The sequence below is a fragment of the Streptomyces sp. GS7 genome (assembly GCF_009834125.1).
Classification (GTDB): domain Bacteria; phylum Actinomycetota; class Actinomycetes; order Streptomycetales; family Streptomycetaceae; genus Streptomyces.
This window is the reverse complement of sequence record NZ_CP047146.1, coordinates 1,105,172-1,162,842: the sequence shown is the minus strand read 5'-3', so window position 1 is coordinate 1,162,842 and position 57,671 is coordinate 1,105,172. Positions and strand designations below refer to the sequence as shown.

Annotated in this window: 44 protein-coding genes, 1 tRNA gene, 1 other RNA gene and 1 pseudogene (2 of these 47 running past the window's edge); 17 read left to right on the top strand and 30 right to left on the bottom strand. The window is 73.1% G+C overall.

Annotated features, from left to right (window positions below):
* Together GR130_RS04845 and hppD are read right to left on the bottom strand one after the other, a co-directional pair.
* Positions 1–147 carry the start of an FAD-binding oxidoreductase gene (locus GR130_RS04845; protein WP_159503546.1) on the bottom strand. It extends 1,218 nt beyond the left edge of the window, so the window shows 147 of its 1,365 coding nt (coding positions 1–147); its start codon is at positions 145–147; the stop codon falls past the left edge of the window.
* Positions 148–225: 78 nt separating this feature from the next.
* Positions 226–1,383, bottom strand: coding sequence for a 4-hydroxyphenylpyruvate dioxygenase (gene hppD / locus GR130_RS04840; RefSeq protein ID WP_159503545.1), 1,158 nt, complete (start codon positions 1,381–1,383; stop codon positions 226–228).
* Positions 1,384–1,512: 129 nt separating this feature from the next.
* Here hppD and GR130_RS04835 point away from each other — a divergent pair, with 129 nt between their 5' ends.
* From GR130_RS04835 to GR130_RS04815, 5 genes are read left to right on the top strand one after another with little or no spacing between them, the layout of a single operon-like run.
* Positions 1,513–1,980, top strand: a complete 468-nt coding sequence (locus tag GR130_RS04835) for an Lrp/AsnC family transcriptional regulator (protein ID WP_043264532.1) — start codon at positions 1,513–1,515, stop codon at positions 1,978–1,980.
* Positions 1,981–2,027: 47 nt separating this feature from the next.
* Positions 2,028–2,675: an ABC transporter permease gene (locus tag GR130_RS04830; RefSeq protein WP_159503544.1), complete on the top strand. Its 648-nt coding sequence runs from the start codon at positions 2,028–2,030 to the stop codon at positions 2,673–2,675.
* Complete coding sequence (locus tag GR130_RS04825) at positions 2,668–3,981, top strand: ABC transporter ATP-binding protein (RefSeq protein ID WP_443043575.1); 1,314 nt, start codon at positions 2,668–2,670, stop codon at positions 3,979–3,981. The genes GR130_RS04830 and GR130_RS04825 overlap by 8 nt, the downstream gene beginning before the upstream one ends.
* Positions 3,978–4,868 (top strand): ABC transporter permease, encoded by an 891-nt coding sequence (locus tag GR130_RS04820; RefSeq protein ID WP_159503543.1) that lies wholly within the window; start codon positions 3,978–3,980, stop codon positions 4,866–4,868. Before GR130_RS04825 ends, GR130_RS04820 begins: the two co-directional genes overlap by 4 nt.
* On the top strand, positions 4,868–5,866 hold the full coding sequence (locus tag GR130_RS04815) for a glycine betaine ABC transporter substrate-binding protein (RefSeq protein WP_159503542.1): 999 nt from the start codon (positions 4,868–4,870) through the stop codon (positions 5,864–5,866). The genes GR130_RS04820 and GR130_RS04815 overlap by 1 nt, the downstream gene beginning before the upstream one ends.
* A gap of 70 nt (positions 5,867–5,936) precedes the next feature.
* Here GR130_RS04815 and GR130_RS04810 read toward each other — a convergent pair whose 3' ends face one another.
* The 3 genes from GR130_RS04810 to GR130_RS04800 form a co-directional block, all read right to left on the bottom strand.
* Complete coding sequence (locus GR130_RS04810) at positions 5,937–6,716, bottom strand: S16 family serine protease (RefSeq protein WP_159503541.1); 780 nt, start codon at positions 6,714–6,716, stop codon at positions 5,937–5,939.
* 305 nt (positions 6,717–7,021) lie between these two features.
* The gene (locus tag GR130_RS04805) at positions 7,022–7,663 is read right to left on the bottom strand and encodes an IclR family transcriptional regulator (RefSeq protein WP_159503540.1); all 642 of its coding nucleotides are present in this window, start codon (positions 7,661–7,663) and stop codon (positions 7,022–7,024) included.
* 340 nt (positions 7,664–8,003) lie between these two features.
* On the bottom strand, positions 8,004–9,800 hold the full coding sequence (locus tag GR130_RS04800; RefSeq protein ID WP_159503539.1) for a DEAD/DEAH box helicase: 1,797 nt from the start codon (positions 9,798–9,800) through the stop codon (positions 8,004–8,006).
* A 639-nt stretch (positions 9,801–10,439) separates the two neighbouring features.
* On the opposite strand from GR130_RS04800, the gene GR130_RS04795 reads away from it, so the two are divergent.
* Positions 10,440–10,511: transfer RNA gene (locus GR130_RS04795), tRNA-Cys, on the top strand.
* 440 nt (positions 10,512–10,951) lie between these two features.
* Here the strand turns inward: GR130_RS04795 and GR130_RS04790 are convergent.
* From GR130_RS04790 to GR130_RS04760, 7 genes are all read right to left on the bottom strand, one after another.
* On the bottom strand, positions 10,952–13,282 hold the full coding sequence (locus GR130_RS04790) for a xanthine dehydrogenase family protein molybdopterin-binding subunit (protein ID WP_159503538.1): 2,331 nt from the start codon (positions 13,280–13,282) through the stop codon (positions 10,952–10,954).
* A gap of 100 nt (positions 13,283–13,382) precedes the next feature.
* Positions 13,383–15,281, bottom strand: a complete 1,899-nt coding sequence (locus tag GR130_RS04785) for a (2Fe-2S)-binding protein (RefSeq protein WP_159503537.1) — start codon at positions 15,279–15,281, stop codon at positions 13,383–13,385.
* Entirely contained in the window at positions 15,278–16,174 is an 897-nt protein-coding gene (locus tag GR130_RS04780) for an FAD binding domain-containing protein (protein ID WP_159503536.1), read from the bottom strand. Before GR130_RS04780 ends, GR130_RS04785 begins: the two co-directional genes overlap by 4 nt.
* 231 nt (positions 16,175–16,405) lie before the next feature.
* Positions 16,406–18,064 (bottom strand): beta-N-acetylhexosaminidase, encoded by a 1,659-nt coding sequence (locus tag GR130_RS04775; protein WP_159503535.1) that lies wholly within the window; start codon positions 18,062–18,064, stop codon positions 16,406–16,408.
* Between the two features lie 191 nt (positions 18,065–18,255).
* Positions 18,256–18,549, bottom strand: coding sequence for a DUF3039 domain-containing protein (locus tag GR130_RS04770; RefSeq protein WP_026169910.1), 294 nt, complete (start codon positions 18,547–18,549; stop codon positions 18,256–18,258).
* Between the two features lie 88 nt (positions 18,550–18,637).
* The gene (locus tag GR130_RS04765; RefSeq protein WP_159503534.1) at positions 18,638–19,321 is read right to left on the bottom strand and encodes a hypothetical protein; all 684 of its coding nucleotides are present in this window, start codon (positions 19,319–19,321) and stop codon (positions 18,638–18,640) included.
* Positions 19,322–19,596: 275 nt separating this feature from the next.
* Positions 19,597–20,271 carry a YqgE/AlgH family protein gene (locus GR130_RS04760; RefSeq protein WP_159503533.1) on the bottom strand — a complete coding sequence of 225 codons (675 nt, stop codon included), beginning with the start codon at positions 20,269–20,271 and terminating at the stop codon, positions 19,597–19,599.
* Positions 20,272–20,565: 294 nt separating this feature from the next.
* Between GR130_RS04760 and murA the strand changes: the two genes are divergently transcribed.
* A complete protein-coding gene (murA, locus tag GR130_RS04755; RefSeq protein WP_159503532.1) occupies positions 20,566–21,912 on the top strand; it encodes a UDP-N-acetylglucosamine 1-carboxyvinyltransferase in 1,347 nt (448 codons plus the stop codon).
* Positions 21,913–22,139: 227 nt separating this feature from the next.
* Here the strand turns inward: murA and GR130_RS04750 are convergent.
* Positions 22,140–22,811 (bottom strand): annotated as a pseudogene (locus GR130_RS04750) (ABC transporter ATP-binding protein); the annotation flags it as partial.
* Positions 22,808–23,473: an ABC transporter permease gene (locus tag GR130_RS04745; RefSeq protein ID WP_236572800.1), complete on the bottom strand. Its 666-nt coding sequence runs from the start codon at positions 23,471–23,473 to the stop codon at positions 22,808–22,810. The pseudogene GR130_RS04750 and the gene GR130_RS04745, both read right to left, overlap by 4 nt.
* A 235-nt stretch (positions 23,474–23,708) precedes the next feature.
* Here GR130_RS04745 and GR130_RS04740 point away from each other — a divergent pair, with 235 nt between their 5' ends.
* Positions 23,709–24,449, top strand: coding sequence for a GntR family transcriptional regulator (locus GR130_RS04740; protein ID WP_159503531.1), 741 nt, complete (start codon positions 23,709–23,711; stop codon positions 24,447–24,449).
* Positions 24,450–24,493: 44 nt separating this feature from the next.
* Positions 24,494–25,171 (top strand): HAD family hydrolase, encoded by a 678-nt coding sequence (locus GR130_RS04735; protein WP_236572798.1) that lies wholly within the window; start codon positions 24,494–24,496, stop codon positions 25,169–25,171.
* Positions 25,172–25,248: 77 nt separating this feature from the next.
* Here GR130_RS04735 and GR130_RS04730 read toward each other — a convergent pair whose 3' ends face one another.
* The 4 genes from GR130_RS04730 to GR130_RS04715 all read right to left on the bottom strand — a co-directional run bounded on the left by GR130_RS04730 (position 25,249) and on the right by GR130_RS04715 (position 30,959).
* Entirely contained in the window at positions 25,249–25,530 is a 282-nt protein-coding gene (locus GR130_RS04730) for an HU family DNA-binding protein (protein WP_004951951.1), read from the bottom strand.
* 246 nt (positions 25,531–25,776) lie between these two features.
* Positions 25,777–27,210, bottom strand: a complete 1,434-nt coding sequence (locus GR130_RS04725; protein WP_201304795.1) for an NAD-dependent malic enzyme — start codon at positions 27,208–27,210, stop codon at positions 25,777–25,779.
* Positions 27,211–27,739: 529 nt separating this feature from the next.
* A complete protein-coding gene (locus GR130_RS04720; protein ID WP_159503530.1) occupies positions 27,740–30,244 on the bottom strand; it encodes a HelD family protein in 2,505 nt (834 codons plus the stop codon).
* Positions 30,245–30,353: 109 nt separating this feature from the next.
* Positions 30,354–30,959 (bottom strand): CGNR zinc finger domain-containing protein, encoded by a 606-nt coding sequence (locus GR130_RS04715; RefSeq protein ID WP_159503529.1) that lies wholly within the window; start codon positions 30,957–30,959, stop codon positions 30,354–30,356.
* Positions 30,960–31,145: 186 nt separating this feature from the next.
* Between GR130_RS04715 and GR130_RS04710 the strand changes: the two genes are divergently transcribed.
* Positions 31,146–31,922, top strand: coding sequence for a class I SAM-dependent methyltransferase (locus tag GR130_RS04710; protein ID WP_159503528.1), 777 nt, complete (start codon positions 31,146–31,148; stop codon positions 31,920–31,922).
* Between the two features lie 15 nt (positions 31,923–31,937).
* Here the strand turns inward: GR130_RS04710 and GR130_RS04705 are convergent, their stop codons facing one another.
* Positions 31,938–33,119: a uroporphyrinogen-III synthase gene (locus GR130_RS04705; RefSeq protein WP_159503527.1), complete on the bottom strand. Its 1,182-nt coding sequence runs from the start codon at positions 33,117–33,119 to the stop codon at positions 31,938–31,940.
* A gap of 264 nt (positions 33,120–33,383) precedes the next feature.
* Entirely contained in the window at positions 33,384–34,808 is a 1,425-nt protein-coding gene (locus GR130_RS04700; protein WP_159503526.1) for a nitrate/nitrite transporter, read from the bottom strand.
* 534 nt (positions 34,809–35,342) lie between these two features.
* Between GR130_RS04700 and GR130_RS04695 the strand changes: the two genes are divergently transcribed.
* Complete coding sequence (locus GR130_RS04695) at positions 35,343–37,265, top strand: asparagine synthase-related protein (protein ID WP_159503525.1); 1,923 nt, start codon at positions 35,343–35,345, stop codon at positions 37,263–37,265.
* A gap of 23 nt (positions 37,266–37,288) precedes the next feature.
* On the opposite strand, the gene GR130_RS04690 is transcribed toward GR130_RS04695, so the two are convergent.
* The 6 genes from GR130_RS04690 to ftsE all read right to left on the bottom strand — a co-directional run bounded on the left by GR130_RS04690 (position 37,289) and on the right by ftsE (position 42,080).
* A complete protein-coding gene (locus tag GR130_RS04690; RefSeq protein ID WP_236572797.1) occupies positions 37,289–37,828 on the bottom strand; it encodes a DUF4232 domain-containing protein in 540 nt (179 codons plus the stop codon).
* Between the two features lie 360 nt (positions 37,829–38,188).
* Positions 38,189–38,558, bottom strand: a transfer-messenger RNA (tmRNA) gene (gene ssrA, locus GR130_RS04685).
* Positions 38,559–38,692: 134 nt separating this feature from the next.
* Positions 38,693–39,190: an SsrA-binding protein SmpB gene (smpB, locus tag GR130_RS04680; protein WP_159503524.1), complete on the bottom strand. Its 498-nt coding sequence runs from the start codon at positions 39,188–39,190 to the stop codon at positions 38,693–38,695.
* An 18-nt stretch (positions 39,191–39,208) separates the two neighbouring features.
* On the bottom strand, positions 39,209–40,402 hold the full coding sequence (locus GR130_RS04675) for a S41 family peptidase (RefSeq protein ID WP_159503523.1): 1,194 nt from the start codon (positions 40,400–40,402) through the stop codon (positions 39,209–39,211).
* 67 nt (positions 40,403–40,469) lie between these two features.
* Entirely contained in the window at positions 40,470–41,381 is a 912-nt protein-coding gene (gene ftsX / locus GR130_RS04670) for a permease-like cell division protein FtsX (RefSeq protein WP_159503522.1), read from the bottom strand.
* 9 nt (positions 41,382–41,390) lie between these two features.
* Positions 41,391–42,080, bottom strand: coding sequence for a cell division ATP-binding protein FtsE (gene ftsE, locus GR130_RS04665; RefSeq protein WP_159503521.1), 690 nt, complete (start codon positions 42,078–42,080; stop codon positions 41,391–41,393).
* Between the two features lie 250 nt (positions 42,081–42,330).
* Here ftsE and GR130_RS04660 point away from each other — a divergent pair, with 250 nt between their 5' ends.
* Entirely contained in the window at positions 42,331–42,525 is a 195-nt protein-coding gene (locus GR130_RS04660) for a hypothetical protein (RefSeq protein ID WP_159503520.1), read from the top strand.
* A gap of 156 nt (positions 42,526–42,681) precedes the next feature.
* Here the strand turns inward: GR130_RS04660 and GR130_RS04655 are convergent, their stop codons facing one another.
* The 4 genes from GR130_RS04655 to GR130_RS04640 form a co-directional block, all read right to left on the bottom strand.
* Positions 42,682–43,578, bottom strand: coding sequence for a hypothetical protein (locus GR130_RS04655; RefSeq protein WP_159503519.1), 897 nt, complete (start codon positions 43,576–43,578; stop codon positions 42,682–42,684).
* Positions 43,579–43,891: 313 nt separating this feature from the next.
* The gene (gene prfB / locus GR130_RS04650; RefSeq protein WP_159503518.1) at positions 43,892–45,007 is read right to left on the bottom strand and encodes a peptide chain release factor 2; all 1,116 of its coding nucleotides are present in this window, start codon (positions 45,005–45,007) and stop codon (positions 43,892–43,894) included.
* A gap of 149 nt (positions 45,008–45,156) precedes the next feature.
* Positions 45,157–46,434 (bottom strand): serine/threonine-protein kinase, encoded by a 1,278-nt coding sequence (locus GR130_RS04645; protein ID WP_159503517.1) that lies wholly within the window; start codon positions 46,432–46,434, stop codon positions 45,157–45,159.
* A gap of 179 nt (positions 46,435–46,613) precedes the next feature.
* Complete coding sequence (locus GR130_RS04640) at positions 46,614–48,221, bottom strand: serine/threonine-protein kinase (RefSeq protein WP_159503516.1); 1,608 nt, start codon at positions 48,219–48,221, stop codon at positions 46,614–46,616.
* A gap of 494 nt (positions 48,222–48,715) precedes the next feature.
* Here GR130_RS04640 and GR130_RS04635 point away from each other — a divergent pair, with 494 nt between their 5' ends.
* From GR130_RS04635 to GR130_RS04615, 5 genes are all read left to right on the top strand, one after another.
* On the top strand, positions 48,716–52,240 hold the full coding sequence (locus tag GR130_RS04635) for an FHA domain-containing protein (protein WP_159503515.1): 3,525 nt from the start codon (positions 48,716–48,718) through the stop codon (positions 52,238–52,240).
* Positions 52,241–53,079: 839 nt separating this feature from the next.
* The gene (locus GR130_RS04630) at positions 53,080–54,456 is read left to right on the top strand and encodes an ABC transporter substrate-binding protein (protein WP_159503514.1); all 1,377 of its coding nucleotides are present in this window, start codon (positions 53,080–53,082) and stop codon (positions 54,454–54,456) included.
* A gap of 207 nt (positions 54,457–54,663) precedes the next feature.
* On the top strand, positions 54,664–56,037 hold the full coding sequence (locus GR130_RS04625) for a carbohydrate ABC transporter permease (protein ID WP_159503513.1): 1,374 nt from the start codon (positions 54,664–54,666) through the stop codon (positions 56,035–56,037).
* A complete protein-coding gene (locus GR130_RS04620) occupies positions 56,034–56,975 on the top strand; it encodes a carbohydrate ABC transporter permease (RefSeq protein WP_159503512.1) in 942 nt (313 codons plus the stop codon). The genes GR130_RS04625 and GR130_RS04620 overlap by 4 nt, the downstream gene beginning before the upstream one ends.
* 343 nt (positions 56,976–57,318) lie before the next feature.
* Positions 57,319–57,671 carry the 5' portion of a class I SAM-dependent methyltransferase gene (locus GR130_RS04615; protein ID WP_159503511.1) on the top strand. The gene runs 601 nt beyond the window's last position, so 353 of the gene's 954 nt are visible here — the first part of the coding sequence; the start codon lies at positions 57,319–57,321; the stop codon falls past the right edge of the window.

The following is a 57,671-nucleotide window of genomic DNA, read 5'->3' as shown; positions in this document are numbered from 1 at the left end:
TTCGACGGTGCGCGGCAGGACGACGGCGGCGGGGGTGCCGGCCGCGCAGAAGTTGGCCGTGTCCCGGGCGTAGGAGCCGGTGACGTCGGGGTCGGTGAGCAGGGCTCCGTCGGGGAGACCGGCGCGCAGTCGTTCGATGAGGTCCATGGCTTCACCTTCGCACCCGTGGGCCGTACACGGAAGATCGTGTACGGCCCACCGGATGGCGGTGATCAACAGCGGTGATCAGAGGTTGCCGCGCCGGTCCTGCTCGCGCTCGATGGCCTCGAAGAGGGCCTTGAAGTTGCCCTTGCCGAAGCCGAGGGAGCCGTGCCGCTCGATCATCTCGAAGAAGACGGTCGGGCGGTCCTGGACCGGCTTGGTGAAGATCTGCAGCAGGTAGCCGTCCTCGTCGCGGTCGGCGAGGATCCTCAGCTCGCGCAGCTCGTCGAGGGGGACGCGGGTGTCGCCGACCCACTCGCCGAGGGTGTCGTAGTACGAGTCGGGGACGTCGAGGAACTCCACGCCCGCCGCGCGCATCTGACGGACCGTCGCGACGATGTCGTTGGTGGCCAGTGCGATGTGCTGGACGCCGGGGCCGCCGTAGAACTCCAGGTACTCGTCGATCTGCGACTTCTTCTTGGCGATGGCCGGCTCGTTGATCGGGAACTTGACCTTCTTGGTGCCGTCCGCGACGACCTTGGACATCAGGGCGGAGTACTCGGTGGCGATGTCGTCGCCGACGAACTCCTTCATATTGGTGAAGCCCATGACCTTGTTGTAAAAGGCGACCCACTCGTTCATCCGGCCGAGTTCGACGTTGCCGACGCAGTGGTCGATGGCCTGGAAGAAGCGCTTCGCCGGAGCGGCGACGATCGGGGCGGCCGCCACATAGCCCGGCAGGTACGGGCCGTCGTAGCCGGAGCGCTCGACAAGGGTGTGCCGGGTCTGGCCGTAGGTGGCGATGGCGGCCCGGACGACGGTGCCGTGCTCGTCCGTGGTCTCGTACGGCTCCGTAAGGCCCGTCGCGCCGTGCTCGACGGCGTAGGCGTACGCGGCGCGGGCGTCCGGCACCTCGATGGCGAGGTCGACGACGCCGTCGCCGTGCGCCGCCACATGGTCGGCGAGGAAGCGGCCCCAGTCGGTGGTGGGCTTGACGACGGAGGTGAACACGAACCGGGCGCCGCCGGATTCGAGCACGTAACTGGCCGTCTCCCGGCTGCCGTTCTCCGGTCCGCGGTAGGCGACGCGCTTCATGCCGAAGGCGGTGGAGTAGTAGTGCGCGGCCTGCTTGGCGTTGCCGACGGCGAAGACGACCGCGTCCATCCCCTTGACCGGGAAGGGGTCCGCCTGCCGGGCCGTGCGGGGGGTGATGGGCTGGGTGTGCATCGTGGTGTCTGCCATGGCCGCAGAGTCCCGCCGATCCGCAAGGTGCGCAATAGTTTGTGTATCCGCTGGGCATTCTGTATAGCAGACTGGTGGTGACACCGGGCGTTCTGTACATCATGACCATCGAAATCGGAGGCTGCGGCCATGGCGATCGATCATTTGGACGGGGCCCTGCTGGAGCTGCTGGCCCGGGAGCCGCGGATCGGCGTCCTGGAGGCGTCCCGGCGGCTGGGGGTGGCCCGCGGGACGGTGCAGGCGCGGCTGGACCGCCTTCAGTCGAATGGAGTGATCAGGGGCTTCGGGCCGGACGTGGACCCGGCGGCGCTGGGCTATCCGGTGACCGCGTTCGCGACGCTGGAGATCAAGCAGGGCCAGGGCAGTGCCATCCGGGCGCACTTGGCGACCGTGCCGGAAGTGCTGGAGCTGCATACAACGACGGGACACGGGGACATGTTGTGCAGGCTCGTCGCGCGGTCGAACGCCGATCTGCAGCGGGTGATCGACCGGGTTGTGGGCTTTGATGGCATCGTGCGGGCTTCGACGGCGATTGTGATGGAAAATCCCGTTCCGCTGCGGATCATCCCGCTGGTGCAGCAGGCCGCGGGGGACTGACCGGCGGCGGGCGGGCCGGACCGGGCGAGCGACCGAGGAGGCGACGGGTGAGCTTCTGGGAGTACGTCGGCAGCCGGCACGCCCAGCTGCTCACGGACACGTACCAGCACGCCAGCGCGGTCTTCCAGTGCATGGTGATCGCGACCGTGCTGGGCGTCGCCCTCGGCGTCGCCACCTACCGCAGCGAATGGGCCGGCGCGCTCGCCACCACCGCCACCGCCACCGTCCTGACCATCCCGTCCCTGGCCCTGATCGGTCTGCTGATCCCGATCGTCGGCCTCGGCGTCGCGCCGACCGTCATCGCGCTGACGCTGTACGGGCTGCTGCCGGTCGTGCGGAACGCCATCGTGGGGCTGCGCGGGGTGGATCCGGCGCTGGTCGACGCGGCCAAGGGCATCGGCATGTCGCGCGCCGCCCGGCTCTTCCGCGTCGAACTCCCGCTGGCCTGGCCGCCGATCCTCACCGGCATCCGGGTCGCCACCCAGATGCTGATGGGCATCGCGGCCATCGCCGCGTTCGCCTCGGGCCCCGGCCTCGGCAACGAGATCTTCCGCGGCATCGCCTCGCTGGGCAGCGCCAACTCGCTCAACCAGGTGCTCTCCGGAACGCTCGGGATCGCCGTCCTGGCCCTCCTCTTCGACGCCGCCTACGTCCTGATCGGACGCCTGACCATCCCCAGGGGGATCCGTGCCTGAGACGTACGGGAACGGCAGCAGCGCCGAGACCGCCGCGCCGACGGCGGCGAAGCCGGCCACCGCGGGCGCCGGCATCCGGCTGGAGAACCTGACGAAGGTCTATCCGGGCACCGCGGGACCGGCCGTCGACAACGTCAGTATGGAGATCAGGGCCGGCGAGACGGTGATCTTCGTCGGGCCGTCCGGCTGCGGGAAGTCCACGACGCTGAAGATGATCAACCGGCTGATCGAGCCGACCTCCGGGCGGATCAGGATCGGCGACGAGGACGTCACCGACATCGACCCGGTCAAGCTGCGCCGCAAGGTCGGCTACGCGATCCAGGCGTCCGGCCTGTTCCCGCACATGACGGTCGCGCAGAACATCGCCCTCGTGCCGAAGATGATCGGCTGGTCCGCGGCGCGGACGAGGAGCCGGGTCGAGGAGATGCTCGACCTGGTCGGCCTGGACCCGGGAGAGTTCCACGGGCGCTACCCCCGGCAACTCTCCGGCGGGCAGCAGCAGCGCGTCGGGGTGGCGCGGGCGCTGGCCGCCGATCCGCCGGTGCTGCTGATGGACGAGCCGTTCGGCGCGGTCGACCCGATCACCCGCGACCACCTCCAGGACGAACTGATCCGGCTCCAGCACGAACTGCACAAGACCATCGTCTTCGTCACCCACGACTTCGACGAGGCGATCAAGCTCGGCGACCGGATCGCGGTGCTCCGCGAGCGGTCGCACATCGCCCAGTTCGACACCCCCGAAGCCATCCTGACCAACCCGGCGGACGACTTCGTCTCCGGGTTCGTGGGCGCCGGGGCGGCGCTCAAGCGGCTGAACCTGACCCGGGTCCGGGACGTGGGCGTCGTCGACTTCCCCACCGCCCGGGTCGACGACCCGCTCCAGTCGATCTTCGACCTGCTGCGCGACGGCGCCACCAACGAAGTGCTGCTGCTGGACCGGCACCGCCGCCCGTACAAGTGGCTGCGCCGCGGCGACCTCTCGCGGGCCAAGCAGTCGCTGGCGCGGGCCGGGACCCTGGTCGCCGACACGGTCACCCGGGACGCCACGCTGCGGGACGCGCTGGAGGCGGTGCTGACCGACAACGCGGGCCGGGTCGCGGTCACCGGGCGGCGCGGCGAGTACATCGGTGTGGTCGACATGGAGACGCTGATGAACAACGTCCACGAACTGCTGGAGGCGGACCGCCTGGACGCCATGGAGCACCAGCACGAACTCCGGCTCCAGCGCGCCCACCGCACCCAGCTCGCCCAGGAGGGACTGGACGGCGCGGGCGGACCCGAGGGCGGTCCGGGGGGCCGGGCATGACGGCGGGCGACGGCGGCGGGGCACGCCGGGAGGCGCCGCGGGGCGGCGAGCGGCCCGCGATGGCGACGCCCGAGGACGACGAGGAGGTGGCGGCGGACCGGGAGCCGGCGTGCGGCGAGGCGCCCACCCCGTCCGCGGCCCGCGGGGAGCGCCGGATCAGCTGGCAGAAGTGGACGTTCATGCCGTCCTTCCTGGTCCTCGCGCTGCTCGCCACCTGGCTGTGGTTCCGCGGCGCCCGGCTGGACTCCATCGCCCACCAGGCGGTCGACAACGGCAAGGTGTGGCTCGCGCTGCGCCAGCACATCGAACTCACCGCCGTCTCCACCCTCTTCGTGCTGATCATCGCGATCCCGCTGGGCATCGCGCTGACCCGTGCCGGGCTGCGCCGGCTCACCCCGTTCGCGATGGCCGTCGCCAACCTGGGGCAGGCGGTGCCGGCGCTGGGCCTGCTGGTGCTGCTGGTCATCTGGCTGGGCATCGGCGCCCGTTCGGCGATCACCGGCATGGTGATCTACGCCGTGCTGCCGGTGCTGGCCAACACCATCGCCGGGCTGCGCGGGATCGACCCGACGCTGACCGAGGCCGCCCGCGGCATCGGGATGTCCCCCATGGGCGTCCTGGGCAGGGTCGAACTCCCGCTGGCCGTACCGCTGATCCTGGCCGGGGTGCGGACCGCGCTGGTGCTCAACGTCGGCACCGCGACCCTGGCCACGTTCGGCGGGGGCGGTGGGCTGGGCGACCTGATCTCGGCGGGCATCATCACCCAGCGGATGCCGGTACTGGTCCTGGGCTCGGTGCTGACCGTGGCGCTGGCACTGCTCGTCGAATGGCTGGCGTCGCTGGCCGAGCTGCTGCTGCGGCCCCGCGGGCTGGAGGTGGCGGCCTGATGGCGGGCCGCGGAGCCCACCGGCGCGGGCGCGCCCTCGCACCGGTCTGCGCGCTGCTGCTGGCGCTGGCCGCGCCGGCCGGCTGCGGGCTGGTCAGCGGCAGCCCGATGTCCGACGACGTCGGGCCCGGTACGGTCGGCCGGGGCCTGCCCCTCAAAGGCGCCCAACTCACCGTCACGTCCAAGGAGTTCACCGAGAACATCATCCTCGGCCAGATCATGGGCCTGGTCTTCAAGGCGGCCGGCGCCACCGTCATCGACAAGACCAACATCCAGGGCACCATCGGCGCCCGCGAGGCGGTGCGCACCGGCACCGCGGACGGCATGTACGAATACACCGGCACCGGCTGGATCACCCACCTCGGCCACACCAAGCCGATCCCCGACGTCCACAAGCAGTGGGAGGCCGTACGGGACGCGGACCGGAGGAACGGCATCGTGTGGCTGCCGCAGTCGCGGCTGAACAACACCTACGCGCTGGCGCTGAACGCCGCCAACAACAGGAAGTACCGGGTCCGCACCCTCTCCGACGTCGCCGCGCTGCTGAAGCGGGACCCGGGCGCGGTCACCCTGTGCGTGGAGAACGAGTTCGCCACCCGCAACGACGGGCTGCCCGGCATGGCGCGGGCGTACGGCATGGACATCCCGTCCGGCAACATCCGCAAGATGACCGGCGGCGTGGTCTACACCGAGGCGTCCCAGGGGAAGTCCTGCACCTTCGGCGAGGTCTTCACCACCGACGGGCGGATCAGGGTGATGGGCCTGACCGTGCTCGACGACGACAGGCACTTCTTCCCGAACTACAACGCGGCGCCGGAGATCAACGCCAGGGCGCTGGCGAAGTACCCGCAGATCGCCGGGGTACTGGCGCCGGTGACCGCGGCGCTGGACAACACCGTGGCCCAGTCGCTCAACCGGAAGGTGGACGTCGAGGGAAGGGACCCGCACGACGTCGCCAAGAAGTGGCTGGTCGACGAGGGCTTCATCAAGGTGGGGTGAGGATCGGGGAGGGTCGGGGACCGAGGAGGGGTGAGGACCGAGGAGGGGTGAGGGCCGGCCGGGGCGCCGGTCAGCAAGTGGGGACGGCGCCGCCGGTGCGGAGCGCCTTGAGGGCGTCCACCGCGCCGCCGAGGGTGGTGATGGGGATCAGCCGCATGCCGCGCGGCAGCTCGGCGCGGGCGTCGGTGCACTCCTGGCGGGGCACGAGGAAGACCGTGGCGCCGTCGCGGTGCGCGGCCTGGGTCTTGAGCGGGACGCCGCCGACCGCGCCGACCGACCCGCCCGCGTCGATGGTGCCGGTCCCGGCGACGGTCCGGCCGCCGGTCAGGTCGTGCCCGGCGCCGTCGCCGTCGAGCTTGTCGATGATCCCGAGGGCGAACATCAGGCCGGCGCTGGGCCCGCCGACGTCCGCCAGGCTCAGGGTGACCTTGACGTCCTTCGGCGACTTGTGGAGCTGCCCGAGGGCCGCCTGGGTGGCACTGTCCTGGGACTGCTTCATCTGCTCCGCGTTGTGCTCGGCGATCTCCTCGGTGTTGTTGCCCACCGGGTAGACCGACTGGCGCGGCATCACGGCCTGGTCCGTCCGGAACCACGCCGTGACGATGTCCGGCAGGTGGACGGAGGCGTCCGGGCCGGTCGCCGTGATGGAGGTCATCCGCAGCTGCCCGCTGGTGGCCCGGGTGTCGGCGCCGGAGATGGTGATCACCGGCTTGCCCTTGTCGTCACCGAGGACGTTGGCCGTGATACCCGGATACGCGACCGAGTACGGCAGCGGTGCGAGCGCCGCGGTGACGAGCACGGCGAGGACGAGGGCGGTGCAGATCAGCAGGGCGCGGGCGCGTGAGGACACCCCGCCAGCCTAATTGACCCCGGCCCCACCGGCCCCGTGAGGTCCTGTCGTCAAACCGCCGTCGTCCGCCCGATCGGCAGGCGGGCAGGCGGGCAGGCGGGCAGGCGTGTGGCCCGGTGCCCGGGCACCGGGTCACACCGCGGCGACACAGGCCCGCGGCATGCGGTACGTGATCGTCACCCGGGGCGGGGCCGGCCGTACGGGCCCGGGGCGAGCGGCGCGGGGGCGGCCGTAACGGGCCGGGGCGGGCGGCGCGTGCACCGGTAGCCTGCGCCCGTGCCGTGCCGCCGGCCGGCTCCGCGGCCTCAGCGCAGCGCGTCGGCCACCTCACGGGCCGCCTCGACGACCCGGTGCCCGACCCGGTCGCCGACGGTGTCCGCGAGCATCACCACGCCCACGCTGCCCTCGATGCCGCTGACCCCGAGCAGCGGCGCCGCGGCACCGCTCGCACCGGCCTCCAACTCCCCGTGTGTCAGGGCGAGTCCGGATTCGTGCAGCCGGCCCTGGCGAGCCTTGAGGATGGCCCGCCCGGCGGCTCCGCGGTCCAGCGGGTGACGGAAACCGGCCCGGTAGGCGACGTGGTAGTCGGTCCAGGTCGGCTCGACGACCGCGACGGCCAGCGCCTCGGTTCCGTCGACGAGGGTGAGGTGCGCGGTGGCGCCGACGTCCTCGGCGAGCGCCCGCAGCGCGGGCAGCGCGGCTTCCCTGACCAGCGGGTGCACCTGGCGGCCCAGGCGCAGCACGCCCAGGCCGACTCTGGCCCGGCCGCCGGCGTCGCGGCGCACCAGGGCGTGCTGCTCCAGCGTCGCCAGCAGGCGGTAGACCACGGTGCGGTTGACGCCGAGTTTGTGGGAGAGCTCGGTCACGGTCAGCCCGTGGTCGGTTTCGGCGAGGAGTTTGAGGACACGCAGTCCCCGGTCGAGTGTCTGGGAGGTCTCTGCAGTCACGACGCCCCTCCTGGAGTGAGTGGCGGCGTCCGTACGCGGCGCGCTGACGTCCCAGAACAGCGCGCAAAGAGCCGCCGGCCGCTAGCACCGGCTGCGTCCGCGGCGGCGCTGCCACGGGGCGTGTGCGTGAGCGGGACAGTAGCGAGCGGGTCCGCTCAGCGGAAGAGTCCGTCCAGAATCCGGGCTTCCGCGCCCGGAACATCCCTGTTCATCCGCGGGGTATGCCGTCCCGACCGCCGCGCGGAAGCCTGGCCGTTACCCGGACGTGACGTCAGCGCGGGGCGGGGCGGCCCGCCCCGCCGGAGCCCGCCGGGGCCCGGCGGGGCCCGGCGGGGCGTGCTCAGCGCATCCGCGTGGCCCACTCCCGCACCTTCTTGATGCGCTCGTTGAGCTGCCCGGCCGTCGCCTCGGCGCTCGGCGGCCCGCCGCACACCCGGCGCAGCTCGGTGTGGATCACCCCGTGCGGCTTGCCGCTCTGGTGGACATAGGCGCCCACCAGCGTGTTGAGCTGCTTGCGCAGCTCCAGCAGCTCCTTGTGCGTGACCACCGGCCGCCGCTCGGCCGGCATCTCCAGCAGATCCGCCTCCTCGTCCGGCTTCTTCCGGCTGTGGGCTATCTGCCGCGCCTGCCGCTTCTGGAGCAGCATCTGCACCTGGTCGGGCTCCAGCAGGCCGGGGATGCCGAGGTAGTCCTGCTCCTCCTCGCTGCCCGCGTGCGCCTGCATGCCGAACTCGGCGCCGTCGTAGAGGACCCGGTCGAAGACGGCCTCCGACTCCAGCGCCTCGAACGAGAACTGCTCCTGCTCGCCGGTGTCCTCGTCCTGCTCCCTGTTCGCCTCGTCCATCTCCTGCTCGGACTCGGCGTACGGGTCCTCCTCGCCGTCCTTCTTCGGCTTGTCCAGGACGTGGTCGCGCTCGACCTCCATCTCGTTGGCGAAGCCGAGCAGCATCGGGACGGTGGGCAGGAAGACCGACGCGGTCTCGCCGCGCTTGCGGGACCGGACGAAGCGCCCGACCGCCTGCGCGAAGAACAGCGGCGTGGAGATCGTCGTGGCGTAGACGCCGACCGCGAGCCGGGGCACGTCCACGCCCTCGGACACCATCCGGACCGCGACCATCCAGCGGTCGTCGGAGTGCGAGAAGTCGTCGATGCGCTGCGAGGCGCCGGAGTCGTCGGACAGCACGAGCGTCGCGCCCTGCCCGGTGATCTCCCGGATCAGCTTGGCGTACGCGCGGGCCTGCTCCTGGTCGGAGGCGATGACCAGGGCGCCGGCGTCCGGGATGCCCTTGCGGACCTCGGTCAGCCGCCGGTCGGCGGCCCGCAGCACATTGGGCATCCAGTCGCCGCGCGGGTCCAGCGCGGTCCGCCACGCCTGCGAGACGGCGTCCTTGGTCATCGGCTCGCCGAGCCGCGCCGCGATCTCGTCGCCGGCCTTCGTGCGCCAGCGCATGTTGCCGCTGTAGGAGAGGAAGATGACCGGCCGGACGACGCCGTCGGCGAGCGCGTTCCCGTAGCCGTAGGTGTAGTCCGCCGACGAACGCCGGATCCCGTCGTTGCCCTCCTCGTAGGACACGAACGGGATGGGGTTGGTGTCGGACCGGAAGGGCGTACCGGTCAGCGCCAGCCGCCGGGTCGCCGGCTCGAACGCCTCCAGGCACGCCTCGCCCCACGACTTCGAGTCGCCGGCGTGGTGGATCTCGTCGAGGATGACCAGCGTCTTGCGCTGCTCGATGCGGTTGCGGTGCAGCATCGGGCGCACCCCGACACCGGCGTAGGTGATCGCGATGCCGTGGTACTCCCGGCCCAACGGCCCCGCGCTGTACTCCGGATCGAGCTTGATCCCGATCCGGGCCGCCGCCTCCGCCCACTGCTTCTTCAGGTGCTCGGTCGGTGCGACGACGGTCACCTGCTGCACGACGTGGTGGTGCAGCAGCCACGAGGCGAGGGTGAGCGCGAACGTGGTCTTGCCGGCGCCGGGCGTCGCCACGGCGAGGAAGTCTCTCGGCTGGGTCTGGATGTACCGGTCCATGGCCGCCTGCTGCCAGGCGCGCAGCTTGTTCGCGGTACCCCAGGGGGCCCGGCCCGGGAAGGCCGGGGACAGGTGATGGCTGTTGGTGGCGCTGGTGGTGGTAGTCACGGTCTCCGTCGGGCTGAACTCGGCGATCGGCAACCGCGTCAGCCTACCCGTGCGCCGCTTCCCGCTCCGGGGATACCGCACGCTCCCACCCGGGGGTGGGAGCGAGGTCACATCGGGACCGCCGCCGCGCGCGGCGCGCGGGGCCGGGCGGCGACGGCCGGGACCTGCGCCGACCGCCCCGTGCAAGCCTCCGGCCGCGGCCGCCCCGTCCCCGCCGCCGCCGCAGTCAGGGCATCGGGCAAGCCGTCCGCAGGCCCACCTTCCGTAGTCACGACGACGCCGAGCCGCACTACCGCGTACCTGGGCCCGCCGGCTCATCGCTGCCGTCGCTGCTGTGCCCGGCCGGCGGCCCGGGGCGGGACGCCGCATACCTGGGCGATCTGTGACGGGATGGCCGCGGCACCGGCAGCTGATCATCCCGGACGGCCGCGGCACCGGCTCGTCGGCCACTATCCGTGGATGGACGAGCCGGAGCTCTTCAGCCCCGTCGTCGAGGAGTCCCTCCGCGCCTCCTGAGGCCGCCCCGGCACCGCCCGACGGCCGTTCGTGAACCGCGTGTTGCAGCATCGTGGCAGCCCGCCGGGCACCCTTGCCCGACCCCCCACCCCGCGACCTAGAGTCGGAAGCGCACCGCAACCCGGCCGTGTGCCCGAGTGGTTCAGGGGCTCGCCTGCAAAGCGAGTTACGTGGGTTCGAATCCCGCCACGGCCTCAGAGAAGACCCGCCCGCACCCAAGTGGTGCAGGAGCACCCCGGCCCCCGAGTGGTCCAGGGGCTCGCCCGCACCGCATCGGCCAGCGGGCTCCGCCCGTGGGGAGTTACGCGGGTTCGCGTCCCGCCACGGCCCAGTCCCACCGTTCCCGCCGTTCCCCCTGGTCGCACCGGTCCACCCGGTCCTGCCCTGTGCCGTCCCGTACCGCATCGCTGCCCCCGCAGACTCGACAGTGGTCCGACGCGGCACCGCTCCGATGTCCGGCGCTGCCGCATCCCGTATCACGCATCCCGTAGCGAAAACCACGGTAAGTGACGCCACTGACAATGGCCGTGACGGAGGGTGAACAGTACGGCGGGATACGCACGTCGGAGAGCGCAGATCCGAGAACGCAGGGCGGGGGCGGGCCGGCCGGGCGCCGGACGGCGCCCGGCCGCGGGCTACTGCTGCGGGGTCTGCGCCACGGCCGCCTGCGGGCGGATCGGGAGCCGGCCGATCGGGCGGCCGGTGGCGGCGCGGACCGCGGAGGCCACCGCGGCCGGCGCGGTGACGACCGGCACCGCGCTGGCGGGCTTGGCGCCGAACGGGGCGACCACGTCGCGCTCCTCGACGAGCCGGACGATACGGATGTCCGGGGCGTCCAGTGCGGTCGGCAGGGCATAGCCGGTCAGGTCCGGGTGGCGGACCTGACCACGGGTGGTGCGCAGGTTCTCCATCAGGGCGGCGCCCAGGCCCTGGGTGACCCCGGCTTCGATACGGGCCCGCAGCTGGGCCGGATTGAGCACCCGGCCCACGTCCTGGGCCACGGTCATCTCCACCACCCGGATGGTGCCCAGCTCGATGTCGACGTCCGCGACGCAGCGGATGGCGCAGAAGGCGAGGCCGACGAAGGCGTCGCCCTGGCCGGTGTCGTCCAGCGGCTCGGTGGGATGCGGCCGGCACTGGGCGGTGGCCCACAGCTCCTTGCCGTCCAGCGCCTCGGCGACGGTGGTGCTGAGCACCCCGTCGTAGGAGGTGATCTTGCCGTCGGTGATCTGGAGCAGCTCCGTGGACATCCCGAACTTGTGGGCCAGCGGCTGCAGTAGCTGCGTACGGACCATCTTGGCGGCGCGCTCGACGGCGCCTCCGGAGACCCAGGTGTGCCGCCCGTGGCAGGCCCGGCCGGCCGGCGGCTGGTCGGTGTCGACGCCCGCGACGTGCACCTCCTCGACGCCCAGGGTCTCCTGGACGATCTGCCGCGCCAGGGTGGAGAACCCCGAACCGGTCTCCACGGCCGCGCAGATGACGGTGGCGACCGAGCCGCTGACCTTGACGGTGGCGGTGGACACCTCGTCGGCGCCCTCCGCGCCCAGCATGTGCACCATGCCCAGGGCGTAGCCGACACCGCGCCGCACCGCGCCGGGCTCGCCCGCGCCCTCGGGCCCGCCCGGCAGCAGCCACTCCGCTTCCGGGGTGTCCTTGGGCAGTTCGGGCAGCGGCGCCTCCTTGACGGCGCGCAGCAGTTCGGCGACCGGTGCGGGGCAGGTGACGGTCTGCCCCGTGGGGAGCAGGTCGCCGGTGGCCATGATGTTGCGCAGGCGGATCTCGTCGGGCTCCAGGCCCAACTGGGCGGCCAGCTTGTCCATTTGGCCCTCGTAGGCCGCGCAGACCTGGAGCGCCCCCTCGCCGCGCATGTGGCCGGACGGCGGGTTGTTGGTGCGCACCGCCCAGCCCTCGACGACGGCGTGCGGGACGACGTACGGGCCGCAGGCGAACGAGACGGCGGCGGCCAGCGCCTCGGCGGAGGTCTCCGCGTAGGCGCCGGCGTCCATCAGGATCTGGGCCTCGACCTTGACGAGCTTGCCCTCGGCGTCGGCGTGGTGCCGGTAGCGCAGCAGCGTGGGGTGGCGGTGGGAGTGCGCGAGGAAGGACTCCTCGCGGTTGGCGGCCAGTTTGACCGGGCAGCCCGTACGCAGCGCCAGCAGCCCCAGGGACAGCTGGATGCCGGGGTCCTCGCGGTCGGCGGTGGCGCCGGGCACGCCGGTCACCACGACCTTGACCTGGTCCGGCTCCAACCCGAAGGAGGCGGCGGCCAGATCGCGGTCGGTGTGCGGGTCCGTGGAGGCGGTGTAGATCTCCACCCCGCCGTCGGGGCGCGGCACCGCGAGCCCGGCCTCGGCCCCGATGGGCGCCGGGTCCTGCCGGCCGATCCGGTAGAACCCCTCCACCATGACCTCGCCGACCGCGTCGGGGTCGCCGAAGCGGAGCGGGATGTGCCGGATGAGGTTGCCGTCGGGGTGCAGCGGCTCGGCCTCGAAGGCGAGTTGGGGGTCGGTGACGGCGTCCAGTACCTCGTACTCGACGGCGATGGCGGCGGCGGCCAGCCGGGCCGTGTCCGGGTGGTCGGCGGCCACCGCGGCGATCGGCTCACCGTGGTAGCGGACCTCGTCGTGGGCGAAGACCGGCCGGTCGGCGGTGCCCCGGCCGTATCCCTTGTCGCCGGGCACGTCCTCGTGGGTGACCACCGCGCGCACGCCCGGCATCTCGGTCGCGTAGCGGGTGTCGACGGACCGGATCCGCGCCCGGGGGTGCGGGGAGCGCAGCACCGCCGCCCACAGCAGCCCCTCCGCCCACAGGTCCGCGGCGTACGGGAAGGTGCCCTCGGTCTTCGCCGGCGCGTCGGCCGACAGGAGCGAGACGCCCAGGCCGTGCGGCGGCGGCTCGACGGGGATCTGGACGCCCGCTGCGGGAGTCGCGGTGACGGCGCCCGCGCCGTCGCTCGTACCACTCATGCCGATCCCTCGCTTCGCCCGCCCCCGCATGCGCGGGGCGCGCCCCCTTCGACAACTCTCCCCCGGCCAGCGGCCGGGCGGACCCGCATGCTGCGCTCGGTCACCCGGTACCCCCCGGCTGCGGATCCCGGTGCGGTGCGCCCTCCGTCGGGTCGGCGGGTCCCGCCTGGTGGGGGATGCGCGCGGTTTCGGCCGGCGTCTCGGGGGCGACCTCGGCCGCCTCGGCACGGGCCTTGACGACGTCGGCGACGGCGTCCAGGACGCCCCGGTAGCCGGAGCAGCGGCAGAGGTTGCCGCAGAGCGCCTTACGGGTCTCCAGCTCCGTGGGGGCGTGGTTGCCCTCCAGGAGGTCGTGCACGGTCATGGCCATGCCCGGTACGCAGAAGCCGCACTGGACGGCCCCGGACGCGGCCAGGGCGCGCTGCACGTCGGAGGGCACGCCGTGCTGCGCGAGCCCCTCGACGGTGCGGACCTCGCTGCCCGCCGTGGTGGCGGCGGGCACCAGGCAGGACGCGACCAGCCGCCCGTCCACCTGGACCGAGCACGCCCCGCACTCCCCCTGGGAGCAGCCGTCCTTGGCGCCGGCCAGGCCGAGCCGCTCGCGCAGCACGTAGAGCAGCGACTCCCCGATCCACGCGTCGGTGACGGGCCGGTCGACGCCGTTGACCCGCAGCACGTACGAGATCGCGGGGTGTTCGTCGTGGGCGTCCGGCCCTTCGGGGTCGCCGGGGGCCGCGGCGGGGTGCGCCTCGGCGACGGCGAGGACGGGCCCGGCCGGTTCGGGCACTTCGGATGCTTCGGATGCTTCGGGCGCGCCTTCGGCGTCCGCCGGTCCGGTCGGTCCGGTGGGCCCGGGGTCCGCCGCGGGGTGCGGTGCCTCGGCGGGCGCCTCGGGGGCGGCGGCGGCCTCGGCGGCACCGGGGACGTCCACGGCGCCGGCCGGTGCGGCGGGCTCGACGGGGGCGGGGTGCTCGGCCGGGGTGTCGTGCCCGGCGGGCGCGTCCGCGGCTGCGGGCGCGGCGGGCACCGCAGCGGGGTCGATCATGAACTCGCCGGAGGTGTCCGGCTGTTCGCCGTCCGCCGCCGGGATCGTCCAGCCCACGGTCGCACCGGACGCGGGGGCGTCCGCGGCAGCCTCCTGGTGGGCGGCCGTCTCCTCCTGGGGCGGAGCCGGCGGCCACTGGGCCAGCGCGTCGGCCGGCAGCGACCAGTGCCCGGTCGCCCCGCCCGTCCCGGTCGTCGGGGTGGGCTCGGCCGGGTACGGGTCCACCGCGGGAGCGGCGAACCGCTCGCCGGCGCCGCCGGTGTCGCCCGCGGCGCCGCTCGTGGCGTTCAGGCCGGCCGCGAAGTTCCAGTGCCCGGTGCCGCCCGGCTGCCCGGCGGCGCCGTGCGGCGCCGCGCCGTATCCGCCGTACCCGCCGTCCTCGTAGAGCGCGGCGCCGCCGTGCCCGGTCCGCCGGTCGTCGCCGACCAGGTACTCGCCGGACTCCTCCAGGGCGTCGTCCGCCGCCGGGACCGTCCAGGCGGCGCCGGTGGCCTCCGCGCTGCCCGCGACGGGCCAGTCGACCTGCTCGCCGCCCCACGGCTGGGCCGCCTCCGGGGCGCCGGCCTGATAGCCCGCGGACGGGTTCCGGTGGGCCGTGGAGTGCCCGGCCCGGGCCGTCCCGCCGTACCCGGCCGACGGGTCGGCGTATCCGGCGGACGGGTCCGCGAACGGCATCGTCCACTGCCCGGTCGCCGCCGGGTCGGTGCCCGCGCCCGGAACCGAGGGCGCGGCGGTGTGCTGGGCGAAGGAGGCCGGCGGGGTGTAGCCGTGGCCTGGCGCGGCGAGCGGGTCCTGGCCCGGGGTGCCGTAACCGGCGCCGTACGCGCCCGTGGTGAAGCCTTCCGGGAGCTGGACGAAGGCGGTCGCCTCCGACTCGTACTCGCCGCCCTGGGGGAGCCGCTGCCAGCCCTGGTCGGGGTGCTGCTGCGGATGGCGGTTGTCTGCCTCGGTCACGTGAGCGCCCTCCCAAGTGCGCGGCGGGCCAGTGCTGCCACCGTACGGCGCAGGTGCAGCGCGGCCGGCGGCAGGGCCGCCGGTTCCGAACCGTCCTGCGGCGGCGCCGGATCGGGGATGCAGGCGGCGGCCACGTAGTCGCCGAAGGCGGCCAGCGCCTCGGGGACCAGGCCGCGTTCGCCGTCCCAGTCGATGAGCGAGGCCACCCACTGCTCGGCCTCCAGGGGGCGCAGCGGCATCGCGGCGACCGCGCCGACCGCGCAGCGCACATTGCGCCGGGCCGGGTCCAGGACCAGTGCGACCGAGGCGGTGGCGCGGCCGGGGCCGGTGCGCCCGGTGGCCTTGAGGAAGGTCTGCGGGGCGTGCAGCAGCGGCACCCGTACGAAGCCGACGAGTTCGCCGGGCTGGAGCATCTCGCGGCCGGTCAGCAGGTGGCTGACCGGGATCTCGCGGCGCGTGCCCCCTGGGCCGGCGATGATGACCGTGGCCTCCAGGGCGGCGAGCACCGGGAGGGTGTCGCCGGTGGCGGCGGAGGTCACGATGTTGCCGCCCAGGGTCCCGGCGTTGCGGATCTGCGGCGGGCCGGCCGCGCGGGCGGCGGCGGCCAGGCCCGGGATGAGGGCGGCGAAGTCGGGGCGTCCCATACGGGCGAGGGTGAGGCCGGCGCCGAGCAGCGCATGGCCGTCCAGGTACTGCCAGCCGCGGATCTCGCTGATCCGGCCGAGGCCCACCAGGCCGGCCGGTCTGAGCAGTCCGGCGTTGACCGCCGCCATGAGGTCCGTGCCGCCCGCGACGGGCACGGCGGCGGGCATGGCGGTCAGTGCCGCCACCGCCTCGTCGAGCGAGGCCGGCAACGTCACCGTGTGCGACGCCTGCGGTGCGTGCGTGGTCAACCCAGCTGCCCCTTCCCCGGTGTCCCGGCAGTTCCGCTCCGCCGTACGGTACGTGCTCAGAGCCCGGACGTGGCAACTCTGGCACATCTTCGCGGGCCCGGTACGCGAGGGTCCGCGAAGCGACGATCCGTCCCCGAAGAGGGTGCTGGTCCTGGTTCGTCCGCCGATGCCGGTGAGCGGGCACCACCGTCCCAGGGTCCGGCCGCACGGGCGCCGGCCTTGCCCGGCGGCTCACACGTTCGGGGGCGCCCCGTCGATCGGGCGTCCGAGCAGGCCGGGACGCCGCTGCCACGGACGGGGGCCGCCGGGCGGACGGTAGTCGACGCCGAGCGCGTCGAGCCGGGCGTAGTGGACGGTCATCCGGCGGTCGAAGTCCTGGTAGTCGCGCAGGGGCGGCGCGGGCAGCCGCGACCAGGCGACCTCGGCGAGGGCGGCCAGCCGCGGGAAGACCTGGTAGTCGAGGCGCTGTTGACTGTCCATGACCTCGGTCCAGGCGTTGGCCTGGGTGCCCAGGACGTGTCCGGCCTGGGCGTCCGTCAGCTCCGGTGGCACCGGCTCGAAACGGTAGACGTCCTCCAGGGTGCGGACGTAACCGATCGGCACCGGCTCGTCGGGGGAGGCGTGCTGACGGTGGTCCAGGTACACCTGCTGCTCGGGGCACATGACGACGTCGTGGCCGGATTTGGCCGCGGCCACGCCGCCCGCACAGCCGCGCCAGGAGGACACCGCGGCGCCCTCCGCCAGGCCCCCTTCCAGGATTTCGTCCCAGCCGATGAGGCGCCTCCCGCGGGCGGTGAGCCAGCGGTCGAAGTGCCGGACGAACCAGCTCTGGAGGCCGTCCTCGCCGTCCAGGGACAGTGCGGCGATCCGGTCCTGGGCCGCCGGCGACGCCTTCCACTGGTCCTTGGGGCACTCGTCGCCGCCCAGGTGCACGAACCGCGAGGGGAAGAGCTCCAACACCTCCTCCAGCACGTGCTCGTAGAAGCGCAGAGTCGTGTCGGTGGGCGCCAGTACGTTGGGATTGACGCCCCAGGTGTCCCAGACTTTCAGGGAGGCGGTGTCGACGACGTCGGTGTTGCCCAGTTCCGGGTATGCCGCGATGGCGGCCTGGGAGTGGCCGGGGACGTCGATTTCGGGGACGACGGTGATCTGCCGCCGCGCGGCGTAGGCGACGATCTCGCGGAGGTCGTCCTGGGTGTAGTAACCGCCGTGCGGGCGCGGGTCCCAGAGGGGGGAGGCGCGGTGGCCGAGCTTGGTGCGCTCGCGCCAGGCGCCGGTTTCGGTCAGCTTCGGGTAGCGGCGGATCTCGATCCGCCAGCCCTGGTCGTCGGTGAGGTGGAGGTGCAGGACGTTCAGTTTGTGCGCGGCCAGCAGGTCGACGTAGCGGAGCACGCCGTCCTTGGGCAGGAAGTGCCGGGCGACGTCGAGCATCAGGCCGCGCCAGCCGAAGCGCGGGGCGTCCTCGATCGCCTGCTCGGGCAGGGCGGCCGGTCGCCCGGGGACGAGCGGGGCGCGGCGGAAGGCGTCCGGGCCGAGAAGCTGACGGAGCGTCTGGGCACCCCAGAAGACGCCGGCCGGACCGCCGCCGGCGATGCGCACGCCCCAGCGGGCGTCCGCCTCCAGGCGGTAGCCCTCCGCGGGCAGGGCCGGGTCGAGGGCCAGCGCGAGAGTGTCGGACGCCTCGCCGGAGCCGGGCGGCAGCGGCAGCCCGAAGGCGTCGCCGAGGGTGGCGCGCAGCCAGCGCGCGGTGTCCTCGGTCCCGGGGGCGGCGGCCAGCGCGGTCTGCCCGCCGAGCCGTACGGTCCCGGGGTGCGGCCCGTCGACGCTCAGCGGCGCCGGGATCAGAGCCGTGCCACCGCCGCGGTCAGGATTGGTCCGTACTTCTGTCACGGCGTCAATCCTCACCGCCCCGGCGCGGCGGAAAACCCGCCGCGTCGGTCGGTGTCGCGGCCGGACCGGGGAGACCGGCCAGACCGGCCGGACCCGCGGACCGGGGACGCCGACGGGCCCGGGTCCGCGAGGGACCCGGACCCGGAGGTACGGCGGGCACGGCGAACCGGCCCGGGGCGCAGGCCCTGCGGCTACTTCTTGCCGCCGTCCTTGCCGCCCTTGTCCTTGTCGCCGCCGGCGCCCATGGACTCGAAGATCTCCTTGCACATGGGGCAGACCGGGTACTTCTTCGGGTCGCGACCCGGGACCCAGACCTTGCCGCAGAGCGCCACGACGGGGGTACCGTCGAGCGCGCTCGCCATGATCTTGTCCTTCTGGACGTAGTGGGCGAAGCGCTCGTGGTCGCCGTCGCCGTGCGACACCTGCGGTGTCGGCTCTACGAGGGTCCCCGTACCTGCCCCGCGCTCGGGCTCAAGAGTGCTCATAACAGCCAAGGGTACTCACGCGCGCCGCGCGCCGGGAGCGTCGGCCCGCCGCCAGGTGCAGTGCCGGTCCCGACCCCTCGGACGGGCCCTACGACGCCGCCACCGGCACACCGCCCCGGTCGCCGGCCGTCAGCCCCAGCTCCGTGGCGAACGCCAGCCCGGCCTCCGGGCGGACCTCGTACCAGCAGTCCTGGCCGCAGACCGCGTCCAGCAGCGCCGATATGTCCTGCGCGCCGACCGCACGGGCCCCGGCCGCGGCGAGGAACGCGCGGACCGCGGCCGCCGCGTCGACCTCCGTCTCGGTCCGCGCCACCAGGTGCTCGACGATCTCGTCGACCGCCTCGTCGCCGGGCGCCGTCCAGCTCACCGCCATCGCCAGCCCGTCGTCCGGCATCGCCGCCGGATACGGGGCGCGGGCCCAGGCGCCGCCCTCGTACCAGTAGACGAACCCGAGGAGGTTTCCCCGGGCGTCGTCACGCAGCCGCTCCCAGGGCAGCCACTCGGGACCGCCGGCCAGGAAGTCGATCTGCCGGTCGCCGCTGTGCGTGTAGCTGCCGTCCGAGTCCTGGCCGCAGAGCACCGCGCGGCCGTCGCCGTAGAACGTCAGCCGCCACCAGTAGGCGCCGCCGTCGTTCCAGCACTGCAGCCCGTCGGGGCCCCAGGAGAACTCGTCCCAGTCGTCGAGGGCCGCGGCCACCACCGCCAGCGTCGCGGCCCGCGCCCACAGCCGCTCCGGGTGGTCCAGATCCTCGGGCACGCTCGGCCTGTGCATGGCGCACTCTCCCGTCCGTCCTGCGCGGCCCCGATCGGGGTGTCCCCTGCGCATGGGGGTCCCCCCTGTTCGAGCGCAGTCGAGAACTTGGGGGAGGAGTCGAGAGCCTGGGGAGGCGACCGCGCACTGTTGCCTGACACAACGAACGATAGCGACGGGGTCTGACAATTCCCCATGACGAAGCTGTCACAAAGTGCCCGGTGCGCTCCCGGGCGCACCACCCGGCGGGTAAAGGGGCGTGCGCGCCCTGCGCAGCGGGCCGCGGCGGGCCCCGGTCAGTTCAGCGACGGGTCGTCCGGATACGTGGCCACCATCGCCAGTTCGTTCCGCTGCCGCCGCAGCACCGCCCGCCACAGCTGCTCGGGGTCGGGTGAGGAGACGTCGCCCGGCTCGGACTCGACGACGTACCAGGCGCCCTCCACCAGCTCGTCCTCCAGCTGGCCGGGCCCCCAGCCGGCATACCCGGCGAAGATCCGCAGACTGCCGAGCACCGCCGCGAGCAGCTCCGGCGGGGCCTCCAGGTCCACCAGGCCGATCGCACCGTGCACCCGGCGCCAGCCCAGCGGCTCGTCCTCGGCCACCGGGTCGTCGGCCGTCCCCATGGCCCGCGCGCCGGCCGGGTCGCCGGCCGCGCGGTCCGTACGGGCGCCGCCCTCCATGGACGGGACGCCGCTGTCGCCGGGCAGCCCGCCGGGCACCACGGCCACTCCGAGCGCCGAGTCCAGCGAGACCGGGCCGCCCTGGAAGACCACCCCCGGCTCACCGGCGAGCTCGGCCCAGGGGGCGAGGATGTCCGCGACGCCGACCGGCGTGGGGCGGTTGAGGATCACACCGAGGGAGCCCTCCTCGTCGTGGTCGAGGAGAAGCACCACCGCGCGGTCGAAATTCGGGTCGGCGAGTGCGGGTGTGGCGACGAGCAGTCGGCCTGTGAGCGAGGACACCTCGGTCATGGCCACATGATCCCGCAATTCTGCCCCGAGCGGGGAGTCAACGCCGGGACCGTTGCGAGAGCAGGGCAGGGCGTACGGCGGCAGCCCCGGCGCACGAGGTCCGCGCCCTATGCCTCATTCCAGACATTCGGCGTGTTTTTACCCAAAAGGCGATTACGAATCAAAGCGTGATCGTAGCGGAGCGTGTTGTGGCAAAGCCATTACATGCCGGAACCCCGCACGGCCATACGGGCACCCCCTCGGCCGCCCTTACCATTTCTCCTGGCCCTGACCGACTCCAGGAACGCGAGATCCATGACCGTCTCTACTGACGACGTACTGCTTGTCCACGGCGGCACCCCGCTGGAGGGCGAGATCCGGGTTCGCGGCGCGAAGAACCTTGTGCCCAAGGCCATGGTCGCCGCGCTCCTCGGCAGCGGTCCCAGCCGGCTGCGCAACGTGCCCGACATCCGTGACGTACGGGTGGTGCGCGGACTGCTGCAGCTGCACGGCGTCACGGTGCGTCCCGGGGACGAGCCGGGCGAACTGGTCCTCGACCCGTCGCACGTGGAGAGCGCCAACGTCGCGGACATCGACGCGCACGCCGGCTCCTCGCGGATCCCGATCCTGTTCTGCGGCCCGCTGCTGCACCGCCTGGGCCACGCGTTCATCCCGGGCCTGGGCGGCTGCGACATCGGCGGCCGGCCGGTGGACTTCCACTTCGACGTGCTGCGCCAGTTCGGCGCGAAGATCGAGAAGCGCGCCGACGGGCAGTACCTGGAGGCCCCGCAGCGGCTGCGCGGCTGCAAGATCCGGCTGCCGTACCCGTCGGTCGGCTCGACCGAGCAGGTGCTGCTGACGGCCGTACTGGCCGAGGGCGTCACCGAGCTGTCGAACGCCGCCGTGGAGCCGGAGATCGAGGACCTCATCTGCGTCCTGCAGAAGATGGGCGCGATCATCTCCATGGACACCGACCGGACCATCCGGATCACCGGTGTCGACAAGCTCGACGGCTACACCCACCGCGCCCTCCCGGACCGCCTGGAGGCGGCCTCCTGGGCGTCCGCGGCGCTGGCCACCGAGGGCAACATCTACGTCCGCGGCGCGCACCAGCGGTCGATGATGACGTTCCTGAACACCTTCCGTAAGGTCGGCGGCGCCTTCGAGATCGACGACGAGGGCATCCGCTTCTGGCACCCGGGCGGCTCGCTCGACGCCATCGCCCTGGAGACCGACGTCCACCCCGGCTTCCAGACCGACTGGCAGCAGCCGCTGGTGGTCGCGCTGACCCAGGCGTCGGGCCTGTCGATCGTGCACGAGACGGTCTACGAGTCCCGGCTCGGCTTCACCTCCGCGCTCAACCAGATGGGCGCGCACATCCAGCTCTACCGCGAGTGCCTGGGCGGCTCCGCCTGCCGCTTCGGCCAGCGCAACTTCCTGCACTCCGCGGTCGTCTCCGGCCCCACCAAGCTGCAGGGCGCCGACCTGGTCATCCCCGACCTGCGCGGCGGCTTCTCGTACCTGATCGCGGCGCTGGCGGCGCAGGGCACCTCCCGGGTGCACGGCATCGACCTGATCAACCGCGGCTACGAGAACTTCATGGAGAAGCTCGTCGAACTGGGCGCGAAGGTCGAACTCCCCAACGGGGCGCTCCGGGGCTGAGGCGGACACGCCGATTCCCCCCACCCCACCCACACACCCTCCCCCGCCCCCTCCCCCGAAGGGGGAGAGGGGGGTGGGGGCGGGGGCAGAAAACGGCAGGGCAATCCCCCGCCCCCTCTCTCCCCCTCACCCCACCCCTTCCCCCGCCCGCTCCGCCACCAGGACCGGCTTCTCGTGCGGGACCACCGTGCAGCGCGCGCCCGCCGTCAGGTCGGCCGCCTCCCAGCTGGGCAGGTCGGCCTGGGCGGGGCGCACTGTTCGAGCCGGCCGCCGCGCATCACCGCGACGCGGTCGGCCATGGACAGCGCCTCTTCCTGGTCGTGGGTGACGAAGACGGTGGTGATGCCGAGTTCGAGCTGGATGCGGCGGATCTCCTCCCGCAGGGTGAGCCGCACCTTGGCGTCCAGGGCGGACAGCGGCTCGTCCAGGAGGAGCACGCGGGGGCGGATGGCGAGCGCGCGGGCCAGTGCGACGCGCTGCTGCTGGCCGCCGGAGAGCTGGTGCGGGTAGTGGCCGGCACGGCCGGGCAGGCCGACGAGGTCCAGCAACTCCTGGGCCCGGGCGGTCCGTTCGGCGACGGGGGTGTTGCGGACCCGCAGCCCGTAGGCGACGTCGCCGGCCGCCGACATGTCGGGGAAGAGGCTGTACGACTGGAAGACCATGCCGATGTCGCGGCGGTGGGCCGGTACGGCGGTGACGTCCTCGCCGCCCATCAGGAGCGCGCCGCTGTCGGCGGTCTCGAAGCCGGCGATGATCCGCAGTGCGGTGGTCTTGCCGCAGCCGGAGGGGCCGAGCAGGGCGATCAGCTCGCCGGCGGCGATGTCGAGGTCGAGGCCGTCGAGGGCAATGGTGGATCCGAACTCCCGGCGCAGCCCTCGGAGTTGCAGCGGGACGGTCATGCGTTCTTCCTTTGTTTGCCGGCTCGGCGGGCCCGGCCGCCGGCCACGGTGGTGAGCAGGAGCAGCAGCCCCCAGGTGAGGAGCAGGCCGAGCATGGCGGCGGCGCCGGCGAGTTCCGCGTCCTGGCCGCCGACCTCGACCATCCAGACGGCGAACGGCCGGTAGCCGAGCACGGAGGCGACGGTGTACTCGCCGAGCACCATGGCCAGGCTGAGCACGGCCCCGCCGACCACCGCGCCGCGCAGGTTCGGCAGCACCACCCGCCACAGCGTCACCAGCCGCGAGGCGCCCAGGCTGCGGGACGCCTCGACCAGGGTGCCGAGGTCGAGGGCGTCGACGGCGCGGTCCTGGCCGCGGCGCTTGTCGGCGGCGCCGAGGGCGAGCTGGCTGGTGCCGCCGGGGTTCTCGTTGTGGACCTGGATGCCGTACTTGTCCTCGAAGGTCCGGATCATCTCGCCGTAGTTCGCCCAGTCGGGAGCGAGGGCATAGACGTTGAGCCGGCCTTCCTTCTTGGCGGCCCTGACGAGGCCGGCCATCCCGCCGAGGTCCGCGGCCGACCGGGCGGTGGCCGCCTTGCTGGTGACGGCGGCCGGGGCGGCCACGAGGACGGCGGCGCAGGCGGCGAGCGCGCGGCGCCGGCGGGCCGGTCGGGGTGGCTTCACGTCTGTACTCCTGGGTCTTCGGCTCTCCACTTGTACGAACAAGCCGCCGTCAGTAAGCCCCGACGAACCAACCGCGAGTCGACCCCCGAACCAACCCCTGATGAACAATAAAACCGCAGGTCATAAGCGTTACGATGGAAAAGGTTTAGAGCTTCGCGGAGCGGTTAGACGCATACCCCGTGCCTGCGTGGACAAGCCATTCTGTGCACAGTGACCTGACCCGCGAGGAGCCCCGTTGACCCGACGCCACCATCAGATCGCCGAGGCGCTGCGCCGGGCGATCACCGATGGCGACCTCCCCGTGGGCAGCGCGCTGCCCTCGGAGACCGAACTGGCCGCCGCCCACGGCGTCTCCCGCGGCACGGTCCGCCAGGCCCTGGCCGCGCTGCTCGGCGAGGGGCTGATCGGCTCCCGCCAGGGCGCCCGGCACATCGTGCTGAGCACCGCGCCGAGCCAGAGCTTCACCGAGCTGCGCAGCTTCGCCCAGTGGGCGCGGGCCGGCGGCCACTCCCCCGGCGGCCGTGTCCTGGAGTCGGCGCGCGGCGCCGCCGACCGCGCGGAGGCCGCGCTGCTCCAGCTGGCGCCCGGCGCCGGAGTGCTGCGGGTGTTGCGACTGCGCACGCTGGACGGCGCGCCCGTCCTGCTGGAGCGGACCGTCTACGCGGGCTGGATCGCCGAGGCGGTCGAGGCGCTGCCGGCCGACTGCGAGTCGGTCACCCAGGCGCTCCTCGACTCCCACGGCCTGGTCTTCGCCCACGGCGAGCACCATCTCGACGCGGTCGCCGCGGGCACCGCCGACGCCCGGGAGTTGCGGGTGCGACGGGGAAGCCCGCTGCTGCGGGTGCGCCGTACGACGACCACCGCGGAGGGCCGCCCGGTCGAGACGTCCGACGACCGCTACCGCCCCGGCGCGGTGGTCTTCACCGTGCGCAACTCCACCCAGGCCAACCCCCTGGCCCGCACTCCGGCCGGCTGACCCCGCTCCCGTCCGCCCCGCCGCCTACCGAACAGTGAGCCCGCATGCCCACGCCCACTCCTCCCGCCCGCGCGCTGCCCGCCGCCCTGCTGTGCGACATGGACGGCACCCTCGTCGACACCGAGCACCAGTGGCTGGCGACGGTGGCCGGCTTCCTGCGCGACCAGGGCGCCCCGGCCGGTGACGAGGTGGTCACCTCGTTCGCCGGCGCGCCCGTCGACGACGCCGCCGCGCGCCTGGTGCGCGACCACGGCATCCGCATCGGCCTCACCCGGACGGCCACCCTCCTCGACCGGGACTTCACCGCCCGGGTCGCGGCCGGGGTCGCCGTCCAGCCGGGCGCGCTGCGGCTGCTGGACCGGGCCGAGGAGCTCGGCATACCGGCGGCCCTGGTCACCGCCTCGGAGCGGCATGTCGCCGATCTGGTGCTGCGCACCCTGGGGGCGCACCGCTTCGCGCTGTCGGTGACCTCCGGTGAGGCGCCGCGCGGCAAGCCGCACCCGGACCCGTATCTGGTCGCCGCGGCCGGTCTCGGCGTCGACCCGGCCCGCTGCCTGGCCGTCGAGGACACCCCCACCGGCGCCGCCGCCGCGCTGGCCGCGGGCTGCCGGCTGCTGGCGGTGCCGACGGTGCCGGGCATCGTCCCCGGCCCCCGTACCGCCGTGGTGGCGTCGCTGGAGGACGTGGAACTCACCGACCTGCCGTTCCCCCGGGCCGCCTGAGCGCGCCGTAGACGGGCATACACAAGGGCGGCCACCCCGGGAGAGGGGTGGCCGCCCTTTGTGCCGTTGGAAGGGCCTTACTTGCCCTTGGCGGCTTCCTTGAGCTTCGAGCCCGCGGAAACCTTCACGCTGTAGCCGGCCGCGATCTGGATCGGCTCACCGGTCTGCGGGTTGCGCGCGGTGCGAGCGGCACGGTGGGTGCGCTCGAAGGTCAGGAAGCCGGGGATGGTGACCTTCTCGTCGCCCTTGGCGACGACCTCGCCGACGGTCTCGGCAAGCGCGGCCAGAACGGCGTCGGCGTCCTTGCGGGTCACCTCGGCGCGATCGGCCAGAGCGGCCACCAGCTCACTGCGGTTCATGTATGTACTCCCGTGTTCTTCTTGCCAATGAGGCGTGAGATCGAAGCCGATGCTGCCAGGGCCCTCGAACGGTCCCCGGAACCGGGTCCGTCCTTCAGCTCCCTCGCGCCTGGGGTCCCCCTGGACAATGTCCTTGGGAGAGCATCCTGCCCCCACCTGCGGCGGTAAAGCCAATCCGGCACCCTGGAGGGTCACCCGCCACCCTATGGGTGGCCCGCGGAGGGCATGTCCCGCGACGCGCCGGACTCAGACCGTCGTGGCAGCCGTCACAGCCGGGTCGGCGGCCTTCGCCGCGTCCCGCACCGCCCCGGCGACCGCCCCGGCGACCTTCTCGTTGAAGACGCTGGGGATGATGTAGTTCGGGTTGACCTCGTCGTCCAGCACGACCTCGGCCAGCGCACGGGCCGCGGCCAGCATCATCTCGGTGTTCACCGTACGCGAGGCCGCATCCAGCAGACCACGGAAGACCCCGGGGAAAACCAGCACGTTGTTGATCTGGTTGGGGAAGTCCGAACGCCCGGTGGCCACAACGGCCGCGGTCTGCCGCGCGATCGCCGGATCGACCTCCGGATCCGGGTTGGCGAGTGCGAACACGATCGCGTCCTTCGCCATCCGCGCCACATCCTCACCATCCAGCACATTGGGCGCCGAGACACCGATGAAGACATCCGCCCCCACCACCGCCTCCCTCAGCGTCCCCGTCACACCCTCGGGATTGGTGTTGTCCGCGATCCAACGCAGCGCCGAGTCCGGGTCGGCATCCACCAGGTCCGCCCGGCCGGCGTGCACCACACCGTGGATGTCGGCGACCACCGCATGCCCCGCACCGGCGGCCAGCAACAGCTTGAGGATCGCCGTCCCCGCCGCGCCGGCACCCGACATCACCACCCGCACATCCTCGATCTTCTTCCCCACCACCCGCAGCGCGTTGGTCAGCGCCGCCAGCACCACGATCGCGGTGCCGTGCTGGTCGTCATGGAAGACCGGGATGTCCAACGCCTCGCGCAGCCGGGCCTCGATCTCGAAGCAGCGCGGCGCGGAGATGTCCTCCAGGTTGATGCCCGCGAAGCCCGGGGCGATCGCCTTGACGATCTCCACGATCGCGTCGGTGTCCTGCGTGTCCAGGCAGATCGGCCACGCATCGATCCCGGCGAAACGCTTGAAGAGCGCCGCCTTGCCCTCCATCACCGGCAACGCGGCCTTCGGCCCGATGTTGCCCAACCCCAGCACCGCGGAACCGTCGGTGACCACCGCGACACTGTTGCGCTTGATCGTCAGCCGGCGGGCGTCCTCGGGGTTGTCGAAGATCGCCTGACACACCCGCGCCACACCCGGGGTGTAGACCATCGACAGGTCGTCGCGGTTGCGGATCGGATGCTTCGACGACATCTCGATCTTGCCACCGAGGTGCATCAGGAACGTACGGTCGGACACCTTGCCCAGCGAAACACCCTCGATGCCGCTCAGCTTCGAGACGATCTCCTGCGCATGCGCCGTCGAGGTCGCCGCGATCGTCACGTCGATCCGCAGCTTCTCGTGCCCCGACGCGGTCACATCCAACCCGGTGACCGACCCACCGGAGGACTCCACTGCCGTGGTCAGCTGGCTGACGGCGGTGCCGCTCGCGGGAACTTCCAGTCGCACCGTCATCGAATACGAGACGCTAGGCGCCGTTGCCATGGCCGACTTCCTCTGCTTTCCCTGGTTTCTCTCTGAGCGACTCCGGAACTCAGGGGTCCCCGAGCCGGAGCGCATCGTTCGATCGTCCCACCTACCAGCCGGTACACGGTAACCAGCTACAAACTTCGGAAAGACTCTTCCACCATACGAGAGATGATCCGTCGAGCGGAAGCCCCCACCGGGAACCGGAACCGGCCGGCCCCGGAAACGGCACCCCGGCCGAGCCGCTGCCGGCGGCGGGAGCGGCGGAAACGACCGCGGGCGCCTCTCCCGGAGGAGAGGCGCCCGCAGCTGCTGCTTACGACACCGACCCGCCATGCTCGCCTCGCGGCAAGTGGTCGCTCGTAGCGACGATGGTTGGGCCCGGGGGCTTGGATCGAGCCGGTGCCGTCACCAAGGCTAACAAACCATCCCGGGAAGCGAATCCCGTCCCGCTGGGCCGTTTTGAAGACCCCTCGTACGGCGGTGCGCGCCGGGGGCGGCTCCCCTGCCCTCGGGGTCCGGTGGACCGGCCCGCCCGCCGTGCGCGTCACTCGCGCAGCAGGTCCGGCACCCCGTCGGTGTCCGGCTCGTCCGGTCCGGCGGAGAGCACGGTCAGCTGCTGGGTGGCACGGGTCAGCGCGACGTAGAGCACCCGCAGCCCGGCCGGGGACTCGTCGGCGATCTCGGCCGGCGAGACCACCAGCGTCGCGTCGTACTCCAGCCCCTTGGCCTCCAGGGAACCCAGCGCCACCACCCGGTCGCCGAGCCCGGCCAGCCAGCCGCGGGCCTGCTCGCGGCGGTGCATGGCCACCACGACGCCGACCGTGCCGTCGACCTCGCCCAGCAGCCGCTCGGCCTCCGCGACGGTGGCCCGCGCCAGTGCCGCATCATCGGTGGCGCCGGCGGCGCCGCGCGCACCGTCCGTACCGGAGACCGCGAACCTGGGCTCCAGGCCCGTCGAGCGCACCGCCTTCGGGGACGGGGTGCCGGGCATCGCCAGCGCCAGCACCCGGGAAGCGAGGTCGGCGATCTCGGCGGGGTTGCGGTAGTTGACGGTGAGCGTGAAGCGGCGGCGGGGGCGGGTGCCGAGCGCCTCGTCGCGAGCCTCGGCGGCCTCGTCGGGGTCCGACCAGGAGGACTGCGCCGGGTCGCCGACCACGGTCCAGGTGGCGTGCCGGCCGCGCCGGCCGACCATCCGCCACTGCATCGGCGTCAGGTCCTGCGCCTCGTCGACGATCACATGGGCGTAGTCGGTGCGCTCCTCCTCCAGCCGCTCGCGGCGGCTGCGGCCGGAGGTCGCGCGGTCCGCGTAGGTGGTCAGCTCGTCCAGGCCGGTCAGCTGGTCGAGCGGGTCGGCCTCACGCGGGCGGGCCGGGCGCATCGGGGCGCCGAGGATCTGCTGGAGCTCGTCCAGCAGCGCGATGTCGTGCACCGACAGCGGGCCGTGCCCGGTGGCGTCCAGCCGGCGCAACGAGCGGGCCAGCTGGCGCGCCTCGCGCTGGTTGAGGATGCGGCGCGCCCAGCGGGCGAGCCGGCGCTCGTCGGCCATCGCGGCCAGCACCCCGCGCGGGGTCAGCTCCGGCCACCAGGCGTCCAGGAACTCCTGGAAGTCCGCTTCGGTGGTGATGTCCTCGTCGAAGCCCTCGCGGGCCTCGGCGGCCAGCTCGGGGTCCGGGTAGCGGCGGGCGGCACCGGACCTGGCCCACAGGGCGTCCAGGATCAGCCGGCGGGCGCGCGGGCGCAGCAGGTTGACCGGGGCGGTGCCGCCCAGCGCGGTCTGCCGGATGGCGCGCAGTGCGCTCTCGTCCAGCTCGATCCGGCCGCCGAACGCGACGACCCGCAGCCGGGTGGGGACGGCCGCCCCGGGTGCCGCCCCGGAATCGGAGCCGGTTCTTCGGCCGCGGTCCCCGGCGCCGTCCTGGGCGAGCAGGTCCTCCAGGGACAGCTGGGCGTCGTCGCCGGCCGGCGCTCCGGCCACCGGGGACGCCGCGGCCGCCGCGCCCGGCACCGCCAGTTCCAGCGCGCCGCGGGCCGCCTTGCGCAGCAGCTTCTGCATCCGCGCGGAGCCCTTGATGCGGGACACCGCCGGCGGGTCGTACGCGGTCGCCTCGGCGCCGTCGACGAGCGAGCCGAGCGCCCGGATGGCGACCTGCCCCTCCTCGCCGAGGGACGGCAGCACGCCTTCGGTGTACGCGACCAGCAGCGGCGTCGGGGAGACGATCAGGATGCCGCCGGCGTAGCGGCGGCGGTCCTGGTAGAGGAGGTAGGCGGCGCGGTGCAGGGCGACCGCGGTCTTGCCGGTGCCGGGGCCGCCCTCGACCTCGGTGACGGAGGCGGCGGGCGCCCGGATGACCAGGTCCTGCTCGGCCTGGATGGAGGCGACGATGTCGCGCATGGTGTGGCTGCGGGCCCGGCCCAGGGCGGCCATCAGCGCGCCGTCGCCGACCGCCGGCAGATCGGCGCCGTCCAGCGTCGCGGTGATCTCCGGGCGCATCAGGTCGTCCTCGACGCCCAGCACGCGGCGGCCCTTGGAGCGGATCACCCGGCGTCGCACGACGCGGCCGGGGGCGACCGGGGTGGCGCGGTAGAAGGGGGCGGCGGCGGGCGCCCGCCAGTCGATCACCAGCGGCGAGTAGTCCGCGTCCAGCACGCCGAGGCGGCCGATGTGCAGGGTCTCGGCGATGGCGGCGCGGCCGTCCTCGATCGCGCCGTCGGCGGGCTCGACGGAGGTGTAGGCGCCGTCCGGGCCCTTCTTGCCGTCCTTGCCGAGGAGCAGGTCGATCCGGCCGAAGAGGAAGTCCTCGTACTCGGAGTTGAGGCGGTGGAGATGGATGCCGGCCTGGAACACCTGGGCGTCCCGCTCGGCGAGCGCGCCGGGCGTGCCGACCTGGCCGCGCTTGGCGGCGTCGTCCATGAGGAACTCGGCCTCGTGGATCTTCTCCTCAAGGCGCCGGTAGACGCGGTCGAGGTGCGTCTGCTCGGCCTCGATCTCGCGGTCGCGAACGGAATCCGGTGCGTGGTCCGGTGCGTGCGTGGCGTTGTGCGCGGCCACCCAGGCCCCCTTCTCCTGTGCGTAGGGCAGCCGTCAACCGTACGCCAACCCGACACCGCGCGCACCTGGAGAGAGGGACAAATCTGGAGGGAACTGGTCGGATGTTGACTCAGGCCCTGACCTGGTCAGGGCTCTTTCCGGTCCGTCTTCGATGCCGGGCCACCCGCTCGCGGTTGCCGCAGACCTCGCTGGAGCACCAGCGGCGGCGCCGGCCGCGCGAGGTGTCCAGATAGACCAGCGAGCAGCCCTCCCCGGCGCACTGGCGCAGCAGCCCGCGCGCGGCCGGGTCGGTCAGCAGCGCGACGGCGTCCCGGGCCACCGCGGCCAGCAGCCCGGCACAGTCGGGCGGGCCGGGGAAGTTGCCGGCCAGCGCGCCGTCGGGGCCGCGTACGGCGTGGACGGCGGGCGGCGGGGCGGCGGCCGCGGCGTTGAGCCGCGCCAGGTCGGCGTCGGCGGCCCGGCCGCGCAGTTCGGCGTGCAGCACGCGGCCCAGCAGCGCCCGCAGCGCCCGGAAGCGGGTGACCCACAGGGCGTCGACCGCGTCGAGCGGGACGCCGTACGGCACCACCCCCGCGCCGGTCAGCCAGGCCGCCAACTGGTCGGGGCCGGTGAGCCGTTCCAGGGCGGCGGGCCGTTCGGCGGCGCCGCCGGTGGTGGCCACCAGGTCCAGGCAGATCCGCCCGCAGTCGAACCGCAGGTCGTAAGGGGCTGCCATGTGCCTGTCACTCCTCGGGGAGGAAACGCGGGGTGGTGGTGCGGGGAGAGCGGACGCGGACCTTCCCAGAGTGCCCGGCCGCGCCGTCCGCCGGAACCCTGCGGCGTCGACCACTCCTCGTAGGCACCGTACGTAGACACCCCAAGTAGACACTGCACGTATACCGTTGATGTATAGTCCGGCGGCATGTCGTCGAAACCGCTGCTCAAGAACCGCGCCAGCCTGACGCACAAGATCGGTTACGCGGTCCGCAACCCGGCCCGCATCACCCCCTACGTCAAGCGCACCGCCCGCGACACCTGGCTGCGCCTCAAGCACCCCGACCACGTCGCGTACTACCGCGCGGTGATGGCCTCCGACACCGGGCGCAACCCCGAGGCCGCGGTCGGCAGCCGCACCCACCGGCGCTGGCTGGCGCTGGGCGAGATGCAGTTCGACTACCTGGCGGAGCACGGGCTGGAGCCCGGCCACCGGATGCTCGACATCGGCTGCGGCAACCTGCGCGCCGGCTGGCGCTTCATCGCCCACCTGGACGCCGGCAACTACTACGGCATCGACATCTCGCCGGACATCCTGATAGCCGCCAAGCGGACCCTTGCCACGTACGAACTCCAGGACAAGCTCCCGCATCTGACGACCACTCAGGACCTGACGCTGGACTTCCTGCCGGCCGGCCACTTCGACGTCGTGCACGCGCACAGCGTCTTCTCGCACTCGCCGATCCACGTCATCGACGAGTGCCTGGCCCACGTCGGCCGGGTGCTGGCCCCCGGCGGGTTCTTCGACTTCACCTTCGACCGCACCGAGGGCGCCGAACACCAGGTGCTGCGCGAGGACTTCTACTACCGGACCGAAACCCTGCTGCGGCTGGCCCGCAAGCACGGCCTGGAGGCGCGCTTCATGGACGACTGGGAGACCCGGCCGCACGGCCAGTCGAAGATCCGGGTCAACCACCCGTCCTGACCCGCCGGAACGGCCCTACCCGCCGTACTTGCCGGTGTCCGCGTGCGGGTCCAGCGCCAGCCGGTAGCCGCGCTTGACCACCGTCTGGATCAGCTTGGGCGCCCCCAGTGCCACCCGCAGCCGCGCCATCGCGGTCTCCACCGCGTGCTCGTCCCGACCCGCGCCGGGCAGCGCCCGCAGCAGCTCGGCGCGCGCCACCACCCAGCCGGGGCGCCGGGCCAGGGTCCGCAGCAGCGCCATCCCGGCGGGCGGCACCGGGCGCAGTTCGCCGTCCACCACGACGGCCCGGCCGCGGATCTCCAGGCGCCGGCCGGCCACCGGCAACGGCCGTGCCCGGCCCGGGAGTTCCCGGCACAGCAACTGGACCAGCGGGCCCAGCCGGAAGCGCTCGGGCTGGCGGGTGGGCACGTCCAGCGCCTCCAGTGGCAGCGCGGTCACCGGGCCCACGCACGCCGGCAGCACGTCCTGCCGCAGCGCGGCCAGCAGCTCCGGCTGGATACCGCGCTCGGCCGCCCGCTCCAGCAGCGAGGAGGCGGCCGGCGCGCTGGTGAAGGTCACCGCGTCCAGGCCGCGGGCGAGCACCGCGTCCAGCAGCCGGTCCACCGGCCCGATGTCCTCCGGCGGCATCCACCGGTACACCGGCACCCCGACGACCTCCGCACCGCCCGCCCGCAGCGCCTCGACGAACCCCGGCAGCGGCTCCCCGTGCAGCTGGACGGCCACCCGGCGCCCGGCGACGCCCGCGGACAGCAGCCGGTCGAGCACCTCGGCCATCGACTCGGAGGCCGGCGACCACTTCTCGGTCAGCCCGGCGGCCCGGATGGCGCCGCGCACCTTCGGGCCGCGGGCCAGCAGCTCCACCCCGGCCAGCCGGTCCAGCAGCGCCTCGCCCAGCCCCCAGCCCTCCGCGGCCTCGATCCAGCCGCGGAACCCGATGGCGGTGGTGGCCACCACCACGTCCGGCGCGTCGCCGACCAACGCACGGGTGACGGCCAGCAGTTCGGCGTCGTCCGGCAGCGGCACGATGCGCAGCGCGGGCGCGTGCAGCACCTGCGCACCGCGCCGCTCCAGCAGCGCGCCCAGTTCCTCCGCCCGCCGGGCCGCGGTCACCCCGACGGTGAAGCCGTCCAACGGGCGCACCGGCCCGCCCGGTTCGCCGTGCCGCTGCGCGGTGTGCTCGTGCTGCTGATCGTGCATAGGTCCGTCCCACTCGTCCCGGAGTTGGTGCGCGGTGCCGTGTCCGGAGGTACTCCCCCGGCTACCGCAGGGGACCCCCACCCAGCGGTGGCCGGGGGGAGCGTCACGGCTCCGGTGGCACTCGCGCCCAGGTGCCGAGCCTGTCAACGGCACGTGACAGGCAGACTCCTCCAGTATTTCCCCGCGGTTACGGAGTCGCCGCCGCGCCCCCGGCCGGGCCCGGGGGGCGCGGTCGGGGGCGCGGGGCGGATCACCTGCGCGCGCCTAGACCTCGGCGTACGCCGGGCGCGCCTCCGCGCCCTCCACGCCCTCCGCACGCGCCGCGGACCGCACACCGGCCGGCCCCCGCAGGTATACGGCCCAGGTCACCGCCCCGCACACCGCGTAGTAGGCCAGGAAGGCGACGAACGCCGGAGTACCCGAGCCGGTCGTAGCGAACGCCTGCCGGAAGGCGAGGTTGATACCCAGCCCGCCCAGCGCGCCCACCGCCCCGATCAGCCCCATCGCGGCACCCGACAGCCGCCGCCCGTACGCGGCGGCCGCCTCCCCTTCCAGCCCCCGGCGAACCGCCTGGGCCTGGAAGATCCCCGGGACCATCTTGAACGTGGAGCCGTTGCCCAGGCCGGTCAGCACGAACAGCGCGATGAAGCCGACGAGGAAGACCGGCAGCGAGCGCACCGCCGAGGCGTAGATCACCACCCCGGTGGCCAGACTCATCGCCCCGTAGTTCCCCAGGGTGATCCGGGCCCCGCCGAACCGGTCCGCCAGCCGCCCGCCGACCGGCCGCACCAGCGACCCCAGCAGCGGCCCGATGAAGGTCAGCGAAGCCGCCTGCAGGGGCGTGCGGGCGAACTGGCTCTGGAGCACCAGCCCGAAAGCGAAGCTGTAGCCGATGAACGACCCGAAGGTGCCTACGTAGAGCAGCGCCATCACCCAGGTGTGCCGCTCGCGGGCCGCGTCCAGGGCCGCACCGGTGTCGTTGGCCACCGGCCCGAGGTTGTCCATGAACAGTGCGGCCAGTACCGCCGCGAGCACGATCAACGGCACGTACACCGCCAGCACGAGCCGCGGCTGCGCGGCCCCCGCCGTCCCGATCACCAGCAGCCCCAGCAGCTGGATCACCGGCACCCCGATGTTGCCGCCGCCGGCGTTCAGACCCAGCGCCCAGCCCTTCTTCCGCAGCGGATAGAAGGAGTTGATGTTGGTCATGGACGAGGCGAAGTTCCCGCCGCCGACCCCGGTCAGGCCGGCCACCAGCAGGAACGTGCCGTACGACGTCCCCGGCGTCATCACCACCGCCGCCGCGGCCGTCGGCACCAGCAGCAACAGGGCGCTGAACACCGTCCAGTTGCGCCCGCCGAACCGCGCCACCGCGAAGGTGTACGGCACCCGCAGCACCGCGCCCACCAGCGTCGGCATCGCCACCAGGAAGAACTTCCCGGCCGGATCGACGCCGTACTCCGGCCCCATGAACAGCACCATCACCGACCACAGGCTCCAGATGGAGAAGCCGATGTGCTCGGACAGCACCGAGAAGGCCAGGTTCCGCCGGGCGACCCGCTCCCCGGTCTCCCGCCAGAACCCCTCGTCCTCGGGGTCCCAGTGCTCGATCCAGCGCCTGCCGCGCCGTACCCTTCCCGGCTCGCCGCCGCGCTCGCTCGGGGTCTTCGCCGTGGCCTCGGCCGTCATCGCGCCTCCCAGGGGTCGGGTCCTGCCATCGACGCTAGGGATGGCGGGTTTCCGCCCTGTGGCAGCAGGTGACCGGCGCGAAACCTTGCTCTCACGCGGTCCGGGTGCATGCGGTGAGCCGCGGCGGCACGCGCGCGGCGTACGACGCGGGGACGGTGCGCCGACGTGCACCACGCGCCCCCGCCCGTCACCCGTACGGGGTAATGGCACGTGCCCGAGACACTGCCAGCCTTTTTATCGGACGCACGGAGTAACCAGCCCGACACGGTCCGTCGCCGGAGTGGTGTGTGCTCACCTCCCGCCCGGCGGCGGCCGGATCCCCCTGCCAGGGCGGCACACCCGCCCCCGCAGGGATGCAGGGCTCTCCCCGGAGCACGGAAAGAAAGGGATGCGATGCACCAAACACAGCAGCGGACCGCCGGCGGACGGTGCGGCTCCTGAACCGTGCCCGCCGGCGGCCCCCCTGCCGGGGCGCCTCCCCGCCCCGGCAGGCCCCCGGTCGCACCCATCGAGGCCAAGGAGCGGCAACCCCCCGTGGATTTCCTCGTGTTCCCCGACCACCCCGCCACCGACCGGCTCGCCGCCCGCCTGCCGCGGACCCCGACCACCCGCACCGTGCCGCATCTCTCCGGCCGCCCCTGGATCGTGGGGCACTGGCGGCGCGAGGAACTGGTGACCGCGCGCATCGGCCCGCGGTGCGCGGTGCTGCTCGGGACGACCTCCGCCACCCCGAGCGAACTGGCCCGGCTGCTGCGCCGGCTGCGCAGCCTGGACGACCTCCGCGACCTCCGCCACGAACTCCCCGGCAGCTTCTTCCTGCTGGCCTACATGGGCCCCCGGGTCCGCTGCCAGGGAACGCTCTCGACGGTCCGCCGGCTGCACCGCACCTGCTTCGGTGGCGTCACCGTCCTGGGCAGCCGCCCGCAGGACCTGGCCGCCCTGGCCCGCGAGGCCACCGCGGCCGGGCTGCCCGGCGTGCCCGGCACCGGCACGGTCGACGAGGAGGCGCTGGCGGCCCGACTGCTCGCCCCCGCCGCCCCGCTCCCGCTCGCACTGCGCACCCCCTGGCGGTCGATCCACGCCGTACCGCCCGGCCACTGCGCCACCTACGACGCCCACGGCGTGCACCGCGAGGTCCGCTGGTGGCGGCCACCGGAGCCGGACGTGCCGCTGCCGGACGCCGCCGAGGCCGTACGGGAGACCCTCGGGGCGGCGGTGCACGCCCGGACGCGGTCCGCCGCCGTGAGCGCCGACCTGTCCGGGGGCATGGACTCCGCCAGCCTGTGCTTCCTGGCCGCCCGCGGCGGGGCCGGGCTGGTCACCACCGCCTGGGAGTCCCGCGACCCGGCCAACGACGACCCCCTGTGGAGCGCGCACAGCGCCTACCGCCTCGGCCGGGTCCGCCAGGAGGGCCGGCACCTGTCCCTCCCGTACACCGACGCGCCCACCTGGTACACCCCGCCCGCACACCCCTCGCACACCGACCCGGCGGGCCCGCTCACCGCGGTCCGGGAAGCGGCCCGGCTCGTCCACCAGGCGCAGCTGGTCGCCCGGTACGGCTCCCGGCTGCATCTGTCCGGCATCGGCGGCGACGAGCTGTTCGGCCTCCGGGCCGTGGCGCTCAACTCCCTGGCCCGCAGCGACTTCCGGGCCGCCGCCCGGCAGGCCCACCGGGCCCTGCGGCTCGGCCACCGGACGCTGCCCGCCACCCTGCGCACCCTGTTCGGCGGCCGGTCCTACCCGCGCTGGCTGGCCGCCGGCGCCGACCGGATCACGCCCGGCGCCCGCCACGAGACCTCCGGCGCCGACTGGGAGTGCGTCCCGGCCATGCCGTCCTGGGCACATCCGGACGCGGTCGCCACGGTCCGCCGGCTGCTGCGCGAGGCCGCCGCCGCGGACCCCGAGCCGTTCGCCGCCCTGCGGGCCCAGCACGAGGCCGTCCGGGCCGCCGTCCTGGCCGGCGAACTGGTCCGCGGCATCGACGCGCTGACCTCGGCGCACGGCGTGGCGTACGAGGCGCCATTCCTGGACGACGCGGTGATCGAGGCGGCGCTGGCCGTACGACTCGACGACCGCGCCCGGACCGGCCGCTACAAACCGGTGCTGGCCGCCGCGATGCGCGACATCGTGCCCGGCACGGTTCTCGGCCGCGGCACCAAGGGAGAGCACAGCGCGGAGGTCTACACCGGCCTGCGCCGCCACCGCCGGGCGCTGTCCGCGCTCTGCGAGGACTCCCGGCTGGCCGCGCTGGGCCTGATCCGCCCCGAGGCGCTGCGGCCGGTCCTGACGTCCCTCCAGCCGCACACCGAAGCACTGCGCCCACTGGACCCGACGCTGGCCGCAGAGTACTGGCTGCGCTCCCTGCCGGGGGCCCTACCGGGAACCCCGTCGTACGGGAGCGTGCCGGCCCCCGCCGCCGGCGGCCGGATATCCGCCCCGGCGCCGGAGGGTGCCTGAGAGGCCGGCCGGAGCCCGCCGGCTCAGCCGCCGGTGCCCTGGACCGGCGCGCTCATCCAGATGGTCGCCTCGCAGACGTTCATCCGGGCCTTCTTGCCCTTTTCGTCCCGGACCTTTATCTGCTTCTGGTGATGGTCGCGCGGCGCGCCGACGGTCGCCTCGTCATTGCTGACCAGGCAGTCGGCGGGCGCCATACCGGGCGCGTGGTCCTTGTACCGCAGGCTGGTGGTCACGGTCCCGCCGCGCCGCAGGTCTATCGGCATGGTGCGGACCTGCCCCTTGCCGTCGGACTCGGGCCCCTTGCCGACATGCACCGCAAAGGTGGGAAAACCGTCGAACACACACGGCTGCGAACCCTTGTTGACGGCCGTCAGCCGGGCCTCGCGGCGCGGGCTGTGCGGCACCTCCTTGAGCACCGTGACCTTCCAACCGAGACTCTTGGTCTGGCAGTTGGCGTGCAGCGCGGCCATCCGACCCGAGCCGCAGCCGGTCAGCGCCAGCGCGGCAGTGACGGTCAAGGTGAGCGCGGCCATCGTCGTCGCGAGTACGGAACGTCGCTGCACGACTCCCCCTGTTCAATCCGTTCGTATTGTTCGCACACATCGCTCGCACACGATGTCTTTCCGTAAGGAAGGGTTTTCGGCGCGGAAGGTTGCCTGTCGGCGGGGAGAGATATGCATCACGTAAGCATCCGGCCCCCGCGGGAACCACCATCGGCCGCCCCGCCGCCGGCACGCACCCGCCGCCGCGACCCCTGATCTTCCCGGCCACCCGGCTCCCGTACGGCCCGCTCCGGCCCGCGGACCGCCCCGCCCGCACCGCCACCGCGGCCGAGGGGACGCGCGGCAAAACCCCCGCCGCGCGCACACGACGAAGGCCCGGGTGTCCTCACGGACACCCGGGCCTTCGTCTTCACATGGGAATTGTGGAGATGGCGGGAATCGAACCCGCGTCCAACGGTGCGGAATCAGGGCTTCTCCGAGTGCAGTTCGCTGCGATTTTCTCGGCCCCGGAGATCACGCGAACAAGTCTCCGACGGGCTCAGTCACTGTGTGATTTCCTCCTGCACCCCGTGACCGGGTTCAGGAGTTTAGTCCCCTAGCTGATGCCAGGATCCGGGTCGGGAACATCCCCGGGCTGACACTTCGCAGGTCGCTACTTAGGCAGCGAGGGCGAAGGAATCGCGCTTGGTGTTGGCGATTATTGGTTGCGACACATGGTTAACGAGATCATTGCCGCTTCCTCGACTCGCTTCCCCTGCTTCGACATCCGCTGTCGAAACCGATCATCCCCATGTTGATTTATCAAGGTGGTGCACACCCCTCCTGGGGTGCGCACCCATCGTACGTGACCAACGCACGGCGGTGCCAGCGAATTCCCCGGCGGTCCCCCGGCGGCCCCCGTAAGAGGTCCCGTAAGAGGTCCGCTCAGGCGCGCTGCTTGCGGCGAGCCGCCGACATCGCCCGATCCGCCTCCCGGCGGTCCTGCTTCTCGCGGAGCGTCTGCCGCTTGTCGTACTCCTTCTTGCCCTTGGCCAGCGCGATCTCGACCTTGGCCCGGCCGTCCTTGAAATAGAGGGACAGCGGCACGATCGTGTGCCCCGACTCCTGGCTCTTGGACTCCAGCTTGTCGATCTCGGCGCGGTGCATCAGCAGCTTCCGCTTGCGCCGCGCGCTGTGGTTGGTCCAGGTGCCCTGGGCGTATTCGGGGATGTGTACGTTGTGCAGCCAGGCTTCATTGCCGTCGATCTGGACGAATCCGTCCACCAGCGACGCCCGGCCCTGGCGCAGCGACTTCACCTCGGTGCCGGTCAGCACCAGACCGCACTCATAGGTGTCCAGAATGTGGTAGTCGTGCCGCGCCTTCTTGTGCTGCGCGACGAGCTTGCGCCCGGCGTTCTTGTCCTTGCCCTTGTCCTTAGCCATAGTGCGGCCATTTTCGCACTACGCGCCGGTGCCGAGGCCACTCAATACTGTGCGGGCCCGGTTCTCCGCATGATCCTCGACGACCAGGTCGGGGGTGATGCCCGCGCCGTCGACCGTGTGGCCGGAGGGGGTGCGGTAGTGGCCGACGGTCAGCTCGGCCACCGAGCCGTCCGCGAGCTCGCTGGGCATCTGGACCGAGCCCTTGCCGAACGTCGGGGCGCCGACCACCACCGCCCGGCCGCGGTCCTGGAGGGCGCCCGACAGCAGCTCGGCGGCGCTCATCGTGCCGCCGTCGACCAGGACGACCAGAGGGGTGCGGGTGTCGCCGGCGCGCTCCGCGTACAGGGCGCGCTGGCTGCCGCGGACGTCGTAGGTGGCGACCAGGCCGCCGTCCAGGAAGACCGACGCGGTGGCGACGGCCTCGGTGACCAGGCCGCCCGTGTTGCCGCGCAGGTCCAGCAGCAGCCCGTGCCGCCGGTCGGCGGCGGCGACCGCGCGGCGCACGGCCGCGCCGGTGCCCCTGGTGAACGCGGCGACCTTGATCCGGGTCGGGCCGCCGGCGCCGGCCGGGCGGTCCACGGTGACGTTCTGGGTGCGCAGCCGGGCGCGGTGCAGGGTCACGCTCCAGTGCCGGCCGGCCCGCTCCAGGTCCAGCCGGACGGGGGTGCCGGCCGCGGCCCGCGGGGAGCCCGCGCGGTCGTCGCCGCGCAGCCGGGCGACCGTCTCGGTGACCGGCCGCCCCCGGGAGGCCCGGCCGTCGATGGCGTCCAGGCGGTCCCCGACGGCGACCCCGGCGCGGGCGGCGGGGCTGCCGGGCTGGACCCGGGACACCACGACCAAGCCGCCGGTCCGCTGCCGCACCCACAGGCCGACGCCGACGTAGGCGCCGTCCAACTGCGCCTGGAAGTCCTCGAATTCCCCGGGGGTGTAGATCGCCGACCAGCGGTCGCCGCTGCGGCTGACCACCTCGGCGGCGGCCTGCGAACCGGACTTGCCGTCCGCTACGGCCTGCGCGGCGGCCCGTTCGACGGCCGCGCGGTCCGCCGCCGGCCCGGCCGGGCGCTCCGCGGCGGTCTGCTCCACGGCACCCTCGGCCTCGTCATGCCACGCCCCGGTCACCGCCCCCGTGGCCAGCACCCCGGCGAGGAGCAGTGTGAGGACCGCCCCGCGGCGGATGCGGCGGGGCCGGCCGTACGAACACGGGCCCGACATGCGGGTGAGTCTAGGCGACCGAAGGGCGCCGTACGGGGAGTTGTCCGTACGGCGCCCTTGGCGAAGCTCACACCTTGAGGTACTTGCGCAGCGCGAAGAACGCGGCGAGCGCGGGCATCAGCAGCCCGATGAGCAGCACCAGTGGCAGCACCGTGATCACCGAGTCCCAGCCGATGAAGTTGATCACCTGGATCTTCTTCGCCAGCCAGTTGTTGATGAGGAGGTACTTGCCGCCACCGATCAGCACGCACGCGAACACCGCGCCGAGCAGACCGGCGATGGCGGCCTCCAGGATGAACGGCATCTGGATGTAGAAGCTGGACGCTCCCACCAGCCGCATGATCCCGGTCTCCCGCCTGCGGCTGAACGCCGACACCCGCACGGTGTTGACGATCAGCATCAGCGCAACGACCAGCATCAGCCCCATCACGCACAGCGCGGCGATGTTCATGCCGTTGAGGAGGTTGAACAGGGGCTCAACGGTGTCCCGTTGGTCCTGCACCTGCTCGACGCCGGGCCGCTCCGAGAACGCCGACTTGATGACCGCGAACTTCGTCGGGTCCTTCAGCTTGACCCGGAAGGACTCCGGCAGCTGGTCGGGCGTCACCAGACCGGCGACCGGGGTGTCGCCGAACTGCTCCTTGTAGTGCTTGTACGCCTCGTCGCTGGACTCGTACTGCACGTTCTGCACGATCGGCAGCCGGTTCAGCTCGGCCTTGATGTCGTCCTTCTGCTGCTGGGTGGCCGCGCCCTTGGCGCAGTTGCCGGCCGTTTCGGCGTCGTTCTTGTTGCAGAAGAAGATGGAGACGTTGACCTTGTCGTACCAGTAGCCCTTCATGGTGCTGACCTGGTCCCGCATGAGCAGCGAGGCGCCGAACAGGCCGAGCGAGAGGGCTACCGAGACGATGACGGCGACGGTCATCGTGAGGTTTCGGCGGAGACCGACGCCGATCTCCGACAGGACGAACTGGGCGCGCATGGCGTCCTTTCAGTGCTGGTAGCCGTACACGCCGCGCGACTGGTCGCGTACGAGCCGGCCCTTCTCAAGTTCCATGACCCGCTTGCGCATCTGGTCGACGATCTGCTGGTCGTGGGTGGCCATGACCACCGTCGTGCCGGTCCGGTTGATCCGGTCCAGCAGCTTCATGATGCCGACGGAGGTCTGCGGGTCGAGGTTGCCGGTGGGCTCGTCCGCGATGAGCAGCATCGGGCGGTTGACGAAGGCCCGCGCGATGGCGACGCGCTGCTGCTCACCACCGGAGAGCTCACCCGGCATACGGTCCTCCTTACCGCCGAGGCCGACGAGTTCGAGGACTTCGGGCACGGTCTTGCGGATCTGCCCGCGCGGCCTGCCGATGACTTCCAGCGCGAAGGCGACGTTCTGCCCCACCGTCTTGTTGGGGAGCAGCCGGAAGTCCTGGAAGACCGTGCCCACCTGGCGCCGCATCTGCGGGACCTTCCAGTTGGAGAGCTTGGCGAGGTCCTTCCCCAGCACGTGCACGGCACCATGGCTGGCACGCTCCTCACGCAGGAGCAGCCGCAGGAAGGTGGACTTACCGGAGCCCGAGGAACCCACCAGGAAGACGAACTCGCCGCGCTCGATCTCCAGGGAGACATCCCTGAGGGCGGGGCGGTTCTGCTTCGGGTAGGTCTTGGAGACGTTGTCGAATCGGATCACTGATGCACCACGGTCGACCTCGGTAGGGGCACGGGATACCGGTGAGGGCTCCCGTCGGTGAGCGTGACCCTACGCGAACCTCGGGTGGCCGCGAAGCCGTCGTACGGGGTTGGTGCGTTTCGTCACGGCGCCTAGGGGGACAAAAGGCGCACAAACCCGCGGGGCGCGCCGTCCGGCCGCGGAGCTGGCACAGTGGTAGAGGGAACCATCGCGCCTCCTGGTGCGTTGGTGCAGTAAAGAAGGAGGTCGCATGACGTACGACCGGTTGGTGTGCGCCAATTGCGCGGCCCCCGTGAGCGAGGGCCGCTGCCCTGTGTGCCGGGCAAGCAGGGAACGGCTCCAGCAGCAAGCCGGTATTTTCGGCCAGCTCAACCCCGCGATGCTGGTGGCCCTGCTGATAGTGCTGGTCGCGCTCGCGGGAGTGCTGCGCCAGACCGTGGCGTAACGGCGCCCGCGCGCCGGTACGGCGGGCGGCGGCGCCGACCTTGAGCAGCCGGCCGCCGGCATGCGCGCGCACCGGGGTGCCCGAATTGCCGTGCCCGAACACCGAGGGGCCCGGGACGCATGCGTCCCGGGCCCCTCGTCGCGTACCGCGTCAGCGTCAGGCAGCCGCCGCGCCGCCGCCGTTCTTGTTGATCAGACGGGGCAGGATCCGGAAGCCCACGCCGCCGGCGATCATCGTGGCCGCGCCGATGATCAGGAAGGTGGTGCCGGACGAACCGGTCTCCGCCAGCTGACCGCCCTTGGCCTGCTGCTTGGCCTGACCCGGGGTGTCGACGACCTGGTCCTTGCCCTTGCCGGGCTGGTCGATCGGCTTGGAGCCCTGGTTGTCGGTGCCGGTGCCGGTGCTGTCGCCACCGGTGCTGCTGGTACCACCGGTGTTGCCGCCGGTCGTGGTGCTGCCGGTGGTGCCACCGTTGTCACCGCCGGTGGTGCTGCCGGTCGTACCGCCGGTGTTGCCACCGGTCGTGCCACCGTTGTCACCGCCGGTCGTGCCGCCGTTGTCGCCACCGGTCGTGCTGCCGGTGGTGCCACCGTTGTCGCCGCCGGTGGTGCTGCCGGTCGTACCGCCGGTGTTGCCACCGGTCGTGCCACCGTTGTCACCGCCGGTCGTGCTGCCAGTCGTGCCACCGGTGTTGCCGCCGGTCGTGCCGCCGGTGGTGCTGCCCGTGGTGCCGCCGGTCGTGCTGCCGGTCGTACCACCGGTGTTGCCACCGGTCGTGCCACCGTCGGTGGTGCTGCCGGTGGTACCGCCGGTGTTGCCACCGGTCGAGTCACCACCGTTGTCACCGCCGGTGCTGCCACCGTCGGTGGAGTCGCCACCACCGAAGATGCCACCGAGGAGGCCCCCGATGATGCCGTGGTCCTGGTGCTTGGCCTGGCCGACATTGTCGGTACCTGCGGCGGACGCCGCACCGGCGGCGGTGAGCGACGCACCGGCCGCGATCACCGCGCCGGCCGCAATGCGCGCTACGCGCAGCCGCGTCTTCTTCGTCATGTGCCTGCTACCCCCAGTAGCTCAACTCGTCAATGGAGCATCGCTGTACGGGGCAACGGCCGATGGGGGTACGCGAGTCCCGGCCCCGCACTGCCGGCGGGCCACTCATCTCCCCGTTCACACACGCGCCCCATGACATACGCATGCCGCGCCCAGCCTTCCCAGTTCTCCGAACATCGTCAAGGTCGATTAAAGGCCCGATGTCTGAATTGCCGTGGGATGGGCGATACATGGACGTACGACTGTGACCTAACCGCCACAGCAAAAAGCAACTGCCCCCCTCAGGGAGGCAGTTGCCGTGGGCTTTTGCGGCCTATTCCGCCTGCTGCTCCTGCTGCTTGCGCCAGCGGATACCGGCCTCCAGGAAGCCGTCGATGTCGCCGTCCAGGACGGACTGCGGGTTGCCGACCTCGAACTCCGTCCGCAGGTCCTTGACCATCTGGTACGGGTGCAGCACGTACGAACGCATCTGGTTGCCCCAGGAGTTGCCGCCGTCGCCCTTGAGGGCGTCCATCTTGGCCCGCTCCTCCTGGCGGCGCCGCTCCAGCAGCTTCGCCTGGAGGACGTTCATGGCGGTGGCCTTGTTCTGGATCTGCGAGCGCTCGTTCTGGCAGGAGACGACGATGCCGGTGGGGATGTGCGTCAGCCGGACCGCGGAGTCCGTGGTGTTGACGCCCTGGCCGCCGGGGCCCGAGGAGCGGTACACGTCCACCCGCAGGTCGGACTCGTCGATCTCGATGTGGTCGGTCTGCTCGACGACCGGCAGCACCTCGACGCCCGCGAAGGAGGTCTGGCGGCGGCCCTGGTTGTCGAACGGCGAGATCCGCACCAGGCGGTGCGTGCCCTGCTCCACGGAGAGCGTGCCGTAGGCGTAGGGCACCTGGACGACGAAGGTGGTCGACTTGATGCCGGCCTCTTCGGCGTACGAGGTCTCGTAGAGCTCGGTCTTGTGGCCGTGGCGCTCGGCCCAGCGCAGATACATCCGCTGGAGCTTCTCGGCGAAGTCCGCGGCGTCCACCCCGCCGGCCTCGGCGCGGATGCTGACCACGGCCTCGCGGGCGTCGTACTCGCCCGAGAGCAGCGTGCGGACCTCCAGCTCGTCGACCGCCTTGCGGACGGCGGCCAGCTCGCCCTCGGCCTCGGCGCGGGCGTCCTCGTCGCCCTCGGCCTCGGCGAGCTCGAAGAGCACCTCAAGGTCGTCGACGCGGCCGCGCAGCTCCTCGGCCCGGCGCAGCTGGCCCTGGAGGTAGGACAGCTGGCTGGTGATCTTCTGCGCGTTCTCCGGGTCGTCCCACAGGGACGGCGCCGCTGCCTGTTCCTCAAGCACGGCGACATCGGCCCTCATCTTGTCGAGGTCCAGGACGGCCTCGATCGACCCCATGGTCGAGGAGAGGGACTTCAGCTCTTCGGATACATCGACGACTGCCACGCACCCAGCCTAACGGCTGCCGCCGGCAACGTGGCCCGGCCCGGTGGCCCGGATCCGCCACAACCGGTGCTCGGCCGCCCGCCGCACCGCGTACGCCGGGGCGTCCCACCGGGGCGTCCCACCGTGTGTACGCAGCCCGGGGCGGCCCGTCACGGAGCGGTGCCGCCCGGCTGGTGCACGCCCGGGGTGGCGTCGCCCGGCTCGTCGCCGGACGAGGCCAGCCAGCCGCCGAGGGCCGCCGCCACGACCACGAGGGCGGCGGCCATGCCGAGCTTGACCCGGCGGCGGCGCACCACCTCGGCCGACGAGCGGTGCCGGGCCGAGCCCGCCCGGCGCTCGCCGGCGGCCCGCGGGGCGCGGGCGGTGCCGTGCGCGCCACCGGCCAGCTCGTCCGGGCCGGGGACCCGCATGCTGGTGTGCGTCTCCCGGTTGGAGTCCGGTGCCGACCCCTGGACCAGCGGGACCGCGCCCCGCGGCGGGCCGGCCTCGCCGGGCGCCGCGGCCGGGTACCGGGATTCCTCACGGGACCCCGCGGGGGCGCCGCCCTCCGCCTCGTCCTCGGGCTGGTCGCCCTCGGGTTCGTCGATGTCCAGCGGCGGCATACCGGCCAGGCCGGGCAGGATCTCGCGCAGCCGGGCGGCCAGCTCCGGGGCGCGCAGCCGGGACGCGGGCGCCTTGGCCAGGCACTGGATCAGCAGCTGCCACAGCTCGTCCGGGATCCCGGGCAGCGGGGCGACGCTCTCGGTGACATGGCGGCGCAGCACCGCACCGGGGTGCCCGCCCCCGAAGGGCGTGAAGCCGGCGAGCATCTCGTACAGGACCGTCGCCAGCGCGTAGACGTCCACCGAGGCGCGCGGCGGCAGCCCCTCGATGATCTCCGGGGCGAGGTAGTCGGGGGTGCCGATGACCTTGGTCGCGCGGGTTCTGCGGGGGGAGTCGACGAGCCGCGCGATACCGAAGTCGGTGAGCAGCGCGGGATGCGCGCCTCCCGGGCCGAGCGGGCCCTGCATGTCCAGCAGGACGTTCTCCGGCTTGACGTCGCGGTGCACGATGCGGGCCGCGTGCGCGGCGGCCAGGCCGTCGGCGACGTCGGCGGCGATGGCGACCGCCGCCTCCGGGGCCAGCCGGCGCTCGCGCTCCAGACGGGTGCGCAGGTCGGTGCCCCGTACGAGGTCCATGACCAGCGCCAGGTCGGCGCCGTCGACGACGAGGTCGCGGACGCCGACGACATGCGGGTGCTCCAGGCTCAGCAGCGCCGCCCGCTCCTGTACGAAGCGGCCGACGAGCTCCTGGTCGGAGGCGAGATCCTCACGCAACAGCTTGATGGCCACGGCCCCTTCGGGACCCTCGCCCAGCCATACCGTGCCGGCGCTGCCACGCCCCAGGATCTGGTGGGCGGTGTACCGGCTGCCGATCTTCCGTGCCAAGACTGCTCCGACGTGTCGGGCCCCCGAGCGTCCTGCGGGGGCTGAAGTTGGCGTCAAAGCTACGCGGGCGCCGGGGGGTTCAGTGCCCTGATTGGCGGCAACCTTCACTTCTGTACAGGAATTCGCCCGCCGGAAGTCGACAAATCCACGATGTCGCGCCGGTCCGTCCGTACGGGACGTCAGCCGCCGAGACTCTGTACGAAGTGCTGCACGCTCTTGAAGACGTCCCCGACCTGCGCGAAGAAGCCCTTGGTCGTCCCGATCCACTGCTGGAGCGGGGTGAACTCCCACACCAGCCAGCCCGCCACGAACAGCAGCAGCAGCGTGAACAGGCAGCCCTTGAGGCAGCCCAGACCGGGGATCCTCATCGGGTTGGCGCTGCGCGGACGCGGCTCGCGCCGGGGCCGGGGCTCCCGGGCCGGCGGGCGCTGCGGCTCGTAGTGCTGCGGCGGCGGCTCCTGGCGGCGCTGCGGGGCCGGCGGCCGCTGCTGCTGCTGCGCGTACGGGTCGGGCGGGCCGCCGTACTGCTGCGGGGCCGGGCGGCGCTGCGGACGGCGGCGCAGCGGGTCGTCCTCGGGGGAGAGGTACTGCACCTGGGTCTGCTCGTTGCGGTCCCGGGCGGCGCGGAGCTGCGACTCCCACGGGTGCGGGCCCTCGGGCTCGGGCGGGCCGGCCACGGGCACGCCCATGGGCATCGGGGGCACCGGCGGCATGGCGCGGGTCGGGGCGGGGCCGCCGGGCGCGCCCGTGGACGGCAGCACGCTGGTCGCCGCGGCCGGGTCGTAGGAGCCGGCGTTGGACGGGAGCACCTGGGTGGGGGCGGCGTCGCCGGCCCCCTGGCCACCGGCCGTACCGGGGACCGTGGCGGGCGCCGGGTCGGGCGCGAGCAGCGCGGCGACGCCCAGCGCGGCCTCGGCCTGGGCCGGGGTGGCGTGCACCCCGATGCCGGCCGCGACGGTGCGCAGCCCGCGGGCGAGGTTCTCGGCGCTGGGGCGCTCCTCCGGCTGCTTGCGCAGGCAGCGCTCGATGATCGTCCAGAGCGGCTCGGGCACCGACCCGGGGCGGCGCGGCTCCTCGCTGAGGTGCTTGTGCAGCACCTCCAGGGCGGTCGCGCCGGCGAACGGGGGCCGGCCGGTGACCAGTTCGTACAGCAGGATGCCGGCGCCGTAGATGTCCACGGCGGAGGTCTGCGGACGGCCCTCGGCGGACTCCGGCGCCACGTAGGCGGGAGTGCCGACGAACTCGTGCGTACGGGTCAGGCCCGGGGAGTCGGCGAGCCGCGCGATACCGAAGTCGGTCAGCATCGGGTGCATCTCGCTGCTGCCGTCGGAGCCGGCGAGCAGCACGTTCGCGGGCTTGAGGTCGCGGTGGACGACGCCGTCGGCGTGGCTGGCGGCCAGCGCGTCGGCGATCTGCGCGGTCAGCAGCGAGGCCGCGACCGGGCTGAAGGGGCCGTTGTCGCGGAGGTAGCGGTGCAGGTCGGGGCCGTCGACCAGGTCCATGACCAGCGCCAGCAGATCGCCCTCGACGACCAGGTCGCGGGTGCGGACGATGTTGGGGTGGGTGAGCCGCAGCAGGACGGAGCGCTCCCGCAGGAACCGCATCACCACATCCGCGTCGGACGCCAGCTCCTCCTTGAGGACCTTGATCGCGACGGTCTCGCCGGGCTGTCCCGGCACGGCGGCCTCGGCACCGGCCGCCTCCCGCTGGCGGGCGCGCCAGACGGTGCCCGTGGCGCCGCGCCCCAGCGGCTCCTCGAGCAGGTACTTGCTGCCTACCGGCCGCACGTCATGCGCTCCCTGGTCGTGGTCGATCCTTGCCCGGCCCGCACTGGGTCAGCTGGCGGCCCGTCCGCCCCACTGTAGTGCCGTCGCACAGACATCCCGGTGCGGCGCTCACTGGTGAGGCTCGTGGGGAAGACGCGCGTTCCGGGCGGTTGGTTGCCCGGGCCGGGAGCGGCGTGCGCCGGCCGGGTCAACAGCGCGCGGACCGCCCGCGGCCGTCCGCCTCCCTGATGACCGGTGATCGAAAACGTCCGATTCACTGCGCGTAAGCAGGTAGTTTTCCGCCGTCCGACGACCAATCAAGATCATCAATCGGCGGGCGGCGGGCGTGTTGTCAGTGGCAGGTGCGAGGATGCATCCCAGCACGCACGCGGTGGGGGCGCGCGATTCCTGTCGCGACGTGCACATGGGACTTGTACGTGCCGACGTGCTCGGGTGCCGTGGGGGAGCGAGCTGGGCCCCTGCCGGATGCCCGGCAGAAGGGACCGTAGACGGCGATGCAGATCCGGCTGACCGTCCTCGGGCCGCGCAGCGGCCACACCACGCGGGCCTGCGACGTGCTCGTGACGGCCCCCGCCGGGACCGCCCTGGCGTCGGTGGCCGGCTCCCTCGCGGCCTCCGTGGCGGGCGCCGGCGCGGATGTCGGCGCCGCCGGCGGCAGCGCGCCCGTCGTGCTCTACGCCGGATCCGAGCGGCTCGACCCGCAGCGCGCCGCGATCGGCGAGCCGCCGCTGATCGACGGCGCGGTCCTCTCCCTCCAGGGCCCCGGCCCCGCCCCCGCCCACGGCCTGCCGCACGGCTCCGCCCGGCTCCGCGTGGTCTCCGGCCCGGACGCCGGCGGGGTACACCTGCTGCACGGCGGCCAGATCCGCATCGGCCGCTCCGCCGACGCGGACGTCCCGCTGGACGACCCGGACGTCTCCCGGCTGCACTGCGCCGTCACCGTCGAGCCGGACGGGTCGGTTTACGTGGCCGACCTGCGCTCCACGAACGGCACCGCGGTCGACGGCGCCGAACTCGGCGAGCGGGAAGCCGCGCTGCGCCCCGGCGCCCTGCTCCGCATCGGCGAATCGGCCCTGCGGCTCCAGGCCGCCCCCAGCACCCCCGATCCGGCACTCGGCGTCACACCCGACGGAGAGGGCCACCTCCGGGTGGCCCCCGGGACGGCGGACGGCGCCCCCGCACCGCACACCGCAGCCGCCCCGGAAACCGGCGCGCGCGCCTCCGGCACCGGCCACTCGTCCCTCGGCGCCGCCCCGTATCCGGCACCCGGCGACGCGTACGGCCCCCCGGCCGCCGCCGCTCCCGTACCGGCCCCCCGCGGCAGCACCGCCCACGGCGGCACGGCCCGCCGGGACACCCCGCTGCGCGGCACCCCGGCCCCGTCCGCCGGCGGCCCGCGCGGCACGACCACCGGCGGATACGGCTCCGGGCCGCGGGGCTCCCTCTCCACCGCCCCGGGCCCGGCCGCCGCCCCGTACGGTTCGACCACCCCCGGCGGCACGCCCCCCGTACGGCACGACCGGGCGGCCCCGGACACCCAGGAGATCCTCGGCTCCCGCACCGCGCCCGACGGCCGCGGACCCGACGATTCCGGCCGCGGCCACGGCCACCCCGTCGCCGACACCGCGCCGGCCGCCGACCAGACCCACGGCGGCCAGCAGTCCCTGGCACCCGCCGACCCGGTGACCCGTAAGGCGGGCCGCCGGGGCGGCATCGGGGCCTGGGCACGGCGGCTGGCCGGCGGGCGCCCCGCCGTGGAGCCCTTGGACGGCACCCTGGATGCGGAGGCCGGTCCGGCCGCCGGACCGGCCGGCGCCCCCTCCCGTACGGCCGCCGACGAGGGCCCTGCCGCACCGCCTGCCGGACCCGCCGCCCACGAACGCTGGCCGGACGCCGCCGCGATCCTGCTCACCGCGCTCGGGCCGGGCCCCCACCTCTGGGAGCGCGGACCGGACCACCCGGACGCCCTCGCCGTCCGCCTCGGCACGGAGGACGGGCCCGGCGGCCGGTCCGCGGTGCCGGTCACCGTGGAACTGCGCCGGGCCGGCGCCCTGGGACTGGCCGGTCCGCGGGCGCGGCTCGCCGGACTGGCGCGGTCCGCCGTCGCCCAGCTCGCCGCGCTGCACTCCCCCGGGATGCTGGAGATCGTGCTGATCAGCACGGACCGGTCGCGCAGCACCGAGGAGCGGGTCGCCGACTGGTCCTGGCTGGGCTGGCTGCCGCACGTCCGCCCGGCCCACGGCCAGGACTGCCGGCTGCTGCTCGCCTACGACAAGGAGCAGGCCACCGCCCGTACCGCCGAACTGGTGCGGCGGCTGGACGACAGCCCGCTGGGACCCTCCTGGGCCAGCGCCGAACGCTCCGACGTGGCCGCCGCGGCGGCCCGCCATGAGGGGGCGTACACCCTCGTCATCGTGGACGGCGACCCCGGCTCGTCCGCGCTGCGCGAGACCACGGCGCGGCTGGCGGCGGGCGGCCCGGCCTGCGGAATCCACCTGCTCTGCCTGGCCGAGACCCCGGCCGCCACGCCGGCCTTCCCGCTGGCCGCGACGTACGAGGCGGCACGGGCGGCGTCACCGGCGTTCGGCGAGTGCGGGGCGGTGGCCGTGCTCAGCGGCGACGTCGCCACGGCGCTGCGCGTCGTCCAGCCGGGCTCCGGGCCGAACGGCACGGTCGCGACGGTGGACGCGGTCTCCGGCGCCTGGGCGGAGCGTTTCGCCAGGGCGCTGGCCCCGCTGCGGGAGACCGAGGCGGGCGGCGCCGGCGGGCCGTCGGTGCACCGCGCGGCCGTCCCGCTGCCCGACACGGCGCGGCTGCTGGACGAGTTGGGGCTGGCCCGCGCCACACCCGCGTCCCTGATGGCGCGTTGGGCGGCCGCCCTGGACACCGACCGGCCGGGCGCCGCCGCGGTGCTCGGCGCCGGCCCGCACGGCCCGCTGGTCGCCGATCTCGCCGCCGACCACACCCATCTGCTCCTGGAGGGCGCGGCGGCCACCGGCAAGACCGAGCTGCTGCGGTCCCTGGCCGCCTCGCTCGCCGCCGCGGACCGCCCGGACCTGCTGTCGCTGGTCCTGGTGGACGGCGGCGGCAGCGAACGCGGCGAGGGCCTGCGGCTGTGCACGGACCTCCCGCACGTGACGACCTATCTGGCCGCCTCCGACCCGGTGCGCATGCGGGAGTTCGCCCAGGCCCTGTCCTCCGAACTCAAACGGCGCGCGGAAATACTGGCCGGCACGCCCTTCGCCGACTGGCGCGCCAAGCACCTCCCGGCGCCCCGCATCATCGCCCCGCGCCGCTCCGCCGAGACCACCGGCCCCGCCACCCTCGGTGACACTCCGCAGGAACAAATCACTCTCCGTAATCGTTGCCGTAACAATGAGGAAAGCGGCACACCGGCGGACCCTTCAGAAACCGGCACACTCCGCCTGCGGTCCCGCAACGGCGCCCCGGGCACCCCGCCCCCGGGCACCGCGGGCTCCTCCGATCCCGCCGTGGCCGCCGCCCCCATGCCCCGCCTCTTCGTGCTCGTCGACGACTTCGACGCCCTGGTCTCCCCCGCCCTCGGCAGCACGGGCCGCCCGGCCGCCGGCTCCGTGGTGCGCGCCCTGGAGGCGGTGGCCCGGGACGGCGCGGACCTGGGCGTCCACCTGATAGCCGCCACCGGCCACCCGGACCGCACGGACGGCACCGCGACCGCCGAACGGGCCGGTCTGCGCATCCAGTTGGGCTCCGCCGCCGACCCGTCCGAGCCGGTACCGCCGGGACGCGGACGGCTGCACCGCGCGGAGGACGGCTCCTCGACGCCGTTCCAGGCGGGCCGGGTCACCGGACGCATACCTCGTACGTCCACGCTCCGGCCGACCGTGGTGCCCCTGGAGTGGCCGCGGATGGGCGACCCGCCGGCCCGGCGCCCGCTGCGCGAACTGGGCAACGGCCCGACGGACCTGGCCCTGCTGGCCAGCGCGCTGCAGCGCGCCGCCCAGTCCTCGGGGGCGCCGGCAACTCCGCCACTGGTGTAGCTGCTGTTGTAGCTGCCGCAAGAGGGCGGGCTTTCGGGGCGGCGAGCAGGGTTTCGGGGCGCCGTTGGGGCCTGCGCCGTGGGGGTCGGCGGTGGGGCCTGGGCTGCGGGGGGGCGGTGGCGGGCCGTCCCGACACATGTCCCACCGTCCGTAACAGCCCCATCACAAATGGGCAGTTGGCCGGGAAGGCGGTATTGCGGAGCCGGTGGTGGGGGCGTAGGACTGTCGCACACCGTACGCGTACACGACAGGGCACAGGTACCCGGCAGGGCACAGCGACCCAGTAGGGCACAGGTACCCGGCAGGGGACGGCTATCCGACAGGGGACGGCGCGGCGCGGCCGTATGCAGGCATGCACGGCCGTGGGCAACGTAAACGTAGGCGAATCGGCAGTTGACGAGCGGCGGCAGAAGCAAGGCGCGCAGTAGGCAGCGGCGGGCAGCGGAAGCAGACAGCAGTAGCGGACGGTAGAAACCGAAGCGGACGGCAGCGCGGCTTCGTACACGCGGCTGAGCGCGGCCTGGTGCACGCAGGTGCCAAATGTCAGGTACCAGGTGCCAGGTGCGAAGCATCAGGGATCGGGTGCCAGCGGCGCCGGGTTGTCCGCGTCGTGCACCGCTTGGTGCCGGGACCACCGCACCACCACGCACGGCTTCGTACCAGTAGCACGCACCACTTGCTTGCACGGCCGGCACCGCTTCGTACGGCGACCGCGCACCGCTTCGTACCACCGGCGGGTACTGCTCCGGACGGCGAGCGGCAAGCGGCGGGCAGTGGCGGGAGAGGCACTGCAGGCGCAGCGACGAGCACGGCAGGCGCGGCGACGAGGGGTTGCGGGGATGCGCAGAGGAATGGACCGGACGGGCTTACGGGGTGCTGCCGCGTTGGCGGCGGTCACCACGCTGGCGCTGGGGCTGGCCGCCTGCGGTGGCGGTGGCAGTGGCAGCGGTGGTGGAAGTGGGGGCGGGACCAAGGGCGGTGGGACGGTGCCCACGGTGCAGCTGCCGAAGCTCGGCGGGCAGCGGTTGCAGGTCACGGCGGTGTGGACGGGGGCCGAGCGGGAGAACTTCACCAAGGTTCTGGCGGAGTTCGAGAAGCGGACCGGCGCCAAGGTCGACTTCGTACCGAGCGGGGACGACATGGCCGGGTTCGTCGGGTCGAAGATCGCGGGTGGCGGGCCGCCGGATGTGGCCATGCTGCAGCAGGTCGGCGTGCTGAACGAGTTCGCGCAGAAGGGGTGGCTGAAGCCGCTGGGTGCGGAGGCCAAGGCGCAGTTGGCGAAGAACTTCAGCAAGGGGTGGCGGGATCTGGGTGCGCACAAGGGCACCGAGTACGGGGTGTACTTCAAGGCCAGCAACAAGTCGCTGGTCTGGTACAACGCCAAGGTCTTCCAGAACGCGGGGGTTACGGAGCCCGGTACCTGGCCGCAGTTCCTGAAGACGGCGGAGACGATTGCCGAGTCGGGTGTGGAGCCGGTCTCGGTGGGCGGGTCGGACGGCTGGACGCTGACCGACTGGTTCGAGAACGTCTATCTTTCGCAGGCGGGTCCGGAGAAGTACGACCAGCTGGCCAAGCACGACATCAAGTGGACCGACCCGTCCGTGAAGCAGGCGCTGACCACCCTCGGCCAGCTCTTCGGGCGCAAGGAACTGCTGGCGGGCGGCAATACGGGCGCTCTGCAGACGGACTTCCCGACGTCGGTGACGCAGACGTTCAGCGGGGGTGACACCCCCAAGGCCGCGATGGTCTCGTCGGCCGACTACGCCGCGGCGAACATCGCGCAGACGAAGACGAAGGTCGGCACGGACGCCAAGGTGTTCCCGTTCCCGGCGGTGGGCGCGAAGTCGCCGGTGGTGACCGGCGGGGACGCGGCGGTGGCCCTGAAGGACAGCAAGGCGGCGCAGGCGCTGCTGACGTTCCTGGCGTCGACGGACGCGGCCAGGATCTGGGCGCAGGCGGGCGGGTTCGTCTCGGCCAACAAGGAGCTGGACCAGGCCGCGTACGCCGATGACGTGATGCGCAAGATCGCCAAGGCGCTGATCGCGGCGGGGGACGGTTTCCGCTTCGACATGTCCGACCAGGCGCCCGCGTCGTTCGGCGGCAAGCCGGGCCAGGGCGAGTGGAAGGACCTGCAGGACTTCCTGAAGAACCCGAAGGATGTCGCGGGTACGCAGGCGCAGTTGGAGACGGACGCGGCGAAGGCGTTCGGGCACTGAGCGGGCATGAGAGGGCATGAGGGGGCATGAGATGGCGCGGGTGTCCGTGTTCCGGTCCCTGTTCCGGTCCCTGTTCCGGTCCCTGTTCCGGTCCCTGTTCCGGTCCCTGTTCCGGTCCCTGTTCGGGTTCGCGTCCACGTCCGTGTGCACGGCCGTGTCCGTGCCCGTGTGCGTGCCCGTCACGATGAGCACCGGGAGGACGTCACGATGAGTGAGGCGGACGTACCGGCCGGGGTGGAGGCCACGGACGTACCGGCCGGGGCGGCGGCCGGTGGGGGTGCCCGGCGGCGGCGTGGTGTCAGTGGGACGCGGGCCTGGGTGGCGGCGGTGTTCCTGCTGCCGGCGCTGGTGCTGCTCGGTGCGCTGGTGGTCTATCCCATCGGGTTCTCGGTCTACCGGAGTCTGTTCGACGCGTCCGGCAACGGCTTTGTGGGGCTGGGCAATTACGGGCGGATGTTCTCGGACGACGGCATCCGGACCGCGTTGCGGAACAACGTGGTGTGGGTGGTGGTCGCGCCTGCGGTGTCGACGGCGCTCGGGTTGATCTTCGCGGTGCTGACGGAGCGGGTGCGCTGGGGCACCGCGTTCAAGCTGGTGGTGTTCATGCCGATGGCGATCTCGATGCTGGCGGCGGGGATCATCTTCCGGCTGGTGTACGACCAGGATCCGCAGCGCGGGGTGGCGAACGCGGTGTGGGTGGCGGTGCACGACACGTTCGCCGCGCCGGCGCCGTTCCCGGGGGCCAAGCCGCGGCCGAACGCGGATCTGCGGCCGTCCGGCGGCGGTTCGTTCACCACGGCGTCGGTGGTCCGGGCCGGGTCGCCGGTGAAGCTGCCGCTGGTGGCGGTGCAGCCGGGGGACGTACGGGGCGCGAAGCAGGCGGTGGCGGCCGGGGCGCGGCCGGGCATGGTGACCGGGACGGCCTGGCTGGATTTCACCCGGGGCGGCGGTGGGCGGCCGAATGTCATCGACCCGGGTGAGAAGGCGCTGGCCGGGCTGACGGTGCAGGCGGTCCGGGACGGGGCGGTGGTCGCCTCGGCGACGACGGCGGCGGACGGGACGTTCGCGCTGCCGGCGGAGAAGGCGGTGGGGGCGCGGATCCGGTTGCCGGGGGCGGATTTCGCGGCGGCGTACAACGGTGTGGACTGGCTGGGTCCGGCGCTGGTCACCCCGGCCATCATCGGCAGTTATGTGTGGATGTGGGCCGGTTTCGCGATGGTGTTGATCGCGGCGGGGCTGGCGGGGGTGCCGCGGGAGCTGCTGGAGGCGGCCCGGGTGGACGGGGCCGGCGAGTGGCAGGTGTTCCGCCGGATCACGGTGCCGCTGCTGGCGCCGGTGCTGGTGGTGGTGCTGGTCACGCTGATGATCAATGTGCTGAAGATCTTCGACCTGGTGTACATCATCGCGCCGGGTTCCAGTCTCCGGTCCGCCAATGTGCTGGCGTTGCAGCTCTTCCAGTCCTCGTTCGGTACGGATGTCAACGAGGGGCTGGGTAGTGCGATCGCCGTATTCCTGCTGCTGCTCGTGCTGCCGGTGATGTACGTCAATCTCCGGCGCCTACGGAAGGAGCGTCGCCGATGACGACCGTGGACGGGGCCGTGGGCGCGGGTGCGGGCGATGGCGCCGCCGGCCGCCGGGCCGCCGGGCGCGGGGTGCCGCGGGGCGGCCGGGGGCCGCTGGGCGCGCGGCTCGCGGCGCGGGCCGGCGGCGGTGCGGTGCGGGTCTTCCTGGTGCTGGTGGCGCTGTTCTGGCTGATGCCGTCGGTCGGGCTGCTGCTGTCGTCGCTGCGCACTCCGGCGCAGATCGCCGAGTCCGGTTGGTGGCAGGTGTTCACCAGGCCGGCGCAGATCACGTTCGACAACTACGGTCAGCTGCTGTCCAACGGGAAGGTGATGGGGTCGCTGCTGACGACCGCGGAGATCACGGTGCCGGCGACGGTGCTGGTGGTGGTCATCGGGGCGTTGGCGGGCTATGCCTTCGCCTGGCTGGACTTTCCGGGGCGGGACGGCTGGTTCATGGTGGTCGTGGGGCTGCTGGTGGTGCCGGTGCAGGTGGCGCTGGTTCCGGTGGCGAAGCTGTTCGGTGCGGTCGGGCTGTTCGAGACGACGGCCGGGGTGGTCCTCTTCCATACGGCGTTCGGGCTGCCGTTCGCGGTGTTCCTGCTGCGGAACTTCTTCGCGGAGATCCCGCGGGAGCTGCTGGAGGCGGCGCGGCTGGACGGGGCGGGCGAACTGCGGCTGTTCACGCGGGTGGTGATGCCGTTGGGGGGTCCGGCGATCGCGTCGCTGGGGATCTTCCAGTTCCTGTGGGTGTGGAACGACATGCTGATCGCGCTGATCTTCGCGGACAGCGGGCATCCGCCGATCACGGTGGCGCTCCAGCAGGAGGTGCGGCAGTTCGGCAACAACATCGATGTGCTGGCGCCGGGTGCGTTCCTGTCGATGGTGGTGCCGCTGATCGTCTTCTTCGCGTTCCAGCGGCAGTTCGTGTCCGGGGTGATGGCGGGCGCGGTGAAGTGAGGCGGGTGACGTAGGGGCGGTGCGGTAAGGGCGGGGACGCGGGACCGCCGTGCGGAAGGTGCGGCAGGTACGCGGATCGGTACGGGAAGTACGCGGATCGGTGCCGGATCGGTGCGGGATCGGTGGGGGCCGATCCGCAGGCGTGACCGGAGCGGTGGTCGCAGCTCACCTTCCGTTCATGTTGCTCCCTCACGATGGCGCCCGCTCCGTGAAACGCATGGTGCGACCGGGGTGCGTCGTGACGGGTGCCCGGCCGCGGCGCCGGCGCACCGTCCTGATGCCCCTGCTGCCCCGCGTGTCGTACATCGCCATCGATTCCCGACCGTCTGGAGACGGACCGCACATGACTGCCCTCACCGCAGACCAGAGTGCCGAACACCTGCCGCGTCCCGCGCGGCTGTCCGATGTCAAGGGCTGGTTCTTCACCGCCGACCAGCTGCTCTTCGACTGGTTCCTGAGCCATCAGCGGGACCGGTCCGAGGCGGGTGACCTGCTCGAACTGGGCGCGTACATGGGCAAGAGCGCGATCTTCCTCGGTGCGCGGCTGGGTGCCGGCGAGCGCTTCACGGTCTGCGACCTGTTCGACTCCCCGGCCGAGGACGCCTCGAACTCGAAGGAGATGGCGAAGTCGTACGCGACGCTGACCCGGCGCGCGTTCGAGGCCAACTACCGTGCGTTCCATGACGAGTTGCCGGT

Coding starts and splice junctions, on each gene's coding strand:
- murA (WP_159503532.1), top strand. CDS start 20,566: ATGACCGTCTCTACTGACGACGTACTGCTTGTCCACGGCGGCACCCCG.
- GR130_RS04630 (WP_159503514.1), top strand. CDS start 53,080: ATGCGCAGAGGAATGGACCGGACGGGCTTACGGGGTGCTGCCGCGTTG.
- GR130_RS04635 (WP_159503515.1), top strand. CDS start 48,716: ATGCAGATCCGGCTGACCGTCCTCGGGCCGCGCAGCGGCCACACCACG.
- GR130_RS04655 (WP_159503519.1), bottom strand. CDS start 43,578: ATGACGAAGAAGACGCGGCTGCGCGTAGCGCGCATTGCGGCCGGCGCG.
- GR130_RS04770 (WP_026169910.1), bottom strand. CDS start 18,549: ATGAGCACTCTTGAGCCCGAGCGCGGGGCAGGTACGGGGACCCTCGTA.
- GR130_RS04715 (WP_159503529.1), bottom strand. CDS start 30,959: ATGGCAGCCCCTTACGACCTGCGGTTCGACTGCGGGCGGATCTGCCTG.
- GR130_RS04735 (WP_236572798.1), top strand. CDS start 24,494: ATGCCCACGCCCACTCCTCCCGCCCGCGCGCTGCCCGCCGCCCTGCTG.
- GR130_RS04675 (WP_159503523.1), bottom strand. CDS start 40,402: ATGTCGGGCCCGTGTTCGTACGGCCGGCCCCGCCGCATCCGCCGCGGG.
- hppD (WP_159503545.1), bottom strand. CDS start 1,383: ATGGCAGACACCACGATGCACACCCAGCCCATCACCCCCCGCACGGCC.
- smpB (WP_159503524.1), bottom strand. CDS start 39,190: ATGGCTAAGGACAAGGGCAAGGACAAGAACGCCGGGCGCAAGCTCGTC.
- GR130_RS04725 (WP_201304795.1), bottom strand. CDS start 27,210: ATGGCAACGGCGCCTAGCGTCTCGTATTCGATGACGGTGCGACTGGAA.
- GR130_RS04760 (WP_159503533.1), bottom strand. CDS start 20,271: ATGACCGAGGTGTCCTCGCTCACAGGCCGACTGCTCGTCGCCACACCC.
- GR130_RS04660 (WP_159503520.1), top strand. CDS start 42,331: ATGACGTACGACCGGTTGGTGTGCGCCAATTGCGCGGCCCCCGTGAGC.
- GR130_RS04835 (WP_043264532.1), top strand. CDS start 1,513: ATGGCGATCGATCATTTGGACGGGGCCCTGCTGGAGCTGCTGGCCCGG.
- GR130_RS04625 (WP_159503513.1), top strand. CDS start 54,664: ATGAGTGAGGCGGACGTACCGGCCGGGGTGGAGGCCACGGACGTACCG.
- GR130_RS04730 (WP_004951951.1), bottom strand. CDS start 25,530: ATGAACCGCAGTGAGCTGGTGGCCGCTCTGGCCGATCGCGCCGAGGTG.
- GR130_RS04705 (WP_159503527.1), bottom strand. CDS start 33,119: ATGCACGATCAGCAGCACGAGCACACCGCGCAGCGGCACGGCGAACCG.
- GR130_RS04700 (WP_159503526.1), bottom strand. CDS start 34,808: ATGACGGCCGAGGCCACGGCGAAGACCCCGAGCGAGCGCGGCGGCGAG.
- GR130_RS04820 (WP_159503543.1), top strand. CDS start 3,978: ATGACGGCGGGCGACGGCGGCGGGGCACGCCGGGAGGCGCCGCGGGGC.
- ftsX (WP_159503522.1), bottom strand. CDS start 41,381: ATGCGCGCCCAGTTCGTCCTGTCGGAGATCGGCGTCGGTCTCCGCCGA.
- GR130_RS04765 (WP_159503534.1), bottom strand. CDS start 19,321: ATGCACAGGCCGAGCGTGCCCGAGGATCTGGACCACCCGGAGCGGCTG.
- GR130_RS04815 (WP_159503542.1), top strand. CDS start 4,868: ATGGCGGGCCGCGGAGCCCACCGGCGCGGGCGCGCCCTCGCACCGGTC.
- GR130_RS04620 (WP_159503512.1), top strand. CDS start 56,034: ATGACGACCGTGGACGGGGCCGTGGGCGCGGGTGCGGGCGATGGCGCC.
- GR130_RS04710 (WP_159503528.1), top strand. CDS start 31,146: ATGTCGTCGAAACCGCTGCTCAAGAACCGCGCCAGCCTGACGCACAAG.
- GR130_RS04790 (WP_159503538.1), bottom strand. CDS start 13,282: ATGAGTGGTACGAGCGACGGCGCGGGCGCCGTCACCGCGACTCCCGCA.